The following is a 57,671-nucleotide window of genomic DNA, read 5'->3' on the forward strand; positions in this document are numbered from 1 at the left end:
GTTGCCTTTCTTCTAGTCTATTTTTTCTCGCAGGTTCCTCATACTGCCACATCGCTCCTGATTCCTGAATCTCAAACAAAACTGCGGCAATATGCTTACATTCTTCATCATACCAGTTATTAAAAGCTGGACAGTTACACGAACATTTATACTTATTTTCTACTTCCTGAATCACCACTTGATACCTCTTTGATCCAGATACAGTCGCACTCCATCTACCTTTGCTTTCGTCACAAAATAAGTTTTGTACCTTTCCTTGTCTAAAATACCTTTTTCCATTTTGATAATTACTCGCGGAAAACATTTGCTTTATATTTAAACGAAGCAATGAACTAGCCATTCCACTCCTCCTTATTCCAAACAAAAATATCGATAAATATGATAGTAACTACAAGACTAAAACTACCTTAAATAGTTTACTCTATCATATTAACATAGTATATTATCATATTTGCCAATAGCACTGTGTTTAATTCCTACTATGAAAAAGACACCATAAAAACCGTTTGCCTTTTTGTGAAAGACAAATGGTTTTTATGGTGTCTGTCATTAATTTAAAAATCAACTTGTATCTGTTTCCCTCCGATAAGATGCCTTTCCTCGTTGCTTTAAAGTCCTGAGGGACAGACTCTTTATTCCCACTAATTAAACATTCATCGTCCTCCCACCAAAGACAAATCATACAATCTGTCTTTTTTAGGGGTCTGACCCCAATTTCATCTGACCCAATTTCATCAAGCTAAGCTTCAAAAAACAGGAAAATAAGCAACTAAATAGGAAGTAAGGGTTTCCGTTCTGTTCTCCGAGGCTTACCGCTCGCTTTCCACGGGGCGAGCGCCGAGCCTCCTCGTCGCTTTGCTCCTGTGGGGTCTCGTCTTTCTCGCTAATCCCGTAGGAGTCGAGCGGACGCCTCTCCAAACAAATGCGGTATTTCTTTTAAATAAAGCGTATCCCATAAATAGGATCATAAAAAAGGCAATAGGATGCCCGGGCGTATCTATACAAGTCGCTAAACCTGATTCGATTGTGAAACTTTCTGAATCTACAACAGAAGAAAATGGCGTACAATTTGTAGATACAAAAGTCGTTGCTGATTTCTATGGTGTAACTACCGAAACCGTTCGCAACTGGATTAAAGACGGGAAGATTTCTGGAAAACAATTATCTGGACATCGGGGAAAGTGGTTTATTCCTGCAGAGGAATTTGAATACTTTAAATCGCAAGAAGAAGCAGACGATACAGAGGGTAATATAAAAGAGCTTCTTGGAGAGAATTATACCGAAGATTGGGACGTAGAACTAGACGAAGATAAATAAAGGGGAGAAACGAGTGTGAAGCTCTTCCCATTCTTGAACATGCAGCCACTGCTATCAGGATGGAGCCTTTACGTTGCCTAACATCACAGTAGAGGAAATGAAAGAAAGAGTAAAAGAGAAGATCATTGAATTCGGTATGCCTAAATTTATAGCAGGTCTTTTGACGAGAAATATCCATAAGCTTGAGCGATCGAATTAATAAATACAGAAGCTAGGTCTTCTTCTCTTTACGAGTAAAACCTAGCTTTTTTTGATCAAAAATCCCAATAGATTTCCCTGCTATTCGATAGAACGATAGAATCGTTCCGGCCATTCCATCTTAGGGTGAAAATTGTACAACAATGATTGAGTGAATATGACAGCATTCACCCATTCTGTTTTAAACATGAGCGGTTTTTTATGAAGCCATGCCAAAGGATCGATGGGAACGGAAAAATCAATATATTCCTCAAAGCTTCCTTCGAACCCTTTTGTCCAAAATCTTTTTAACGGGTGAAGAGGAACACGACCGCCATTTTTCACATGTTCATAGGTGTCTTGAAGCCATTCTTGAATTGGAATTCCTGTCAATGGTTCGTTCATCTGCTGCCATCCACATAAAAGTGAGCCATGCTTCCCCCACTCGATTTGAATGATTGCCCTCTGATTGTTATTATGTGCCTCTTTTACCGCATCCTCTGACTCTAATACACGGGAATGGAACCAGCACATCACATTTGTTACCGATTCCGATTCAGGATCATATTCGACCCAAACCTCTTCATGATCACAAGGTTCATAGTCATCTGGAAAATCATAGTCATCTTCCCAAAATAAATGATAGCCAATCACAGGCTTAGAAGGATGATGAACAACGACTATATCCTTAAGTGGGAAGCATTCTTTTGGATTAATCATTAAAATTGGGCAAAACTTGTGAATGAGGCGTTCATCCTTTTCAGTTAAAGGAATAAGCGGCTCCATTTCTAGTACTTTGCGGTACAGATCGCCAGCTTTCCGAAGCTGTCCATCTAAATGGTAAAACTCTGCTTGTTTAGATACATAGCCCACTTGGTTTGGGTCTGCCTTTTTTAAAAGCTCCAGCTGATAAATCGCGTGTTCATAAAAATCAAGTTCTGCAATCTTCTTATTGTTCATTAATTCCGAGATTTTTTCATTTCTTTTCTTCCACTCGTCAAGAAAAGTATCGATCAAAATGGATTCCCCCTAAGTTTTCTGCTTGTTCGTTAACTCCATTAGTGTTTCAACTTCATGACTCGTTATCGAGTGAACACCCAGTTTCACGTACTTTTCCATTTCACGAGGTTCGTTAATCGTCCAAACTAAAACGGGCAAACAGCGTAATGCGGCAGCAGCTATTAACTCTTCAAGACAAATGCGGTAGTCAATATTGATTCCACAGCATGATGCTGCAATCGCATCCTGAAAAGTTTCCTTAATAAAAGATTCATAATCTTCCTTATTAGCTTCAAATAAGCTTTTACTAGCATTTAAGAGAACTTGATAAGGTCGATAGTTTCCCTTTAGAAAAGCAGCTCGATCCTTTTCACATCCGCTTATAATAGAAGATTCTCTCATCTTAAATTGTTCGACTGTCTTAATCATTGGATCGATCGCATGATCTTCTTTTACATCTAAATTGATCACTCGATTACTTTCTTTAATGAGCGGTAAAACCTCTTCTAGGCAAACCACCTTATCCGATTGAGTTAGATCATTCAATTCCTGGAATGTTACATCTTGGACGCGAATCATTCCGTGTTGTGTATGAAAATGTTCATCATGCAGCAGAACAACACTTCCATCTTTTGTAGATCTTACATCTACTTCAATCACATCTGCCCCAGATTTTATCCCTTCGATGACGGATTGAATGGAATTGGGGGGTGTCTTCATACAGCCAGTATGAGCTGTAATCAATGGTTTTCTCAATTTAACCACCTGTCTTTATTTAAGTTTGATCGTATTCAAAAGATCATTATGGATATTACCATTAGAGGCTACGAGCGATTCATGAAAGAGCTTGTATGGGTTTCCATCTTTATCTGTAACTGTTCCTCCAGCCTCCGTTACGATCAAAATTCCTGCCGCTGTATCCCACGGATTTAAACCTTCATGCCAGAATCCTGTTAATCTGCCAGAGGCTACTTGGCACAAATCTAGACTAGAAGCTCCAAACATCCGAATATTTCGGCTATTCCCTGCTAGCTTATCCATTTGCTGAAGAACGCGCGAACCAACTTTAAAGTCATTAGCCTGAAATCCAGTCGACACAATGGCTTCTGTTAATTTCATTTCTTGTCCAACACGAAGCGGCTGCTCATTTAAAAATGAACCCATTGATTTCCTTGCCGTATATAATTCACCTGTCATTGGATTCAAAACAACACCAATCACTGGTTCTTTATTGTTTACAATTCCTATTGACACTGAATAATATGGAATACCATGAATAAAATTGGTTGTACCATCAATCGGATCTATTATCCATCCGTAACCAGAATCAAATTGTTGAAAAGCTTGATAAGAATTTGCTTGACCGCAATCCTCTTCAGAGAGGATCCAGTGATCTGGAAAATCTTGTTTAATCTTTTGACGAAGCATCTTTTCCGTCATTTGATCAACTTCTGTGACTAGATCTGAAGCATTCTTTTTTTGGACAACCTCTCCCATGTTTCCAATATTTTCTTTAATCAAGCTCCCAGCCTGCTTCGCATACTCAATGGCCATATGATACAAGGTGTATTCTAAATCCTGTTTCATTTCTAATGTCATTTTTTTATCCTCTATTTTCTCTCTATTAATTTCGGACAAGTTCCTTCACAAGATCTTTCCTTACATTTTTTCCAGTAGTTTTTTCAAAAATATGCAGGGACTCAACATTGGTTGATAGGACCAATTCTTGCCCAATATTTAATCTCATATTAGGTTCGACAAAAAAATAAACCTGTTCATGACCAATATTGACATTGATCATTTGAGAATGCCCAATCGGTTCAATAAGTTGAACCGTCCCATTCATCCGAATTTCCCCTTCTAATCCTAATTTAAGATCATGTGGACGTATCCCAATCGTGACATCCAATTGATTCGTACTTATATCAAGTAGTGACCGATCAAAATAAAGCGTTGATTTTGAGAATGTGAGCTCAGCTTTTTGATCCGTTGAAGTTAGTTTTCCTTGGATAAAATTCATTGGTGGTGTGCCAATAAACTGAGCGACAAAAAAGTCCTTTGGATTTTTATATAAATCCATCGGCGTGCTGTATTGAATGACTTCTCCCTCTTTCATAACCGCAATTCGATCAGCCATCGTCATCGCTTCTTCTTGGTCATGGGTAACTAAAATCGTTGTAATGCCAAGTTCTTTTTGAATTCGAGAAATTTCCTTTCTCATTTCAATTTTCAATCTGGCATCTAGATTCGATAATGGTTCATCTAATAGAAGAACCTTTGGTTTTTTTACAATCGCACGAGCTAAAGCCACACGCTGCTGCTGGCCTCCTGATAATTGACTTGGCTTTCTATCTAGTAAGTGCCCTAGCTGTACCATTTCAGCTGCTTCTTTGGCTCTTTCATATCGTTTTTCCTTGCTTACTTTCTGTTGTTTTAACGGAAAAGCAATATTATCTAATACAGTCATATGAGGATATAAAGCATAGCTTTGAAACACCATGCCAATATTGCGATCCTTTGGCTCTACACCATTCACTAGCTGACCGTCAAAATATAAGTCACCACTATTCTGTTTATAAATACCGGCGATCATTAACATGGTTGTAGACTTACCACAGCCGCTTGGTCCAAGTAACGCAACAAGTTCTCCATCATGAATCGTTAAGTTTAAATCATTGATGGTGTTCGTTTGATGATTAAAGGATTTACAAATATTTTTCATTTCAATGATCATACACGTTTACCTCCTCCAGCACTAACTTGCATTAATGATTTTTGCGTAAAAATGAAAAATAGTAAGACTGGCAGCATATAAAACAAGGAAACAGCACACAAAAGCCCATAGTCCACCATATTTGGATCACTCATTAATTTATGAAGATATGCGGACAAGGTCACATTTTGATCGTTTAAAATAAAGGTATACAGCAATAAAAATTCAGACCAGCCAGATAGAAATGAAAAAATACTGATTGCTGCAATTCCAGGCTTAACAAGTGGAAGAACAATCGTATACCAAACCTTAATCCGGCTGCAGCCGTCAATCATCCCTGCCCATTCTACATCCCATGGTATATCGTCAAAAAAACCTTTCACAATCCATGCTGTCATCGGAATCTGCATCGCTGTTTTTACTAATACGACTCCCCAAAGCGAATCGAATAATCCCATAAAATTGAGGATATAAAATACGGCAATCAGAAGAGCTACACTAGGAAATGCATGTAAAATCAAAGTCGTTTTCATCAACGCTTGGCGCCCAGGAAATTCGATACGGGCTAACGCATACCCAGCCATCACACCGATGATCACTTCAAGAACAGTTAAACTTCCCGCAAATAGAAAAGAATTCCACGTAGCGAGCCAAATACTTGGGAGAACAGTCCCACCCTGCTCTACAGCTGTCCATAAAAACGTCCAATTTTCAAGCGTAAATGAAACAGGGATAAAACCAAATTTCATTTGTTCAGAAAAAGAACGCATTAACAGCCATAAATACATAAGAATAATTGGCATGGTCGTAATGCCAAGCACTCCGTAAGCAATGAAATAAGGAAGACGCTGCTTCCATTTAAGTGCAAAGGGCTTTACAGCTTTTGTTTCTTTATGAGAACTAGTTACATCCATTTTCAAGTCTCCTTTCCTACTCAATTCTTGAAGAACCAAGCATTTTTTTCATCCCAAACCATCTCCACATAATAAAAGTAAAGAGTAAAGCAAGGATCACAAGTACTAACGAAACAGCCGAACCATAGCCAAACTCAAAATTTTGAAAGGCTTTATGATAGGAGTACAAAGCCAGTACTTCACTTTCAAATAATGGACCGCCCTTTGTCAGTAAGATGATATATTCATACGATGTTAATAAGGATAAAAACTGCCAAATCGTTACAAACATAAGAGGCCAGCGAATCGACGGAATAATAATATCTTTAATGATTGACCATTGTGAAGCACCGTCCACTCTTGCCGCTTGAAACAAATCCTGTGGAATGGATTTGATCGCCGATGAAAAAATAATCATTCCGAATGAAGCTCCAATGAATCCATTAGCTACAATAATCGCCTCCATCGGATGAGAAATCAGCCATTCAGCTGGCGCCATGTCAAAAAGGGCTCTCAAGCTATTTAATACTCCGTATTCACTTGGGTCAAAAAACCATAACCAAAGCAAAATATACACTACCGGTGGAGAAATACGAGGTAACATCCAAATCGTCCGAAAAATAAGACCCACAGAATCCTTCTGAATAAAATAAGTTGTCAAGATCCCTAAAGCTAAACCAAAAAACACATTAATTAATAAGGTAAATCCCACATAAACGATCGTATTTTTTAAAACAAGCCAAATATTCGGGTCGCTTATTAACTTTTTAAAATTCAATAAACCGTTAAATTCCCATCTCATGGCAGAATCCATCCCAGTAAAAGCCAAAATAGCGATTAAAAGAACAGGAATAAAAAAGAACAGGGTAATTAAAAGGAAGAACGGTCCCAACATGATGGCAGGCAGCTTCCATTTATGAATAAAGGTTCCCAAATGCTAACCCTCCTTGAAAAAGCAGCCCCTAGCAGACATATGCTAAGAGCCAGCTGTTTTTGTTAAGTATCTTTTTTTGAAGCAAACGATCCTTATTCTTGGATTTTCAATTGATCACCAAGATCGTTTTTCAATTGAGTTTCTAAATCCTTCATAGCATCTTCAGGTTTTTTCTTTCCTAACTCAACAGCTTGAATCGCGTTAAATACCGCTTTTGAATACTTAGGGTATGCTTCATGATTCGGAAGGAATGTTGTATATTCAGACATATAAGCAACACTACCTAAAGTGATATCTGCTTTGAAATTTGGATCCTCAGCACCTGCTTTTGTTACAGGAAGATGCATGGTTTTTACGTTATGCTCTGTTTGAAGAGCTGGATCTGAAACTAGTTCTAATAAACGTTTTACTAACTCTGGATGTTCCGTTTGTGAAGAAACTGTATAAGCAAACGGGTGAGATAATGTTAGTGGTTTTCCACCTTTTTCAGCAGCTGGAATTAGCATCATCCCGAAATGCTCATTGGACCATTTTGCATCTACTTTTCCAAGTTGCTCATGGAAATTATCTTGGCTCCAGTTAAATACGTTCCAAATCCCGCCATAGTAAAATAGGATTTTTCCATTGACGATCAGTTTATGCACATTGTTCCATTCCATCGTTGTTAAATTTTCAGGAAGTAATTTTTTCTGTGCAAGTTCATCATAGTAGTTTAATTGTTTTGAAACGGCTTCTTTATCAAAAACGATTTTATTGTCTTTTTCATCATAAACTTTTCCGCCAAAATTATAGGCGATATATTGAAAGTCAGGACCATCTACTGGACGGTGGCCAATTCCATTTTCCACTAGCCCTTTTTTCTCCGCTTCTTCAGCTGTTTTGGTCATGTCTTCAAGGGTAAATTCTCCCTTTTTAACCATTTCCGGAAGCTTATTAATTTGCTCTTCGCTCCATCCAAGCTCCTTTAGAATATCTTTATTGTAGAAAACCGGACGAGCTTCCGTATCCTGCAAAGCACCCCAAACTTTATCTTTATAAGAAACAGCTTTCCAAAGAGTAGGGAATACATCCTTATATTCCTTTGATTTCTTTAGATCATCTAAAGGAAGAATGTAGTTTCCATCTGCTAGCCAACCAAGATTTTCATGACCTGTTGCATAAATATCCGGCTCTTTTTTTGCTTTAAACGCAAGGATAAATTGCTTAGCATAATCTTCCCAGCTACCATCAAAGGATTTTGTTTCGACTTTTACTTGTGTATTTTTCCCATCTTCCTTAAGCTCTGCATTTAATTTGTCAGCTGCTTTTACTAGATTTTCTACACGAGTTAATTCTTGACCAGCTGTTTGTGCCTCAATAATCACTGTTTCTGGTTCTTTCGATTCACTTTCAGTAGGCTTACTTTCTTGAGCACATCCTGCAAGAACTCCTATACCTAGAACAACTGTAGATAAGATACCAACTGCCTTTTTCTTCATCCTTCTCACCTCTGTGTTATTTTTGTAAAAAAGGGAACGTTCCCATAAAAGAAAGGGGGAATCAAAAATTAAGGGAACGTTCCCACACCAATTCTTTCTCAATTTGTTTTATGTCTTGCTTGTCCCCGTTACATGTATAAATGTACAGAAGATATGTTTAGCTCTTATTATGGGAATTTTAAGTTCATGTAAAAGTATGTTTATGAAATATTAACTTTCTTTATTTTTAGAGCTTACTAATTTTATAGAGGGAGAAGATAAAAAGAAATTAGAAATCACCCACCTTGAGTCGATGATCGAACGAACAGCTTAGGTTCGTATTCCATACAGAAAGGTTCTACCGTGTCTTTTTTAATAAGACGATCAAGCAAGGTAACTGCATCCTCTCCCATTTTCATTTTCTCAACATGAACTGTTGTTAAAGGAGGATAGCACATGCTCGCATAATCGATGTTATCAAAGCCAGCTACTGCTATTTCGTCAGGGATTTTTATTCCTTTTTCTAATAAGACTCTCACAGCACCCATCGCTAACATATCGTTTGTTGCAAAAATAGCTGTTGGTCTTTGTCCGATGAATTGCGGCCAAATTTGATGGAGTCCCTTATAGCCATCTTCATAAGCCGAAGTCGGAGAATAATAAATATTTTTTGATAAAACCTCAACACCCAGTTCCTTGAACCTCTCACAAAAGCCTTGCAATCGGAGCAAGTGACTTCGGTGCGCTTGAGGACCAGCGATCACAAAAACATTGCGATGACCTAATTGATACAAATACTCTGCAACCATCGCTCCACCTTTATAGTCTTGATTGACGATTTGGATGACGTCACTCTTGTCAGTCGTTCCATTCACAATTAAATAAGGAACCTGAAAGCTTTCAATGTGGCCTATCACTTCTTGACTCAGCCGGCTGATTAATATAAGTCCATCAACCCTTTTTTCATGCATGAAATCAGCAGACCTTAAAGACATTTCCCTATCAGTTGTGACAAATACTGAGTAGTTCAGACTTTCCGCCTTAAGTAGAATCGCATCTAGTATTTTTCCATAAAAAGGGTGAGATGCGATAGGATGGTGCTGCCGGTAGATAATGACGCCTATATTGTTTGTCTTTTGCGAAACCATCGCTCTTGCTACTCCATTTGGTTTATATTGGAGCTCTTCAATCGCCTTCAAAACCTTCTCCCGAGCTTGTTCACTCGTATATCCGTTGCCAGAGATCACTCGTGAAACGGTCGATTTAGAAACCCCTGCCCTTGAAGCAATGTCAATAATTGTATAACTCATACAACGACCCCCGACCTTCTCTATCTAATAATGTCATCAATCTATCATAACGCGCTTACATGATGATGTTGTTAAAACTATGTTAAGATTTTATGAAATTATGGGTAATCATTCCAAATGATCTTCGCTATATACTATAAAATAATCCTATCTGGACAGATTCTCTTCGGTTGTAGACGCTTTCACAAATTTAAAAGCCGATTTTTCCGAATCGAGTAGAGGGAAAATAAAATACATTATTTTCGCCCATAGGAATAGGGGCTTGCTTTCCGTTTCAGGATACTCGCTTTCCGTGGGGCGTGCGATGAGCCTCCTCGGCGCTTGCGCCTGCGGGGTCTCATCTTACCCGCTAATCCCACAGGAGTCTCGCACCTTCCACTTCAATCAAGCCGTTTTATCAATTAGTTGCTGTCGCTGAACTGGTGAAAACACCACCCTTTTAGAAATAGACTCAAGCGGCACATTCTGGTAGAACAACGTTGAATGATAACATAAGACCTTTTTTTTTCAGAAAACAGACTTTATCAAAACAAAAGTTGCAGGCTGCAAAGGAACTTTTAATTGAATAAAATAAGTACACATGAGTTGATGTGATTCATTTTTTCTCTAACTTTTTGAGCGTTACATCATTTCACTGTTCCCGTCCCATCAACATTCTTTTCCAAAGTTATCAAGCAATGCACGCACTTCATCTGTTGATTTCGTGTTCATCAATTGATTTCTTAATTCACCAGCTCCACGGAATCCTTTGACATAAATTTTGAAAAAGCGATGAAGCCCTGTGATTGAACGTGGCAGTGCTTCCGCATATTGATCTTGAAGATCAAGCTGCAGTCTTAAAAGATCAAGGTATTCTTTACTGCTATGCTCTTTTGGCTCTTTTTCAAAAGCAAAAGGATTTTTAAAAATACCTCGCCCGATCATAACGCCATCAATACCATATTGTTTTGCAAGCTGCATCCCAGTTTGACGGTCAGGAATGTCTCCATTGATTGTTAGCAGCGTATTTGGTGCGATACGGTCACGTAATTTTTTGATTTCCGGAATTAGCTCCCAATGCGCATCTACTTGGCTCATTTCCTTTCTTGTACGTAAATGAATAGAAAGGTTCGCAATATCCTGTTTTAAAATATGCGTTAGCCACTCCTCCCACTCATCTACATTCTTATAGCCAAGTCGTGTTTTCACGCTGACAGGCAGTCCGCCCGCTTTTGCTGCTTGAATAAGTTCTGCCGCAACATCTGGACGCAGAATAAGGCCACTCCCCTTCCCTCTCGATGCCACATTAGGTACAGGGCAGCCCATATTAATATCGATGCCTTTAAATCCTAGCTCTGCCATGCCAATACTCATTTGACGGAAATATTCGGGATTATCCCCCCAAATATGTGCCACCACCGGCTGTTCATCTTCTGTAAAAATCAAACGGCCACGCACACTTTTTATGCCATCTGGATGACAATAGCTATCCGAGTTTGTAAACTCTGTAAAAAATACATCCGGTCGACCAGCTTCACTTACTACGTGACGAAAAACAACATCTGTCACATCTTCCATTGGTGCAAGTACAAAAAATGGTCGTGGTAAATCACGCCAAAAATTATCTATCATTTCAAACTCAAATCCTCTCACTATGAATACAACTTCAAACTCTCGGACAAAAAATATAAAGCCAAATGTTCCACTTCTTTTACACTTATATCATGCTTAATAACTTATTATCAAACACAAGTACATTTAGACATTTATAATTTGTGAAAAACTATTGTGAAAATCGACAATGTTTATTTTAACGAAAATCGGTCCTGAATGGTATTTTTATAAAGTGAACCTTTCCATCAGTGGGGGTTTTCTTCATCCCCCACTGATGGTTAGTTGAACTTATCGGACTTTTACGGGCAGTTGTCCCCCACCTAGCTTCCTCGATTCTTCAGCATCTTGAGGTGGAGGTCTTACTGCCCGTTAAGAGTGGGATAAACAAAAAAGCAGATGGTATAGATTTTTTCTATATCAACTGCTTTTCTATTATACCAGCTCCAACCACGCGACCGCTTCACAATGTGTAAATGTAGAAAACAAAATTCCCATTTTTTTATGTTTTGTTGTTCCTTCGGGTCGTCCCTGTGACAAAGAACTGAAGTTGTTTAAAAAATTATCAAGACCTAAATCGTAAAAAGTCATAAAAAATAAGGGGTAATACATATTTTACCAATATGTATCATCCCTTTTACTTTTTGTTTCACAATCGCGCCAGTTACTTGAATAAGAACTGAATTTATAAGCCGTTATTTTCAATTAAGATTTGATTGTGAATATGGTGTTCCATATGCTCAAGATAATCTTGTATAAGCCACTCTAGTGTTTTATGTTGATTATTTCCTATATCACATAGGTTGGATAACTTCTCGTTAGAAATATTCTTAACAATATTAACAATTTGCTTATTTAATGTCTGAAAAAGGTTTACTATTTCATGAAGTGGTCTATTTTGATAATTCTGAACGATTACCCATTGGTCTTGATTATACGATTGAATAACATACAATGGTTCTTCATATTGAATTTTTATAAATCTTTCCATATTATTTATGGCAGAGTCACATAGATGTCCTAAAATCTCTTTTTTAGACCATTTATTTGGTAATGGTCGATTAGAAATTTCTTTTTCAGACATAGAGTTGTATTCTTCTGGTAATCTGTTTATCCAATGATTGATTCCCTCAACTACTTTTTGCATAATTCTACTCCCCTCATGAAATATCGATAATCAACAATTGGACTAGCCGGTTCAATTTGTAAAGAAAGTAAAAATTTTGGTTTTACAGTCATATTATGATCTCCTTTAATATTGAATTTTCTTTCTAATTAAATTATATCTTGTTTACAACATCATAGTCTTAGATAATTATAGATAATAACTATCAATATTATTGATAAAAAAGGATTGATTTATATCGAATTTTTATACCTTAAAACTTTTGTTCAAGTAGTAAATAGTGGAAGTTATACTCGTGCTGCTATTGAATTAGATTATGCCCAGTCTAGCGTTACAAATCATATCCAAAAGCTTGAGGAACTGTACGGAGGAATTGTTTTACTAGAAAGAAAAGGAAAATACATGAAGCCTACTTCTTCTGGTGAACTTCTTTTTGATTACGCAAAAAAAATACTATCCCTTCATCAAGAATCACATCTGGCTCTAAAAGAACAGGAAATCAAAACACTTTCAATAGGAACAATTGAGACATTAGCCATCTATTTTCTCCCTGAATTACTAGAAAAATTTAAAAGAATCTATCCCAACGTTCATATACGTATTATTCCGGATTATAAGCAAAACATTATTAGAATGGTTAAAGAAAAAGAGATAGATTTCGGACTTATCTTGGATTTTCCATGTCAAGTTACTGGAATAGAAAGCCTTTACATAAAAAAACAAGATATGATGATTGTTGTTCCTCATGATCATGCCTTTGCAAGTAAAACTGAAGTTGCTATACATGATTTAGAGAATGAAACTTTCATCTTAACCGATGAAGGGTGTACGTATCGTGCTTTTTTACTTGAAAGATTTAAAATGGAAAACATTTCTCACAACATATCAATGGAGCTTAGTAGCGTGGAAACAATTAAGAAAGCTGTGGAAAATAAGTGGGGGATTGGTTTTTTACCACTTTATTCAGTAGAAAAAAACGTAAATAATCAGTTGATAAAGGCGATTTCTTTACATGATAAGAATCTAAATTTTTACAGTCAATTACTCTATAGAAAAGAGAAATCCCTTCTCAAAGTTTTTCAGACATTTATTAACTGTTTAAAACAAACAATAAAATGTTGAATAACAATAATGTTTAATCTGGAGAAGCATGAGCTAAAAGTTCCTAAAAGGTGAGAATATCTGCACCCCCATTTATCATTTTAACGGCAAAATTTACAATACAGACGTTTAAAACATAATACAGTTGTTTAATAAGTTTCATTTTTTTGGTCTTATATACTCTAGTAAAAACGCTGCAACCTTTAATTTTATGGTTTGCAGCGTTACCAATTATACCGGCAATATTGGTTACAATGACTCCAATTCTTGGAACAGCGAAGACAGTTTATTACAGAAACTTTATTTTTCTCATAGGCTGTTTTCGTATAGATTGTTGCTTTTAAACTCGCAGCCTGAATACACTTCGCTTTCCGCGGGCGAGCGTCGAGCCTCCTCGTCGCATACGCTCCTGTGGGGTCTCGTCTTTCTCGCATTCCCACAGGAGTCTACGTGTATTCAGTCTGCTGAGTACTTCTTCTCCCATTTTTTTACGTAAAAAACAACAAACTTTGAGAAAACAGCCTTCTCATAACACCTTAGCAAGTTAACCATGCTCTTTGTAAAACAATATATAATTGAGATTATTCGCCTTTAACCTGCTCTGACAGATGGAGGGTAATTGCCCAAAATAAAAGAGTAAAAGCGCTGATAGAAGCACCTAATAGACATACTCCATTCCATCCATAGCTTGCATAAATATTGGTTGAAATAATTGCGCCTGTTGCACTGCCAATAGAATAAAAAATCATGTAACTCGCAGTAAGCCGACTCCTTGCTTCAGGACGTACTGTAAAAATCATACTTTGGTTGGTGACATGTACAGCTTGCACCGCTAGGTCAAGAAGGATAACACCAATAACTAATGGTAATAGAGAGTAATTAATCAATCTAATGAGGAACCAAGATATTACTAATAAAAGCAGAGCAATGCCAGTGGTTCGTTGTCCTAAACCTCGATCGGCCAGACGCCCAGCCTTCGCAGCAGCTAATGCTCCTGCAACTCCAGCGAAGCCGAATGCTCCAATAGCAGTATGTGAGAGATGATATGGTGCAGCACTAAGAGGTAACACTAATGAAGTCCATAGAATACTAAAGGAAGTAAAAATTAGAAATGCTAATATTCCACGGATACGTAAGATCCTTTCCTGTACGAATAACAAGAGGACAGAACGCAGCAACTTGGGATAAGACATAGCTGTTCGTTCGCTCCTAAAATCAGGTAATTTTCGGTATAGTAAACCAACTATGAAGAACATAAGTACAGCAGAAGTAAGATAAACGGAACGCCAACCACTCAGGTCTGTCAATGCTCCAGCAAATGTTCGCGCAAGGAGGATTCCTATTACAACGCCACTTGTAACGAAACCTACTATGCGTCCACGTTCTGTAGGATTAGACAATGTTGATGCATATGCGACGAGTGTCTGTGTAACAGTTGCAAGGATTCCCACTATAGCCATACCTATAAAAAGTATTGTACTCGTGGGAGCAATACCAATAATAATTAGAGCGACAACTGTAAGTAGCATTTGACCAATAATAAGTAATCGAGGATTGAAGAAATCACCAAGCGGAACTAGTAAGAGCAATCCAAGTGCATAACATATTTGAGTGATCGTAATAACAACCCCAATGGTTGAGTGATCAATCTTAAATTCATTTGAAATAGCATCAAGCAACGGATGAGCGAAGTATATATTAGCAACAGCCATTCCACAGGCTATTGCAAATAATAGAGTCATAGAGCGAGACATCGATGTACTGAAACGTGATTGTAATTGACCGTTATGACGATTAAGATTAGTTGTTATTTCTTCTTTACCATTCATCATTTTCATCCCCTTTTTGTACTATTCAAAATTACATACCGAATAGTATATAATTATCACAAGTAAAATATAATCGTTTTAATGTTGCAATGTCAAGGATTTTAGAAAAACGTTTGATTTTTATTCTTTTAAAATTTGACACTCCCCCATTAATTAAATAAGATTATAATGTACCAATAAGTATATAAAATTCATTGTTAATAATTAAAATTTTGGCTGTGTTAAACTTGCCTGTTGATCTCCGCTTCAGGCGTTCGCTTTCCGCGGGCGGTCTGGGAGCCTCCTCGTCGCTTTGCTCCTGTGGGGTCTCCCTCTGACTCGCTTTTCCCGCAGGAGTCTCACACCTTCCACTCCAATCAACATTGTGCAAAAATCAACAATGAGCTTTAACATAGCCTAAATTTTAAAAACGATAAAGGAGAGAAAGGATTATTATGGCTCGACTACGTGAGTTTGATGAAGAAAAAGCCTTAGATGCTGCTATGCAGCTTTTTTGGGAGAAAGGGTATTCAGCTACTTCATTAAGTGACCTAACTGCCAGAATGGGGATACAACGTCCAAGCTTATACGCTGCTTTTGGTGACAAAGAAGGGTTGTTTGAAGCTGCATTGCGCAGATATACAAAGTTACATGCTTCCCGTATTCGAACAAAACTTCAAAATAAGCCATCTGTAAAAGAAGGAATTCGTACTTTTTTTGAAAATCTAGTAGAAGAGGAATATAAAGAAAGTCCAAGCAAGGGATGTTTTTGTATTAACACAATGGTAGAACTTGCCTCTCAAAATGAAAAGTTTGAAATTCTGACGAGGGAGCATCAGATGTATCTTTCGGTTTTATTTCAAGAATTAATTGTCCAAGGTGTTCAGACAGGAGAATTTCAAAATGATCTAAATGCTAAAGCGTTAGCACAGACGCTAGTCACTTCATTAATTGGACTTACAGTAATGATGAAATCTCGTCCAGAGCGCTCATTTATAGATAACTCTGTAGCCGTGATATTATCATTATTAAAATAGTTAGATTAAAAATAAGCTGTGATAAGTTTAGCATTGCGTTTATTAATAAGGGGGATTTTAAATGACGCCAGAACAAATTGTTAGAAAATTTTTTAAAGAAGTACGTTCAGGTAACAACCTTGACTATTCAAATCAATTAATGGCAGAACGAGTATTGGCACATCAAATTATATCTGAAGAAGAACAAACAGTTTGCAGAACGCCTCAAGATTATGCTGAACACGTAAGAGAGATGATTGAAGTATATGGTAATTTTTCTTTGGAAATTCAAGAATGTTTAGTACAAGGAAATAAAGTATATGTACGTTGGAAACAAGTAGGTACACACGTAGGAGAAATCGAAGGATATCAACCTACAGGACTCCCAATAATTGAAAAAGCAAGTGCAGTATATAAAATAGAAGATGAAAAAATTTCAGAGTATTGGATTCAAGTTGATAGATTAGGAATTCAAAGTCAATTGGAGCGGAATAAAAATTTCAGTAGTTAACTAATTCGTATAGAAAATACAACGATTTTTTTAAGTAAAGGGCTATTCTTAGCGATACGCCTTCCGTAATTATACAACTTTATTATTTCTAAACGCTCTTTTCGTAAAGATTGTTGCATTTAAACTCGCAGCCTGAATACACTTCGCTTTCCGTGGGCGAGCGTCGAGCCTCCTCGTCGCAAACGCTCCTGTGGGGTCTCGTCTTTCTCGCATTCCCACAGGAGTCTACGTGTATTCAGGCTGCTAAGTACTTCTTCTCCCATTTTTTTACGTAAAAACAACAACCTTTGAGAAAACAGCCTTTCTAAAAAATCATAGAATAGATGGTTACTGTATTTCTAGATATAAAATTAAAAAACTTATTATTTAAAAAGCTGTTTAACCAATCTTTCATTAAGAGATATTCCTAATCTTGTTTCAAAGGTTGAGGATGTTGATGTGTTTTTTAGTAGGATGCAATAGTTTGAAAATCTGTGCCTGTCTCCTAGCTTTAAAAATCGGAGGACAGGCACTCCATATGAACAAATTTCTTTTTGCAATGCAGTGTCTGACAACCATAATCTAACGAAAACAGCATCATTCAACAAACTCTTAGACCATCCAATTTTTTCAACTGATTAATATCCACTTCATATTTACTTCCAGACACTCTACTAATCTTTTTTACTTCTTCTTTTGGTCCAAAATAAATTGTTTTAAAATCATCATCCTTATACTGTACAACAAAAAAATCATCGAAATCGTCAAAGGTACGTTGGTTGATGGAAATAAAACCATTTGTTTGTGCGGTTGTTTTCACACTAATCCTTCTATTATTGCTTATCACATCAAACCCATGTTGATTCGTTTGCCGTGACAAGGAGCCACCTGTTTCAATTGCACAGATAAACTCCCCGATTCTCCCTATTAAATGCCGCAATTCTGTCGGTTTACAATTTAAGACATTCATTTCATATCTTAGTATTTGATTATATTCATTATAAAGATTTATCATTTGTTCTCTACTAATAAAACTCAGCTTGCTTCTCCAAGGGAATATCTGTAAGGTTCTTTTCACGTAATGTCTTAACACCACTGACCCATTCTCCGATAATGCTTTCTCTATCACACCCCTTTGGCTTATGAAAAATAAAACCAGTATACGTTACATTTTCTCCTAGATATTTGTAGGAGCTTCTAGTAATATATTCAAAAAGATGCTTATTAAAAGCAATTCCGTTATTGTACCGATTATAGCAATAGTCAGATAAGATAACACTCGCAGGATTTGTTCCGTATTCGTCTTGAAGCATGCTTTTTACTTCAGCAGGGGTAACTACATCGTTGATTCTATTATGTAAAGTTTGAATTAGTTGTTCGTAAATGGACATTCTCGCACCTCCTATCAATGGTATTTTACCAATGGTGTGACTAGCTGACTGGATCCGAAAAGCTTTTACCAACACACTAACAAATCATGCCAAGCCCGAAAAAAATGACTATCCGTTAACAAATTACCTAATTATCCCTATTTTGATATCTTTAATTTATAATTGTATTTCTTATTAATTTTTCCTGCTATTTCCTCTAAAAATTCTTGAACAGTCATATTTTCAACCTCATTTGTATACCAAGCAAGTTTCGCCCCTTTTTCTTCTCCATTATATTCCACACTTAATGGCATATAAGCATTTACTGCAAATGTATAATCAAATTTAATATACAGTTGATTCCCATTAGGGCAAGCAAGAATTACCTTATAAATTGGATTTTTATATTCTGGTTGAAACTTCACTTTTTTTATTTTGGCTAGCATTTGTTTCTCCTATCAAATAAATATTATAGATAGTACTCAAACCATCAATAATTGGATAGCTACCCCTTCCGCTCAAAATGACAATGCAGCCGATATGTACAAATTTCCTTCGTCCACTGATAAATGATTTCTTCCTCATTTTTCTCCATTTGCAGGTTCAAAATAAATTGATCATTTTCAAAAGAAACCAATCCTTTTGAACTACCGCTCCACTTCGACATTGGCATCCGTGAGATTAAACTAGCTACCTTTTCTTCGTTATAATCCCATAACTTCTTCGTTTCTTTATCGGAAAAATCAATACGTTTTCGATATTCTTTACCATCAAATACTGGTAAAAAAATGGTACTGCTTCTTTGGCGGTTATTGTTTTGTACCATTCATGAGTATTGCGGATAGATTGAGCCAACAGTGCGGAGTTTTGAGCCACTGTTTGCGGATATCTGAGCCAGTAAGTGCGGGAAAGAGAGCCAGTGTTAGTAAAGAACAAAATAATTAAGAGCCATTAGAACAGAGTTCGTTCCAATGGCTCTTTGTTGTATTATTTAAATCTTTTATTCTCTAATTGCTTGTCAATAATCTTAATTGCCCAACGAACGAGTTCATCTTGATCTAAATTCTCCTCCTCATTCCATATGCAGGAGGGTAATAGTCTATCTTCTACTTCCATCCTTATTTCATCGGGTAAATACATATGAAAAAAATACCTAGCTATACGATTTTCAACTTCTGTTGGAATCATTGAGATACCACCAATCCATGACGTTCTCTCATCGAAACTTCTCCATCAACTAAAATCTTATATGAATCGTGAACGATTCGGTCAAGAATCGCATCTGCTATTTGTGCCTGACCTAGTTTCGAGTGCCATCCTTCTGGCGAAAATTGAGAACAGAAAATAGTAGATGCTTTCTTTAACCTTGCTTCAATAATTTCCAACACATGAAGTACATTTTCCTCTGTAAGCTCTGTTAATAACCACTCATCTAGTATCAATAAATCGATCTTTTTATATTTTTGAATTAACTTACGGAAGCTACCATCTGCTTCAAACTTTGCTACAGCTAATTCATCAAGTAATTCTGGTAATCTAATATATTTTACTTTGTGGAATTGGCGGCATGCATGAACCCCAAAGGCATTTGATATCCACGTTTTTCCGTTTCCTGAGGCTCCCATTAAAATAATGTTATGGTGATTTTGAATGTAATTTCCTGTTGCTAACTCTAGTATTAGGTTCTTGTCTAGATTACGATCAGGATGATATTCTATATCTTCAATAGCTGCCGTTGGTTCATTGAATGTCGCCTGTTTAATTAATCGTTCAAGTCTATTTGATTTACGTCTATCATACTCATAATCTACTAAGAGATTGAATCTATCATCAAAATCCATACTTTTGTAATCTTTATTCTGATATTGTTGCTGATATAATTCTGCCATCGCACCCATTTTCATTTCTATTAATTTACGTAACGTTTCTTGGTTCATCATTTATTATCCCTCCCAAAGTATTTAGCCCCACGTACAAATCCAAAGTCATCAGAGTTCGAGCCGTGACTATTCCTATCCATTTTTTGAGTTTGCTTTCGCTTCTTATTTCTCTCCAGTACGCTTTTTAAAACAGAAATTGTTGGGTTTGTTGATATTTCAAGTAAAGTTTCTGTTGCTTTTTCTATTTCTTTCTTTGTGTATTTAGTAGATAGATTCCTTAGTGTGCTAAGGATATTTAATGCTTTTTTCTCCACATTCATTTCCAAGATATAAGAAACAAATTGAGTCATAAATGGTCCAATCGTTTCTGCCCACTTTCGATTATTTTCAGGATTATATTCTAGATATAATCGGTGATTATCAGGCATATGGTCCGAGTTTGTAGAAAACTGGATAAATTGTTTAAACCTTATCCTCAAAATGCTATCATTACTATAATGTTAAGATTATCAGGAGGCTTTATAAATTGAAAAAAACAGTAAACGTTGTCGCAGCAATCATCGAAAACGAACAAAATGAAATATTATGTGCTCTTCGCTCTCCCAAAATGTCACTTCCAAATATGTGGGAGTTCCCTGGTGGGAAAGTGGAAAAGGATGAGGATATTTTTTCGGCTTTAGAGAGGGAAATTACGGAGGAATTGGGATGCAGTATTAAGGCAACGGAGTTATTTCACGAGAATACACATGAGTATGATACTTTTATTATCACTTTAATATGTATTAAAGCAAAAATTGTAGAAGGTACTCCAACTGCTAGTGAGCATTCAAAACTTATTTGGTTAAAAAGGGAAAACTTAGATTCCTTAAAATGGGCACCTGCTGATATTCCAGCGGTTTCTGCATTAATAAATGAATAAACGTAAAAATGCTAGGTGCAGGACCTAGCATTTTTTTATACTTTGATGACAAATTCATTATATATATTTGTTGGTAATGTATGCTCTAATTGCATTTTTACTGTGATAGGCTTTTCACCTTCAAAATCTACTGTATTTCCTTTGCCAATATAAATATATGGCTCTATCTTTCCGTCTATTTCTCTATATTTTCTTATAAAAAGATGTAAATGGATTCCTCTATCTTTATTATTGATGATATTTTTCCCTCTATCGGAACTTTGGCTAGTGCTATTTGGTGTTTGCCATTGAAACGTATTTTCATCGATAATTTTATCTTTATAATTGATACTTTCCTTTATATTCTCTTCTTTATGGAGATCAATATATAGAAAATAATCATTTCCATTAGTTAGTAAGCCAGAGCCTCTAAACGAACTATGTATTTTACGGTAATTTGATAATAAAGCTGCATCCACCATTTGATATTGTTCATATAGTTTAAAATGTGGTATTCCGTAATAAGTATCTTTAAATTCTTTTTCATAACGGAAAATTCCATACGTCACAATATCTACAAGATACTCTTTATATTGTTCCTTTTGTAATAATTGCTGAAAAGAAACCGTCTTATAAAGCTTACCATTTTCATAATCACAAAGCTTTAATTTCCCCTTCTTTTGCACACTATCATAATATGTTTGATTTAAGCATTCAAATGCATGAAGAATACTATCCTCATCTACTTTTTTTACAAATTTCAATATTTCATGCTTTGCATCTGCAATTGATAATTCATCCTTTTCAAACAAAGCAATTAAAATTGCAAACTCATATATACGCTTTACAGGCAGTTTACTTGATAGCTCTTTTAAAGCACTTTCAAAATCTTTATTTTCCAGTAATCCTTTTAAACGATTATCCTTTTCTACTTTAGCTACAAATTGGAGATAGCTTTTTTCTCTATCAATAAATTTGATTGGATCCGGCGCACCATCATATTTTAAATAATCTACTAATAAATAAGGAGCTTGACCATTGTTCATTTTTTTAAACTCAAAATATTCCTCTTTTAAATATTTCATTGAGTTAAAATTTTCTTTATCTATTTGGGCCAATATTCTTTCTTGAGAAATTCGATCCATTTGAATATGTGTACAGCCAGGTATATTAGAAAAACCCGTTGCAATCGCAACCTTTAGACTTTCTTTATCATAGTATCTACTTCCATTTAAGGCGATTGCGATTAAAAAGGATTTACTATGGTTTCCAATAAAATCTAAAACGGTTAAAAAGTTTTTCCCATTATACTTTCTAAGCCCTCTCCCTAATTGTTGGATAAAAACAATCGGTGAATTAGTTGGTCTTAACATTAAAACCGTATTAACAGTAGGAATGTCTATCCCTTCATTAAAAATATCTACTGAGAAAATAACTTCTAAATCATCCTGATCATCTTCTAATTTATTAATATAGTACGTTCTTTTATCAACACTCATTTCACCAGTTAAACAAACACTTTTAATCCCTCTACTATTAAATTCTGTTTTCATGTAATTTGCATGCTCTATACTGGCACAAAACCCTAAACATTTTCTTTTTTTTCCATCATGCTGATAAAAGAACATTTTATCGATAATAAAATCAACTCGTTCATTGATTTTTAATCGCTTTGTTATCTCTGCAATATCATTAATATCAACATTACTTAAGTTCACTTCATCTATATCAGTAATCCCAAAATAATGAAATGGAACAACCAATTCATCATCAAGCGCTTCGTGTAAGCGAACTTCTATCGCCACATTATTATCAAAAAGATCAAACACATTATGATGATCACTTCGTTCAGGTGTTGCAGTCATTCCTAAAGTAAATTTTGGTGTAAAATAATTAATTACAGACTGGTAACTTGGACTTGTTGCATGATGTGCTTCATCATAAATAATATAATCGAAATGATCTTTACCGAACTCTTCATAACAATTTTTTAACGTTTGAATAGTAGTAAAAATATAATCAGCATGCTTATCCTTATGACTTCCTGTGAGTAATCCAAAGGTAATTTGCTCGTTTGGTAAGAGCTTTTCAAAGGTTTCTTTTGCTTTTTTTAATATTTCTCCCCTATGTACAATAAATAGTAGTTTTTTTGGCTGATATTGTTTTACATCAAAAGCAGACATATAGGTTTTTCCTGTTCCTGTGGCTGCAATTACAAGCGCCTTCTTTTCTCCAAAAGAACGTATTCGCTTAAGATTTTCCATGGCTCTTTTTTGCATTCTGTTCGGAACAATATATTCACTTTTTTCATAAATAAGTTGCTGTTGATTCATTGTGTTGTTTACAATAGTTTGCAGAAAACTTTCATAATCATTAATAAAGCTTTCATCAGCTTCTGTAGTAATTTCCCAAAGCTTATTATATTCCTTTAGTACATTATGTATAAAAGATGTATCTTCTTTTGAAATGATTTTCACATTCCACTCCACATTACTTTTTAAAGCACTTTGGGTAATATTAGATGAACCGATAATCACTTTATAATGATCACTATATTCAAAAATATAAGCTTTTGTGTGAAAACCGATTTCTTTATCTGTCACAAATACTTTAAGATCGATATTATTAAATTCATTTATTTTCCTTAATGCTTTACTTTCTGTAAAATTTAAATAAGTGGATGTAATAATTTTACCTTTTATCCCCTTTATCTCCGCTTCTTTAAACGAATCTAACAAAAGTTGTAATCCACTAAAATTAATAAATGCTACACTAAAATAAAACCTTTGACACTCATTAATTGCTGTAATTAGCTCGTTTAATAAATTTCCACTCTTTGAATTAACGATTAATTCTTTTTCTACCATTCTATGAGATCCCCTCCGATATTATATTTCTTTATTTACTTGGAGCTGGATACTTCTCCCGATTCTTCATCATCTTCTTCAATCCCTCCTCCTCCAAATCAATACCAAGCTTATCCGCCAATTGAATTAAATAAATCAACACATCCGCCATCTCTTCTTTAATATTCTGCATATCTTTTTCTTTTGCTTCCTCACTTGTTTTCCATTGAAAATTTTCTAAAAGTTCGCTTGCTTCTAGGACAATGGAGATGGCTAGGTCTTTTTCGTTATGGTATTGTTTCCAGTTTCGTTCGTCTCGAAATGCTAGTACGTCTTTTATTAGTTTTTCCATTATGCTGCTCCTATTCGTATATTGTTGGCTGCTCTGCTACTTTGTTTGCTTTAAAGAATTCATTTTCTTGGAATGGTGGATTGCTTATTTGGTGTCTTTCCTTTATGTACTGAGCTAAATTTGCATCTGTACAATAAATAAAGCAGCCTTTTTGTCCTCTTGTCATAAGCGTTCGGTATGTATTGCGGATGATTTCGTCTGCTAGTTGTTTTGCTTTTTGTGGTTCTTCTTTCATCATCTTTTTTATTCCTTTTAAAGAAGTATCTGTTTTTGCTCGTTCCGTAAAATCAGTGATGATGGCGTCATCTTCAAATTTCAAATCATCGCCAATAATAACGCCGACATAATCAAATTCGAGTCCTTGGCATGTATGAATGCAGCCTGCTTCTTTTACTGATTTTTCGTCAATTGCCCAAGCTTCGGTATTGCCTAGATTCCAGCTCATTTTAAAATTGAATGCTGGCAAGTCTATATCATAATAATTCGGATTATTTTTGCTTTCTTTTTTCCAATCCCAGCAATATCCTGCAACAATGCGGGCTTTATTCGTATGTTTATTAAGCCTTTCGATCTCAGCACGCATTTCATTTGGGTTGTCAAAAATACGAAAATCATAGGAACTACCCATATAATCACTATTTGCTGTTTCTCGAATTTGCAGCAAGTCGTCCAGCCATGCTAGGTAGCCATTCGAACCGTTGCATCGAAACTGTGATTCTAGCTTCATTTTATGAAGATTTGCTCCTGCTTTTTTAGCAAACTTTTTAATTTCAGCTAAACTTCCTGCATCTTTAAGGGTGACTCTTTGTCGCTCATCGATAAAAAAGATCGCAAGCTTACTGGCATGAATGATTTCCTTTGTTTGATTTTCCCCTAAATGCTGAAACATGCCTGACTTTTCATTTAAACGGTGGGCTTCATCGACTATCAATACGTCTAAATCATCTTTCTCTGCATTCACATAGCTTCCAGAACCTTTAAATAAATTATCAATATGACCTTTGCGAAAATCTTGCTTGAGCTTTCTGGCATATACATTACGGGGTGCTGCATTTTTTGTTACATATTGGGATACCATATTTTCCCCCGTTAATTCAACAAGTAGATTAATAGCAAGAACTGATTTCCCTGTGCCTGGCCCTCCCTCTACTACTAGAACCTGTTTTGTTCCAGTTCGTACTGCTTCTTTTGCTAAAAAACAAGCTTGTTCATAAACCACTTTTTGCTCATCAATCATCACAAATTCTTTATTGCCTTGCAGCATCTTATTTAAAGAATCTTGTAATGATTTCGAAGGCCGGATTCTTCCGTTTTCTATTTTATAGAGATTTTCTTTATTATCCCCAACCTGTATGTATCTTTTAATAAACTCTCTTAATCTATTTGCTTCCCCTTTTATAAAAACCGGTGCCTTTTCTACATAATAATCATACATGCTATCTGTTAATGGATCTGTTTCACCTTGGTTTAAGTAATTATGTAAATACGCGCAAGGATAAAAATGCATGTTATGATTTTGGGCATTTTCATTATAATCTTCTATTAAAGCAGCATACGACCATGCTTGATAAGAAGGATGGGTTGTTTCTCGAATTCCTCTATTAATCAAAGTTTTAACAATGGCTTCTTTTCCCTTTACTGTTTCAACCTTTTCCCATTGTTTTAATTCCACAATCACCACAGAGTTCTTGTCCTTACTTTTTCCTGAAATAAGAAAGTCCACCCGTTTTGACGTATGCGGGATTTTAAACTCAATTGCTACACCAGCATTGTCTGGTATCTCGTTATCATTCAAAATTCGGTACATATATTGCATCGAATTATCCCATGCCCTAACTTCCCGCTCATTAATTTTGCCAATTTTAGAATGATAGTTATTGCAAATATTATTTACTAATTCATCGTTAAACACATCGTTGATAAACTCTGTTTTCGTAGCTTCGTAGACTATCATGCGATCATTCCTTAACGTTTGCTGTTAGTTCTATTATTAACTATTTTTGGAATAGTTTCTATGTATTAGATGTTAAAGTTACCTTTTTCTTTATTATTTTACAACATAGTCAGTATCGCTAACATTTAACTTCAATATCTCTGATAACTTTGCTCTTAATCTTTTTTCTTCTTCACTTCCTGTTGTTTTCATTCGGATAAATGGAATATTATATTTTTTTAAAATCTCATCCTTCATATGATCACGCTTTTGCTGCGCTATATTATTTGTATGATAGGCATGTCCATCTACTTCCACCACTAAAACAGGCATCTTATCCACCTTATTAAAAATAACAAAATCTGTATGTGTTAGTATGTTTTTTACATACTTATATTCTTCCTTCGTTAATTTGGACGGATCTCTAATTAACATGCTTAAAGGTTGATGGATAACCGAGCTTAATCCTTGAAATTCTGGAGAATCTAACACCTTTTCTATTACTCTATTCATTAGGATTTCAGATTGATAAAGTGAAACTTTTTTACTTTTTTTCATCACTTCTAACAGCTTTTCGGAGTAGCTGCTATAAAGGAGATCAAAAACAGAATAGATTTGGCTTTCAATAATTTCAAAATTATTATATTGAATATATCTTACTAGGTCTCCAATATTTGTTCCTTTCCATTCTTCACTATTTTCTGCTGTTAGAACGATTAATTGATGGACAGCACGTGATACAGCCACATTAATCAAATTAGATTGATCCACAAAATCATTCGCTTTAATATTATTTGCGACGGTACTTAAAATAATGGCATCTTTTTCTCTTCCTTGGAATTTATGGACAGTATCCGCTTCCGCTTGTAAATTTCTATCTTCTATCTCCTTTTGCAGTTCATTCACCTGCGTTCGATAGGGGGAGATAATTCCAACTGTTTGCTTTCCTTTATTTAACTTCTGTTCTGGAATAATTTCTTTAAATACTACATCTATCTGCCGTTGATTGAACTTTTCTCTTTCATGATTTCCTTTAACTGTTTTATATAAAATAAGTGGCATATCATCCGCTTGTTCCTTTGTTAAAACAATTAATTCATTGTTATAAAATTTTTGATTACAGAAACCAATAATTTTCGGATGACAGCGATAATGCTCTTTTAATAACGTTTTCGGGATAGTTTTATATAACGCTAAAATGGAGGATAATAGGCTATGATTCCCATAATCATAAGCTGCTTTTATTTGATAGTTTAGAAATATTTGTTCCGCTTTCTCTTTATCCTTGCTTGAAACAACATTTGGCAACTGTTTTACATCGCCAACAATTACGGCATTTTTTGCACAAGATAATGCTAAACCACCTGTGACGAGATCGACTTGTGAAGCTTCATCTACAATCATATAATCAAATAAATGTTTTTTCCCTGCACTGTTTCTTAAAGAATGCGTTGTACTGAGTATTACTGGATACTCGCTAAGAAAAGAATCAACGGCAGAATAAAGAACGGATTTTGTAAATATTTTTCTTGTTGTTCCATTTCTATACTTAGCCGCTAATTTTGCTTTAAATAAAACCATAGAATTGTGGGCATAGGCTTTCATTTCCTTCTCAAACTCGAAATTTTTAAGCTTTTTTGATAGAGTATCAATTTGCTTGTTCATTTCTCTTAATTTCGTTTCATAATACATTTTGTATAAAAAAGTAATCACAACTTCTGGAGGGTGTTTATAGATATGAAAGTTGTACACGCCATGCACGAACAAGTTGTATACTTTACTTTGCACCGTAACTCTTCCGTTTGCTTCTATATTACGTATATAACCTTGCAATATTGCTAATATTTTATCTGCACTAAATCGGAAAAAAGTTCGAAATTGAAAGGTTTGAAAATCCAATGCCGTATAATATTGCTGAAAATATTTATGCTCCGTTTTCAGATCCGTTAAGCTTTGTTTTAATTTGGCTAGTTTATTTTGATCTTCTAGCATCTCATTTAATTGTTTACTAGATTCATTTAAATTGCTTCTGATTTGTAGATACTGATCTTGGGACAACGACCAATTGTTCATATCCGGATATGCTTCTTTTTGTTCAGCAAAGAATTTATCCTGATTTTCCTTATTCCCTAAATAAGCAGCAATAAAATCGACACCATACTTCTGCAACTTTTCCAAAATATTCGCTGTTGCAGCATTATTATTAGAAACAACTGCAACTGTTTGATTATTTATAATGGCATTCGCAATTATATTTAGAATTGTTTGTGTTTTCCCTGTACCCGGTGGTCCTTCAATCACACTAAGCTGATTAGAAAAAGCACATTCTGTTGCTAACTTCTGACTATTATTAAAGCCAAAAGGGAAAATCAATTGTTCTTGTTTTTTTAACTGTCTTATCTTTTTTCCTTCTAAATATGTGGAAAGAATACTCGTTGGGTTAGGAGGTGATATCTCATTATACTGCTTTCCTAAAAAAGTAATTTCGTTAATATTTTGGCTTTTTTTATTCAATTGATTGGCAAGTTCTTTTAAATATTCAAATGTACTACCTGAAGTTTTATCATTTATACATTTCGTTTCTCGTTTTCTTGATTCATATACTTTTGTTTGTTCATCTGAAAATTCCACTTTTATATACACTCCAAATGTAATATTTTTTACATAAATTGCAGGTTTCAGGATTAATCTCTTTGGATTAGTAAACACTTTTGTTCAATTCTTTCCGTTAAAAAATAAGGTTATCATTCTCATTTAACTTAGGTTTTACCTCTTGCTATCTCATTAGGAATAATGAATGGAGCATCTTATACATTTTCTTCTATCGTATAAATATTTTCTATTAAATGGATATTACATTACTACTATTATTAACTAATTTATGCATATTGACTAGTTAAATTTAACTATAACAACGAATTCATTTCCCAAAAAGAAAAGCAGAGCAACCATCCGTTGCTCTGCCCCCCACTTACCCCTGCAATTTACTTTTTAGGCTTGCATATACATAAGACCACATATCCGTATTATTCACATAAGTATCCACTATTTTCTCATGAACGGCTTGTTGCTTTTCTTCAAATGTTGGATCATCTTTGGCAGGTAGATCTGCACGAAGTTCCGTTACAAAGGCCTGTACTTCAGGCGCCCGCGGTCCCCACACTGCTTGCTCTTTCCCTTCTTTATCAATAAAGACAAAGATTGGAATAGCTCGTGCGGTTCCATTTGTTAAATATTGATCCATCAATTCTAAGTTGCTATCTCTTAAAAGCACACTTGCTCGAATCCCCGCTTTGTCTGCAAGCTTTGATAAAATCGGCACGTTCATCATGGCATCTCCGCACCAATCTTCTGTAAGCACAATAACTCGTAGTTCTTTTCGACGCAGCTCATCGAAGAATGCATTATCACTAGGAAACTCAAACCCTTCGTAAATCTTTTGCAAGTTCTCTTTGTTTGTTGTCATAGCATCTATGTATGCTTCAATCGTTGTACCCTTGTCATACCATTCATTTAATGTTGTCATGAAAAGCCTCCTAAAAATGTTGTCCTAGACCTACTATACCATACGAAACGAAAGTGATTGATGAAAAAGGTTACTAAGACATTTTCCCAACTTTTGTCCGTTGGGGTACCTGGCAATCGTATCTATATGATAAAGAACTATCCTTAAGGAGGAGCATGATTGAAACCGTCGCTAAAAGTCCAGATTAAAGATATAATAGATAAAACAAATAAAAGAGGGGAAAGAACAGTCAAAGGTAGTTTATAAAAGTTCATAAAAACTTCTTATTTTATTATATTCTTTATTTTTATAATAAAACTAAGAGGTGAGATTAATGAGATACTATTCAATAGATGAATTTACTAAATGGATAGGAAAAACAACAAAAACATTAAGAAATTGGGAAAAACAAAATACTTTCAAACCATATTATGCGACAGAAGGGTATTGTACAGTTATTTCGCGACAAAAAGATGATGAAGAAGTTGATGAAAAGTGATCCTTGCAAAGAAAATAAGGATAAAACCAACGAAAGAACAGGAACATCAGCTTTGGAAATCAGTAGGAACAGCTCGCTGGGCATATAACTGGACATTAGGGAAACAAGAAGAAAATTATAAGAACGGTGGTAAATTTATATCTGATGAATTCCTGCGTAAAGAATTGACTGTTTTAAAACAAACGGAAGAATATTCTTGGTTGTATGATGTATCAAATAATATTACAAAACAAGCAATCAAAGATGCTTGTGATGCGTATAAGAAATTCTTTAATAATCAAGCAAATAAACCACGTTTCAAAAGCAAGAAAAAATCAATACCATCTTTTTATAATGACCCTATCAAGTTAAAAGTCAAAAAGAATAAAGTATTAATTGAAAAAGTTGGCTGGATTAAAACATCTGAACTTTTGCCAAAGGGTGTAAAGTACTTCAATCCAAGAATCAGTTTTGATGGTAAGTACTGGTATTTGTCTGTTGGAATGGAAGAAGGAATAAAATCAACGGAATTAACAGATGTTTCGCTTGGAATTGATGTTGGCGTGAAAGAACTAGCAGTATGTTCAGATGGTAGAAAGTTTAAAAACATGAACAAAACAAAAGCAGTAAAAAAGGCAGAAAAACGCCTTCGCAGGTTGCAGATTCAAGTTTCTCGGAAATATAAGCTGAATAAGGAGGGAGACCGTTTTGTCAAAACGAGCAACATTTTAAAAATCGAAAGGAATGTGCGGAACCTACATAGAAGATTATCGAATATCAGAACCAATTATCTTCATCAAACGACTAATGATATCGTGAAAACCAAACCATATCGAATTGTCATGGAAACCTTGAACATTAAAGGAATGATGAAGAATAAGCATTTGTCTGAATCGATTGCCAAACAAGGCTTATACGAATTCAAACGACAAATCCAGTATAAATGTGAGAAGCATGGGATTGAATTTGTGGAGGCTGATAAATGGTATCCATCTTCTAAAATGTGTTCATGTTGTGGAACGGTTAAAAAGAATCTAAAGCTATCTGACCGAATATATCAATGTGATTGTGGTCTTGTAATGGATAGAGATTTGAACGCTTCTATCAACTTATCACATTATCAATTAGCAAATTAACACATTAAACGTTACTTGCTAATATGTAGGATTCGTTGTATCCGAATTTACGCCCTCGGAGTGTTATATCAAACGAAAGTAGCTTCGGCAAAATCGGACACGAAGAACAGGGAAATAAACAAACTTTATAGATTTTTATAAGGTTTTGGCAACGGCGTTCCAAAATGGAAACCCAGAAGTGATACTTATCATTTTCATAAACGAAAGAACAGAAAACAAAATACCAGCTGACTGGGAACTTAAAGACTACAGCAACTTGATTATGAATATAATGAATAATATTGATAACGACATTCATCTCTATCACTTGCAAACTTTTGAGCAGGAATACTTTGTTTTTGATGATGGTTATTGGATCGTGATTATTGGTGCTAACAGAATAGTGGATACTGCTTTTTATTGTAATAATACAAAAAATTATTTACATCCAAATAAAGGTTATAAATATTTAGGGAAAGTAAGGGAGGTATTGGAATGAGTATGTATATGCAGGATATTCTTAATTACGGTGAAGATGTTAACGATTTTGAAATCAGTCCATTTGAAAGTGTACAGATGTTGCACAATAGAAGTGAAATTCAAACGGTGTTTCATGAATTAAGCTTAGAAGAACAACAACTTCTTGCTGAATATGACGCACACCTATTCAAGAATGTACACAAGATGTACCGACATATTAAAAAAGCATATGATTTTAACTTATCCAATCAGCCTAATGACGAATGGTGGTGGCATTTGGATAAAGTGATGAAAGGGACCATTAAAGTCGGATTAACAACAGGAATAGGTGGCAAAGTTATGTAAAGAGCCACCTGTCACTCAGGTTCCTAGATCTATTTACTACTATATTAGTGTACTTTATATATAAATAAATATTGTTACATTTTATATAACAAAATTGAGCTTATCACGGGCTTCACCTTCTATTTACGATAAACCAATGTGAAAAAGAACGTTTTAGGAAAACGGTGGAGAGCATCCTCAATTTTCCTAAAGCGTTCTTTTTTTGTCAGGTTATTCTTTAAACTCTTCAAACTCCCTATTTTCTCCACCTGGATCAGCTAAACTATACGAGTTTTTTACTGAATAAACTATTTTTTCACCGTTTAAAGAGTTGATATCTATTTCTACAACTGTCTTTTTAATACCACCATCAATATATGCAAGAAATGCTGTGTACTTCTTTCCATTTTTATTATAAGAAGCCCTCACATTATAATCTGAATTGGGTGGTACATACTTGATATTATAGGAAAGAGTTTCACCATTTCTTAGCTTTGGAAACTTGATTAAAGGAATATTATATTCACCTTCTAGATATAATTCTAATTCTGGAGTTTCTGATTTATAGAGGTTTGTTACTGAAATATTTACTCCATTTCGGTATGCGTCATACTCGCTTTCATCCAAATGAAATACTTGGATTACTGCTAATGCTAATATAACTAAAAAAATAGATATTGATAGAAAAAGAAAAAATTTGTTTCTTATTAACATTTTCATCCCGCCTAAAATTGTCTAATTTCCTCTTTGTATTTTTCGTCATTCTGATTACTTTCTTCACAATAAACTAAATTAACCTATGCTCCCATTAACAATGATTTTCCCATTTATTAAAGTAATAACTTATGCCATCCCTTATAAGACATTACTTTAGCATCCTTTGAATTTGATTTTCTGCTTACTCTATTCTCCAACTGAGAGACAGGAACACTAAATGTATATTACTCGTTTCTCAAGGAGACCCCTTCTATTTAACCACTACCTCAAACTCCCGCAAGAACTCCAATACACCTTCAATATCAATCCTCTTCTCCATATGCATCTTCCTCTGCAATTCTTCATTCAAATAAACAGAGAACTTAGAAGTAAATTCTTCATCTGCAAAGGTATATGTAATTAGCTCATCTCGCTGCCATTCTTTGTTCTTCATTTGCATGAGGGTAGAAGCTATATCTTTTTTAGTTGCGAACGTTATTCTTCCTATCCCATCAATTGTTTCGACGTCTACACCAAAATACCGGAGCATCCATACCAATGTTTGCGAAATAATTGTTCCTGTATATGTTTCAAATAAATAAGATTGTCTATCTCTCCATATCACTCGTTGCTTGGGAGTAATGTTCGCAAACTGGTATTTTTTTCGGATATCGGCTAGTGCTATGTTTGCTGCTTCATTTGCGTAGGGAAATAGATTCTCTGAGCAAAGAATCTCCATCATTTTTTCGCCGATTCGTTTATGGATGGCTCTTCCTCCACCTTGATAGACTGGCTTTTTCCCATCAACTGCTTTGGTTACATATATTTTATTTCTTTCGTCGTCGATATCTTTGATCTTCCAGAGCTTACCTGCCAGAATCAAGTTGTCCCCTATGTTATAAAAGCCGCTTTTATCTACCTTTCCGATTTTTTTGATCCCTTCTAGCACTTCGTATTCTTCGGCTGTTTGAAAAACGGAATAAAAATCTTGGCTTCGCAGTATTCTTTCTCCCTCTATGCCAACGATTAATTCATGGGAACCCTTGATTAGCTCTAAATAATCTTTTTCAATCATATGATTTATTAACTTTTGTATCTCAATCGTATCGTAATCCATAAAGATATGGTTCTTTTCTAGTGTTTCTAATATATCTGTATACATCAATCCGTTATGTTCTTGGCAAATCGAAATAATTTGCTGAAAAAGGACATCATATGCGGCTTCATACCCTGTTGCCGGTTCAATCCATTTTTCTTTTGCCAACTCCATTACAGCTAGTGATTGCAGCAAGCTATCATCATTTGTTGTATAAAGCTGGAGCATATGGTCAGAATCTGCATTTCTTCCTGATCTACCTAATCGTTGTTTTAAGGAAGAGACAGTAAAAGTGCTGTCCTCTTGAATGACAATATCTATATCACCAATGTCGATTCCTAATTCAAGAGAGCTAGTGGCTACAACACTCTTTGGCAATCTTGTATCGGACATCGTTTTCTCTACATATTCTCTTTCTTTTTTATCAATGGAAGAATGATGGGCAAGATAAGTTTCCCCTACTCCCTCTCTTGCTGCTAATTTATTTAATTGAACCGTTGTTTCTTCGACCGCTCCTCTGCTGTTGCAAAAAATAATCGCTTTATATTCTCTTGTTAATAACCGCATATCTTCAAATAATTCTACCGTTTTTTTGCCGCTTTCATCTGCTGGAAAATGCATCAGGCTATACTGCATTCCTTTATCATTTCCTTCAGCTTTCACTATTTCTACATTATTTGGATTTTTCGCATTGACCCATTTTTTTACTAAATCAAAATTATCAATCGTTGCCGATAAACCGATTATGCGTGGAGCCGTTTCTGTATACTGTTCCATTCTGGATAATAAGGAACGTAGGTGAACCCCTCTTTCCGTATCAATAAAAGAATGAATTTCATCAATTACGATAAAACTTATTTGTTTAAAAATCTGTTTTATTTGATTTGTCCTATTCACAAATAAGCTTTCGATTGATTCTGGCGTAATTTGCAAAATGCCACTTGGACTTTTGATGATTTTTTTCTTTTTATGTGCATCTACATCTCCATGCCAGCGATGAATCGCAATGTCGCAGTATTCACATAATTTTTCAATCCGATTAAATTGGTTGTTTATTAACGCTTTTAATGGAGAAATATACATAACCTTTATATGATGCTCTGCTTCTTTTTCTACCAAAGAAAGGATTGGTAAAAAAGCTGCTTCCGTTTTTCCAGAAGCAGTTCCTGAGGATACAATCACATCATCATTTGTATTCATAATAACTGGGATGGTTTGATCTTGAATGGGAGTTAAATTTGTCCATTTCATACTCCATATTTTCTTTTGCATCGAAGGAGATAATTGTTCAAAAGCACTCATTCCACATCACCCCTCCAGTCTAGAAAAACGGGATTGAATCGATGCAGAGGAAGACTCCTCCCGCTCTTTTTTACCAAAAATAGTACTTCGATCATAGTCTGGATTTTGATAAAGAATCGTTAAGGCTCCTAAAAAGGAACGAATAATATCCCCTGCAGTTAAATATTGAGCAGCTCCTGGCCGGTCGTATTCCTGCTGCATAAACACCATCATTTCTTCATCTGTTATTGTACTGTTATATCCATAATGAATGCTGTGAATGTCCCGTAATTTTAATAGAAGCACATATGTTTCTTCCATTTTTAATGGTGTCAATGTAATCACTGGCTGTGAATAATCTCTGTACTCCTCTGTTTCATAACGATTAGCTTCGAGACGTCTTTTTAACGCTCCATAACTAAACAACCCTCTTCTTTCATCCTCTAAAAACTCCGGTGTACCTCCAAAGGTAATATACAGCCCTTCTACTGAACCTTGTAATGTATCATTGTATATTTTTAATATCGTTTCATAGTTTTTTTCTCTCGTTTGCAGATGCGTAATTTTATATAAATTAATTGCTTCATCAAAATTCACAACGAGACCTGAATAGCCAATCTGCTTCACAAACTGGGACATTACTTTTATATAATGGTAGTAGTTTTGATCGTGAATAATATCGCGAACGCCTAAATCTTGGCGTGCTTCTGTTTTTGTTCGGTATTCTCCTCTTAGCCAACGTAATGCTTTCCGCTGCAGCTCATTATTGCCTTCCACAAAGCCCCGAAAGTAAAGCGTTAGAATACGGGCAAAATCATAGCCTCCTGTTAACTCATCCATTTTAACGATAACAGCCGTCATTTCTTGTTCCACATCCTGGACGAATTGAGGATTCTCAAATTGAACGGATGGATAGCCTTTTTTTGTCACGATATTTGCTTGGATTTCACTAATCCACTTATCTAGGATTGTTTCCAATGCACCACCCTCTGGCATGGTAGCAATCGATAAATTTCTCATTAATTCTGTATAAAGAGCAACCGCCTTTTCTTCATTTCCATACAATCTTCTTTCCGGCGTAAAATCAGCCTTTGCAACAACAAATTTCTCTTCAAAGGCGATTTGCTCAATCATTGCTTGAATAAAGCTTTTTCCGCTTCCAAAAGCACCGATAAAAAATTTAATCATCGAAGCACCATTTTTCACATTATGTAAATCTTTTAAAATTTGCTCTGCTTCTTTTGTCCGGCCAACCATAATATATTGTAGTCCACGGCTTGGAACAACTCCCCCAGATAATGCATTTAAAATAGCAGTAGAATCTCTTTTTTTAATATTCATTCACTGAATTCTCCTTTACTTTTACTACTATTTGTTCAAATTCTTCATAAACAACCAATTCGTCCCCTTGAACCTCTATCAAATTATCTTCTAAAAATTCATTCGCTTTTTCATTTAAAGAAGATAAAAACATGCCAAGCATCATTCCTCTTTGTTTCGTGAATACTTTTGCATCTTCCTGTAATAGCTTCCCGTTTTTAAACAACTGTAGAAATTCTTTTTCCATCGTAGAAAGCTCCGTTATAAAATCAGGATCTAAGCTAGATCTATAATTGGTCTGCATGCTTATATGCATTTGATTAATAGTGTTTCCCATTATAGATGAGAATGACTGGGAACGATCTTCTCTATATGTACTTGCTCGTTCTTCAAAGATATTTTGCAATCTTGTGCTTTGTTGATTTAATTCTTTAATTCTATTTGTATCTAAATTCAGACTGAATTTAGACTCTCTTTCAACTTCTTTTTGTTCTGGCTTAGGAGGAATTTTGCTGCCTTTATTTGTAGCCTCCTTCTCTTGAACTACTTGGAACCTGTTAATCGGTGAAGAAGAGTGCTGATATTTATTTAACATCATGTGTTTCATATCAGGCGGCAATACCTCGAGCTCCACTTTAATTTCTTTTGATTCGCCATTTAATTTTCGAGCAATATTTTCAGAAAGTCGGAAAATATTAGTTACTTCTTTATATAAATTCTCGGTTTCTTTATACTGTTGGTAATACACATGAATAGGATTTACTTCTCTCCCAATTACTGCACTAGTAAACAGGTTTCTTACATCCCTTGTTTGTTTTCTTTCAAACCAGTAATCTTCTAATTCTCTGCCACTGCTTTGAACATGCTCTTCTATTAAATGCATATTTTCTTTGAAGATTTTATACACTTTGTTTTTATGTGCCTGAAAAAAAATCGTTTCCCGGTAATTGCGAATATACGGCTTCCAAGCAGGAATCGTTATTTGTTCAAGGGAATGTTTATTATATTTAATTTTCCCATAAAGATTTGGCACTTTTGTTGTTTGCTGATCCCATTCTTTGGCTAAATCTATTTCTTCTAATTCATACAGCATATCGGCAATCCATCGTGGTAAACAGTTTTCTAGTTTTTCATACATGTCTATATAATGTTCATAAAGACGTATCAGCATTTTTATATTAAAAGAAGCACTTTGATGATAGGTGTAATTAATTAATTCATAGGCAAAAAGAAAAATATAGCTTAAATCTACTTCCATGTAATTTCCTTTTGCCGCTTCTTCTCTCCAAAATAAATACCATTTTAATTGATTAGGATTTAACTCATTAAAAGTTGCCCAATAGGTTTGAAAAGGTATTTCTTTACATGGCGATCCCTTTACATTTGCATATTTAATGGAATCTTCCATAAATTTCGAATGAGAAGAATACACTTCATAGGAAAAAAAGGAATTACTTCCTGCTTTTTTCGGCATTTTTAACTTTTCAATCATCACTAGAATTTCTCTTGGTGTTTGCAAATGGTCATATTTATCCAGATTATTTGTCTCGAACGGCAGCTCTTCTATCTCTTCTTGTTCTTCTACTATAGGCTGTTCTTCCGCTACCTCTATGCCAAAATCCTCACATAATGCGGCTAGTCCACCAAAAAAGCCACTGCCAACCGCATGAAATTTCCATTGTCCATTATGGCGATAGAGAGAACCTAAAACAATAGCACTTTCTTTATCTAAAGAAAAATCCAAAGGAAATTGAAAGAATGGCCGCTGACTTAATCCGTCATATGCACCTATTATCATTTGCGAAACATCACGGAAATAATGGTTTCTTTCTTCCGATTGATAGACCGTTAAACAAAAAGAAATGGTATGTATATCGTTGGGTACTTGCTGCAGGTGAATGTCTAGTTGTTGATTCGTTGTTTGAGAGGAGGATTGTCGCATCGATACAGATTGGCACTTTGATACATCATTTCCGTAGAAAACAAAATCTTCTTCTCTTAATACTTTCCCATTTTCTCCAAGCATAAAAGCAGAAGCATCCAATTCTACTCCGTTCGACCCATTCCAGCTAACATCTATTATTAATTTATTTAGATAAGGATTCGTTTTCGTAATATCCACTTTTTGTCCTTTTATTAGATTTGCAACCATTATGTACACTCCTCAATTATTTTTTCTTTATCGTAATAAATTCATTTTCTTGAAAATGTGGATTGCTTATTCGATGTCTATCCTGTATATATTAGTCTAAGTTTGGATCTGTATAATAAATAAAGCAGACTTTTTGTCCTCTTGTCATAAAAGTCCTGTATGTACTACAGATTATTTCATCTGCTAGTTTTTGCTGCTTTGATAGTTCGTGCATATATTATTTACTTATTCATCATGAAACAAACCTCCCAAAAATTCTGATTTCGTAGCTTCGTAGACTATCATTTTGATCATTCCTTAACGTTTGCTGTTAGTTCTATTATTAACTATTTTTGGCAGGATGACTAGGGTAATTACTTAAAACCCACACCATTTTACAGTAAATTTTAACTAACTAAAGGTAAAATTATCAATATTATTTGTTACAATAGAACCACAAATATGGTAAAGGATGAAATAAACAAAAGGTAAAAAGGAATATTTGCCCTCGCTGTGGAAGTCAATTAATAGTAAGAAAAGGAAAAAATGGGGCATTTACTGGATGCAGTGGGTTTCCGAAGTGCCGATTTACGAAGGCTGTTTAGAATTCCCGTTTCAAAATAAATACTAGAAGTTAATGAATAAGGAGGCAAATTAAATTGTTATCATTCATACGGAAATTCAGTTTATTCATCATAACCACACTGTTAATACTGTCGTTAATCGGATGCAATAACGACAGTACTAAATTAGATGGAAAAGTGATTGAAAGTGCTACTATTACAAAAATTGGTGAAGATACGAACGATACTAAATTATCACAAATATCTTATAAACAAGAAGATAAAGTCGAACTACAAACATTTGTTAATGCGATTAATAAAGCGAAAAAAGTTAGCGGCATTGTCAATGTTGCCGCACCTGACTATCTTCTCACCATCGCATTTGAAGATAACGAGATTTTTACATATTCATTATGGCTAAATTCTGATTCTGGCTCGATTATGAATGATAAAGACACAAATACCCTTTACACATTGCCTAATAATCTTATCGAAGACTTAAATAAATATGTAACCGAGTAGAAGGACGTAACGCACATAGAGGATCCGTACTAGTATTTAGACTTACCTGGGGTCAGACCCCATTTCTGTATAAAAGTCTTGGTGAACTGTTGTTTCTTCGACAGCTCCTCTGCTGTTGCAAAAGATAATCGCTTTATATTCTCTTGTTAGCAACCGCATATCTTCAAATGGTTCAAACCGTTTTTTGCCGTTGTATTTTCAGGAAAATCATTAGGCTAATCACATTCCTTTACCATTTAATAAAAGAATGAATTTCATCAATAACAATAAAATCCTCAGTAGCATCAGTGGTTCCCTCAACATGCCAAAAAAAACAGCCAATGTATTTCGATGAAAATCAAAACACATTGACTATTTCGTCATTTAAACCTATTTACATAAGCATACTTAAAGTAGTTACTTCAATACATCTTCTAACTCTTTATCTTCAATTGTAACGTCTGCTTCTTTTTGAAGCTTTGAAATAGTTGCATCAAGCGGCTGTGCTTTTGCTAATTTTAGTTCCTTTTCAATTTCCGCTTTTTTGTCTTCTAATTTGTTTGTTTTCTTATCTGTTACTTTAATAATATGATAACCATATTGTGTTTTTATTGGGCCACTGATTTGGTTGATTTTAAGTGAAAATGCAGCGGCATCAAATTCAGGGACCATTTTTCCTTTGACAAAGTAGCCAAGGTCGCCGCCATTCGCTTTCGTACCTGTATCGATGGAATAGCCGTTTGCAAGACTGGCAAAGTCTTCTCCTTTATCAAGCTTTACCTTTACTTCCTTCGCAGTTTTTTCGTCTGCGACAAGAATATGACTTGCTTTTATTTCCTCTTTATACTTGTTCTCGAATTCTTTTTTTACATCATTTTCGGAAATTTTCACCCCGTCTATTGCTGCTTTTTCTGCCAACAATTCTTGTTTCACATACTTTTTCAATTCCTTTTCATCCTTGAACCCATTTTGCTTGAGTTGCTGTTTAAAGACCTCCTCACCTCCGGATTGTTTTTTAAAATCTGCTATTTTGTCTTTAATTTCTTGATCTGTCACTTTATATTTTTCTTCAAGAAGCATCATGCTAACCATTTGTTTCAAAACTTGGGAACCAGCCTTATCCTTTAATTCGTTGTAAAATTCCTCTTCCGTTATGTTACCTGCCTTTGATTGAACGATCGTATCTGAGTTGCTAGCGCTACACGCTGAAAGAGAAAGAACTCCAGCTGCTAATCCAAGGGTTGCCAACCATTTTTTCATCTATAAAACACTCCTAATTGTATAATTACATTATTGTTGTTAAACTCTTTTCTTCAGATTAATTTACAGCTTCAAATGAAGAAGGAACTAATATTTCATTAGTCCCCTCTTCAACCTATGCTGATTGTAAATTAACGAATTTGAACTTCTTTTTTCTCATCAGCTGGGATGCTTACATAAAGTACTTTTGTGTTTGCATCATAGAAGTAGGTATTTGTTTTTCCTTGCGTGTCAGCTAATGAACCGACTTCTTGATACTTATTGCGGCCAGCTTTAATTTTTGAAGGTTTTTCTGCATTATTTAATTTCAATGTATACTGCTCAATTTTAGAATCTTTGTAGTTCTTTACTTCTTGTTTTTGTTTGAATGTAATCTTGTTGCGTTTCTTTTCTACTTCAAATTTTGTCACATTGTATTCGCCTCTTGTGTAATCCTCTGTGTTGGCATCGTCTTCATAGAAGCTGTACATTGCTTCATTTTCTAGATACGTGTCGAGCGTCAAGTTCGTAAGCGGTTTTTCACCAGTGTGCTGCTGAACTTCGCGGCGCGGAATAATCGAGTCTTTCTTCACGTAGATTGGAAGAGTTGCAAGATCGGCTTCTTTTTTAATTGTTTGTCCGCCTTCAAACTCCTCGCCTGTCCAATAGTCTACCCATTTTACGCCTGCTGGCAAGTATAAGTCACGGGACGTTGCACCTTGATAGACAATCGGTGCCATCATAAGCGAATCGCCGAACAAAAATTGATCTTGGATATTATGTGTTTTTGCATCCTCTTGGAATTGGTATACAAGCGGCTGCATAATTGGACTTGCCTCTTCATGTGCACGTTGGAACGCGTTATACAGGTAAGGCATCAATTCATAACGCATATTAATGTATTTACGGCTGATGTCCTCTACTTCTTTGCCAAACTGCCATGGCTCTTGTCTTTGCCAAGCTAAACTATGATTAGCGTCTGTCTCCATAGGACTTTTTCCATCATTATTGTAGTGGTCGCGAGAGAATGGATAAAAAGCACCTACCTCAACCCAGCGTGCAAACAATTCTGGTGTAGGGACAGCTCCTATATAAGGATTTTTCGCAAATCCGCCAATATCGTTTCCGACCATTGGGAAACCTGCCAAACCGACATTCATGTCTTGGAAAATCGATGCTCTTAAGAATTCCCATCTGCTCCAGTTATCACCAGTCCATGTAGCTGTTGCGTAACGCTGGGATCCCGCAAATGAGGCACGTGTCAAAATAAACGGACGAGTGTTTGGCTTTAAGGTGTTGAATGCCTCATCTGTAGCTTGTGCCTCAGTATGCGCATAAATGTTATGAGCTTCTTCATGCGTCATTCTTACGCCTTCGTCTGTTTCAAAAACAGTATCTAACGGTAAAGACCAATAGTCTTTCGTACTAAAATTAGCCGGTTCATTCATATCATTCCAAATGCCGTCTACACCTCTATCAAACATCGTTGAGTGCTGCTGAGCCCACCAATCGCGGGTTTTCTGCTGCAAGAAATTCGGGAATACGGATTTCGATGGTACTCCCCAAGGCCAAACTTTACCCAAATAGTCCGTGCCATCAGCATTTTTAACCCAAAGATCTTTCTGCGTTCCATCGGTGTAATAGAAGTATTCCGGTTGGCCAGGATCAGGAACACGAATAGCCGGATCGATGATTGCTGTAGAATGGAAGCCTGAATCGTGCAATCGTTTATGCATTCCATCTGGATCAGGGAATTTGGAGCCCCACATAAAGTCTTTATAGTCGTCCATCCATTCGATATCAAGCATTACACCATCGATTGGAATATTCTTTTCTCGATACATTTTAGCTACTTGCTCCACGTCTTTTTGATGATAGCCCCAAGCCGATTGATGGAAACCCATCGCCCATTCTGGAGGCATTTGCATCTTTCCTGTTAAATCAGTATAACGGTCTACAACGTCTTTGATCTCTGGTCCATTAATGAAATAATATGTCAGTTTTCCACCATCAGCCCAGAAGTAATAGTAATCGTCGCTTTCTTTTGCCATATTATAATAGGAACGATATGTATTATCGAAGAACATTCCGTACGCTTTATCTCCTTTTAAACCAATAAAAAACGGAAAGGATGAAAACGTATATTGTGATGTTGGAGTCTGATCATTTTCTCGGTTAAACACTCGAATGTCCTGGCCTCGATGGTTTAATCCGTCCAATTTCTGACCGAAGCCGTAGAAAGCTTCATCCTTATCCGTTTTCTTAAATATGTATGGCTTTCCGTTTTCGTAGCCAACACCTTGATTACCATCTTCATTAATCACATTTCCGGATTTGTCCAAATATTTGACCGCAAACGGACTCTTCTGAATATCAACGGTTAAGCTCTCTGAAACCAAAAGAATCTTTTGGTTGTCTTCTTTGATTCGGAACTTTGGAGTGTCCCATTTGGTTTTGGCGATGCTCACAGAGTTAAATTCTTTATCGCCTTTATTTAAAATGGATACTTTAGACATATCAGGAGATAACAAGCGGATATAAGCGTCCTGTTGTCCCAAATTCAGTTTAACTCCATTATTAAGCTTTTCCATTCCTTGCACCGTCATTGGCTTTTGCAGATTGCTTTTATCTAGCGGTCTTTCCGGATGCACAAATTGCACATTGCCGTTCTCATCAACCATCTTCCCTTCCCACATTTGGGCTCCGGGTTCATGTACCCACTCTGCAGCCGCTGCTTTAGGAATTAGAGGTGTAATCGTTCCACTTGCAACTACTGAAGCAGCAAGTGCCATAGCGGTATACTTTTTCTTTAATTTCTTCTTTTTTAGTTTCATAAATTTTCCCCTCTCTATTTTGATTTAAAAACGAGCAAGCTCATAAATCTAGATCGATAACACAAAATTGATTTTTTATATTCCCCCACTCTAATGATCTTTACCCAAATGGAACCGGTTCTCTTTTGCTCATCTTCAAAGTAACAATTCTAATAAATTGGAACAATCGGAAAAAACTCCTATGATTCTTTGAACACGCTCTCAAAATTGGAAAAACATATTTTCTACCATCCTTGAATGATGAATAAAACAGCGTAGATATTGACTTCATCTCATATTCTGTTCCTTTTTCTATAGAAAAAGAAACGATTAAATTAACTCAATAAATGAATACTCATAGAAAAAATATAGAGCATGAGCACTAAAGGACTTTATGCTCTACTAGCTGTTACTCTAGAATATCAACCTCTTATTTATTGTTTAATAATTGAAATAGGGCACCAAAAAAATATTTTTCCCTTAAAAAGGAATTAATAGAAAACAAAGGATTTATACAGTTGCTTTTATATAGATCCTTATAGGGTGGGATTTTTTTTTTGTTTTCCATCGAAATAATGCACCTTCCACTGAAATTCAAAATAAGAACATTAAATTAGGCTAAATAGAGAATGATCAATTGTAGTCGAAAATTGTAATATTATTTTAGAAAATGATAACATTTAATAAAAGTAGTGAAATAGCTGATAACTAGTCTTTGATTTCTCGGGAAATAACCGACAAAATAAAACAAACTTCGACTGATGACAAGCATTCACTTTAGCCATCTTTCTCTCTCTCCTTGATCTTCTACCAAAAGCAAGGAATGTGTTTTTTCATTTAAGCCTCCGTGAAATAAACAAAAGCGATGAGAGTGGTTTCTCATCGCTTTTGTTTTGAATCGTATCGGTTGAAATAAATCTATCTAACTACTCAATCCTGTCTATTTTCCAAATCTTTTGCGATATCCGCATTTCCTGCATAGTTCTTCTACTGCCACTCTTCGTGAAAATCCATCTACAAGGTTTTTTGCTCTATCCCCTTCGATAATATCAGAAAATGAGGCATCATTAATATTTCCAAGGTTGATGACTCCCTCTCCATCTAAGCAGCAAGGGATAACTGTTCCGTTTGCTAGTATACCTGCTTGATTTCGAAGGCCATAACAGAAGCCTTTCCCGTCATCCTCTTCTTCATGCAGCGCTGGCCATTGAAACTCGTAATCTTGATTAATGAAGATGCGGTCTGCAATTTTTATGCCGCTTCCTGGTGTGACTTTTTCTTCAATTTTATAGTCTAAATCAAATTCTTTTTCAATAATTTCCAACAATTGTCTGTTTCGTTGTCTTTCCAGATTCGTCGCATTGTCTTGCGTGAGATTCCATAGTCTCAGCGAAACAATCATATCTGATTGACTCGTTGCTTCTTTAATAAAAGAAAGTATACTCCTCACATATCCTTCCTTATCAGTAGAGCCGGCATGGCCATCAAAGCTGTGAAGAGAAAAGTTCATCTGTCTTATTGCAGGTTTATTTAATATTTTTTCCTTCTTTTTATTAATTAATGTTCCATTTGTTGTAATATTAACTTTAAACCCTTTTTCATGACTTAAGTCTAACAATTGGTCTATTTTAGGATGGAGCAGCGGCTCCCCTTTAACATGTAAATAAATGTAGTCTGTATGCGGTTTAATTTGGTCTAATCTCTTAGAAAAATCCTCTACAGAAATAAATTGCTTCTGTCGTTCTGTCGGTGGACAGAAGCTGCATGCGAGATTACATACACTAGTAATCTCTAAGTAAAACTTCTTAAACTTTTTCAACCACAAATCCCTCAATTCTCTCACTACTTAGAACAGGATAAAAATATTGTTCTATCCCTTATTACAGCATACTTTTTCATAAATGGAAACATGCTTATTCAAGGAAAATAATATTACCATTTTCTATTCAGTTGAGGGCAAGCACAATGTCATCAAGCTAAGTTTCAAAAAACTGGAAAATACGTATCTGATTAGGAAGTAAGGGTTTCGGTTCTGTTCTCCGAGGCTTACCGCTCGCTTTCCACGGGGCGAGCGCCGAGCCTCCTCGTCGCTTTGCTCCTGTGGGGTCTCGTCTTTCTCGCTAATCCCGTAGGAGTCGAGCGGACGCCTCTCCAAACAAATTGGGTATTTCTTTTACATAAAGGGTGTCCCATAAATAGAGTTTACAATTTATAGAATCTTAAGTTGATGACATTGGGGACAGGCACTAATTCCAAATAAAAATCACACTTATTTCCATATAGAATCCAACTCCATACATTCTAAATAAGGTACTTTTGTCTCTCCGTTTACAGAGAACAAGATAGCTTTTTTTATCTCATTCTTTGGGTACACTAAACTTGTAATGGCAGCTTCACCATCGTTGGCAAATACCTCTATTGACGATATATCTATAAATAATTGAAGTTTTACTCGATTATGTTTATTTTTTAATGGGGCTTCTTGAACAGTGGAAAATGAATCTGAAAAATCACTTTCTCCCGATTCTGTTCGATCTACAAACAATATATTTTTATGCGTATCATAATAAATAATTGTTTTTTCCTGCTCATTATAATAAAGCTCTATTCCAAATTTACTAGAATTAATACTTTCAAATTCTATATTTAATTCTAGTAATGAATGATTTAAATCAATAGGAAGCGGCTTCGATGAAATCAGAGCATCTTTCACAACATAACTTCTTTCTTTTTTTATCTTTTGAATCTCTGCCACTGGTTTCTGTATAAGGCGAATTCCTTCTTCTGTTGAAACTAGCTGCAGCTCTCTAGGCAGTGTCATGACGCCTCTCCATTTTTCTGTTGGCAAATAGTTAGCATAGCGCCAATTATTCATCCATCCTATATAAATTCTTCTTCCATCGCTGCTCGGTATGTCTGACCAGCTGACGCCTGCATAGTTATCTCTGCCGTAATCCAACCAAAGAATCGTTTCATCTGCATGATCATTTTTAAATGTTTTTCCATCAAAACTGCCAATAAAATATTGAGTTCTCGACCCTTCTTTTTCATTTGGATTATCGCCAATACTGACAATCATCACCCATTTTTCTTTTGCTGGATCTCCATCCACTGATAACTTAAAAAGATCAGGGCATTCCCAAAAAGCAAAATGTGCGCCGGCTGATTTTCCAAACTCACTTGCATACTCCCACTCTTTTAAATTAGGTGACGTATAGAAGGTAACAGTCTGATCTGTTGCTAAAATCATCACCCACTTCTTTGTTTCATCATGCCAAAATACTTTAGGGTCGCGGAAGTCGGTAATGCTTTCATCTGTTAATACAGGATTTCCTACATACTTTTCCCATGTTCTCCCTTTATCCTTGCTATATGCAATGCTTTGTCTTTGGAAAGGGCGGTCTGAACCCGGATACATGCTATGGTTTGTATAAATTGCTACAAGCCCTGGTTCATCTGGAAAAAAACCGGTTGTATTATGCCAATCCACTACTGCACTTCCTGAAAATATCGCTCCATATTCATCGGGATAAAGGGCGATCGGAAGCTCCTCCCACTGGATTAAATCTTTGCTTACAGCGTGCCCCCAGTGCATTGGCCCCCATTTCCTACCTGCCGGATGGTGTTGATAAAACAAATGATACTCTCCCTTAAAATAAACGAGTCCATTTGGGTCATTCAGCCACCACTCTTTTGGGGAATAATGAAATTGAGGTCGGAATTTTTCTGTATATCCTTTTAACATGATAAACACACTCCTTTTTTAAAGATAGGCTCTGTTAAACTTGCCTGTTGATTTCCGCTTCAGGCGTTCGCCTTCCGCGGGCGGTTCGGGAGCCTCCTCGGCGCTGTGCGCCTGTGGGGTCTCCCTCTGACTCGCTTTTCCCGCAGGAGTCTCACGCCTGGAACGAAGATCAACATCGTGCCAAAATTAACAATGAGCTTTAACATAGCCTAAAGATATATTTAATCTCCATAACCAGAGAGCTGCACACTTTATACAGCTCTCTCCTTTTACTTATTGAGCATGAAATCGATCGTATCCACCCTGTTTAATTTTTAACCATTCTTGTAAACCAAGACGGTCCAACTCTTTTAAATAATCATTCCACTCTTCTTCTACTTTGCCATTTGTAATCCATTCAGCACGTTTTCTATTAACAAATGCACTTAAATCTGTTTCAATAGAAGTAAGCTTATCTAATTCTTGTAATGAGAAGAATACTTTCGGATAATTATTATCTGCTTTCATATATGGAACCATCACTTTTTTCATTAAATCTAATCTCCATGCAGCATCATCTGGTTTTGTTGTTACTTTTCCGTAATATTCATCTAGGATTGCCAACGGACCGTTCACACTAGTTTTTTGTCTTAATTCAACTGGTGCAGTTCCTTCCAATGGCAAGTGCTTTAACATGCCTGCTTCTTTATCCAATTCAAAAATATTTTGCTGTTTATCATCACCATATGTTCCCCAGTTGTTCTGTACTGATTGAAGTGGATCATATAATTGGTCGATCCATTTAGCTGTTAGCTCCAAGTTTTTATTCTCAGAAGTAATGACCATTCTTCCGCGGTCAAAGCCCACTCCATTTGTTCTTGCTACGTTTATTTGTCCATCTGGACCTTTTAGCGGACCCATTAAATCGTATTTATCATTCATGCCTGTAATGTTCGCTTTATCCCAAGTAAAGTAAAGGCCGTAGCGGTTGTCTTTTCCTTTTGCAAGATACGTATTCCAGTCTTGGTCGAATGCCTCTACATCAATTAATCCTTCCTTGTATAGCTCATTAAAGAATTTGATTGCTTCGTTGTATCCTTCCTCTGCTGGTGTATAGACAACTTTTCCATCATTTGTGACAACCGTATGATCCCAGTTGTCCCCTAATCCAAATGATCCAAATAAGAATGCTAAATCTTCACCGCCGCCATTGATTCTAAAGGACATTGGAATTTCGTCTGCTTTGCCGTTTCCATTTGGATCTTGTGTTTTAAATGCTTTTAATACTGTTTTTAACTCTTCGGTTGTTTTTGGCATTTTCAGCCCTAATTTATCGAGCCACTCTTTGTTAATCCAAGGGAAGCAGTCAACTGCTTGAATCGCTTCTTTTCCTGTGCCGAGTTCCTCAATCCACGGGAAGGAATAAATATGGCCATCAGGAGCTGTCAGCATTGCTTTATATTCTGGTGCTTCCTCTAATACTTTTTTCAAATTCGGCATATGATCTTCAATTAAATCTTCAACAGGAACAATAACCCCGTCTTTTGCCAATTTTAATAAATCATAGTCTCCGTATCCAGCATCAAATATGGCATCAGGTAGATCTCCACTGGCGATCGCAATATTTCTTTTTTCTACAAACGACTCATTTGTATAGTTTTTCCAATTAATATGGACTCCTGTTTGTTCTTCTAATCTTTTAAAAATTAATTTATCATTAGGATCTTTTGGAGCTAATGGAGAACTTTGTGTCATAAAGTTCAATGTTACTTCTTCTTTTAACGGAAATTCGACATTTGATAGTTTATAGTCATTTGAAGCGCTTTCATTTTTATCTGAACATCCTGCTGTTAACAATACTGATGCAAATGCAGTCAGCATCACTTTATTAAATTTTTTCATAAATAGTGATCTCCCATCTTTTTTTATTGGCTATTCGCTTTTAAACCGCAGCCTGCATACACTTCGTCCGTTTAGCGAGCGTCGAGCCTCCTCGTCGCATACGCTCCTGCGGGGTCTCGTCTTTCTCGCATTCCCACAGGAGTCTACGTGTATGCAGGCTGCTAAGTTTTATATAAAAACAACAAACTTTGAGGAAACAGCCTTTTTATTTAATTGATAGCTGCTTTGAATTTCATAAAAATCCAATAAGCTATTAGTAAATATCATTTATTTTAAAGAACCTACCATTACTCCTTTTTCAAAATATTTCTGGAAGAATGGATACATAACTATTAATGGTAAGCTGGAAATAACAATTGCTGCATATTTAATCATCTCTGAAAGCCTTTTCAATTCTGCCATCGCTAATTGATCGCTAATCATGCCAGGATCTGCTTGGTTTTGAATTAATATGGACCGCAATACAAGCTGCAGCGGCTGTAGATTCGGATCTTCTAAATAAATCATTGCATCAAAGTAAGAATTCCATTGTGCGACAAAAGCATACAACGCTAATACGAATATAATTGGTTTGGAAAGAGGCAGAACAATTTTAAAGAAAATCAGCAAATCATTGGCACCGTCCACTTTCGCAGCTTCATGCAGCTCATATGGAAGTCCTTTGAAATAAGTTTTTGCGAGAATAATATTCCACACATTCACTGCTCCAGGAATAATAATTGCCCAGATTGTATTGAGCATTCCTAAATCTTTTACAATTAAATACGTTGGAACTAGCCCGCCGCTAAAAAACATCGTGATGATGAACATGGTCATGAAAAATCCTTTGCCGACAAAACCATCGATGGATAATGGATATGCAGCAAAGATCGAAACAACCACCGTTACAACTGCAAATCCAACCGAATAGAGAATGGCGTTAAAAAACCCCCGGATCATCGCATCGTTTGACAAGATTAATTTGTATCCTTCTAAGCTCCAATCAGAAGGCTTTATGGAAAGTCCTTTATTGAGCAAGACAGTGGGATCCATAAACGAAGCGATCGTCACATAAACTAATGGAACAAGTACAACGAGTACAGCTAAACATAATAGGATGCTGTTTAAGGTAATAATAAATCGATCAAATCCAGTATGCTTTATATGCATCTTTTTTTCCTCCTTAATACAATCCTTCTCCTTCATTTAGTCTTTTTACAATAGCATTCACGATTATAAGCAAGATGACGTTAATAACAGAGTTGAATAATCCTACAGCAGATGAGAAAGAATAATCTCCTGCCTGCAGCCCGATTTTATATACATAGGTAGGAATAATTTCCGATGTTGGGATGTTCATCGATGTTTGCATTAAATAGGCTTTTTCAAAACCAATTGCCATAATGCTTCCTGCACCTAGGATAAATAGTACTGCCATCAGCGGCTTAAGCGCGGGCAAATCGATATGAATAATACGCTGCAGCAAGCTTGCTCCGTCAATAGTCGCTGCATGATGAAGTTCAGGATCTACATTCGCCAGTGCTGCTACATAAATGATGGAAGACCATCCTGCTGTCTGCCATATTCCAGAAAGAATATAGATGGATCGGAAATATTCCGGCTCTGCCATAAACATGAGCGGCTTTCCTGTAAAATAGCTGATTAAGCTGTTAATTGGTCCTGTTGGCGATAAAAAGATAAACAGCATTCCGACAATAACTACTACCGAAATAAAGTTTGGGGCATACAATACAAGCTGCAAGTTCTTCTTAATAGAAGCTCTACGTACTTGGTTGATCATTAATGCTAGAATAATTGGAATAGGAAAACTAAGAATAAGCCCAAATAAACTTAGTTTCAGTGTACTCATAAAAATGGTTTCAAAGTTTGGGGAGGATAAAAATTTCACAAAATGCTTTAAACCGACCCACTCGCTTCCTGTTATCCCTTTTATTGGACTAAAATCTTTAAATGCAATTATTGCTCCATACATTGGAATATACTTAAATACGATCGTTAAGATTACGGCTGGCGCAATCAGCAGATATAGAAAATAATTATTTCTTATATACGCCAAGTTCTTTTTGAATTTTTTAATCGTTTTTGATTGAGTAGCTGTTTCTTCTTTTGGAATCTCTATTAATGGATCCAACTGCCTCTCCCTCCTATCTTCAAATTAGAAATGATTTTTTAATAGTCCTATGATAAATTGGAATGGCCAATTTCCAATATGCTACACAGTTGGTATTTTGTAAGCGATTACAATTTACTTTAATAAAAAATGCTTGTGTATCATCATATAATTAGACTATTTTTGATAAACTGCTAGCAAGTTTCTTTCTGCTTTAAATATAACAAATTCCAATATTAGAAGATTTCAATATATTTGGTTTCGTTTGTTTAAAATTTTCGGATAAAAAAAGACTCTGTTGATTTCCGCTTCAGGCGTTCGCTTTCCGCGGGCGGTCCGGGAGCCTCCTCGTCGCTTTGCTCCTGTGGGGTCTCCCTTTGACTCGCTTATCCCGCAGGAGTCTCACGCCTTCCGCTCCAATCAACCTAGTACCCAAAATCAACAATAGAATTTGAACACATCCTTATTTTAAAATAGTGGCTCTGTTAAACGATAATGTTGATTTTGGAAAGAAATTTGCGAGACACCAGCGAAAAAACGGGCTGGAAAGACCTTGCAGTGAGGTACGAGCGAGGAGGCATGCCAGTTCGTCCGCGGAAAGTGAGTGATAAGCTTCGGAAAACCCCTTTTATCAGAGATTATTTTCAGGGTAGACACCCATGCAACAAAATTTGCACCATGGCACATGGAAAGAAGCAGTCTCCACATTTATAGCGCAGAGCAGCGTGAATACACGAAGACTCCTGCGGGAAAGCGAGACAGACGAGACCCTGCAGGAGCGTAGCGACGAAGCGGCTCGGCGCTCGCCCGCGGAAAGCGTAGTGTATTCACGCTGCGGAACTTCCTTTTCAGGGTAGCCAAAAGAAAAAGCCAGAAGCCATCTACCATCTTGTAAAAATAATGATGACTCACTACTTTTACAGGATCGCATGATGTTTCTGACTTTAAGTTTTGCATTTTCTTTCAACAAAAAACATTCACCTATTTACCGCTTCGTGTTCCTTTTCTTTCAGTCGCCTATTTATTCTCTCAACCGCTTGATCTGCTGCCTTTTTTACATTCTGATTACTAATTCCAACCTCTTCGAATAGCTTTCTTATTTCATCGCTGACAACTGGATATGCAGGTGTAATTGGACGATTTTTCGAAAAGAATTGTGCTTGTGCTACAAATATATTTTTCGGATATGTTTGTAGTTCTGTCAGCTCTTCTGCAACTGAATATCTGGCTGGTATATCTCCTGTTTCTCGTACATATTTTTTTATGCCTTCATAGCTCGAAATATATTGAACAAATTCCCACGCTTCTTTTGGATGGTTCGACTTTGCGGAAATCCCAACTGCCCAGCCTCCATTAGGGACAACTTGATGGATTGCTTTTGGCAATGGAGCAATGCCAAAATCCTCTCCTAATTGAAATTCTGGATGATTTATTTCATAATCCCTTAAAGTCCAAGAACCTAAAACAGTCATGGCCAAATGCCCTGTTACAAATGGATTTTCAGGCAGCTCAATGGAAGCAACATGATATTTATGATAAAGGTCTTGATAAAATTGCAGTGCTTCTATTGATTCATCAGAATTTAAAAATCCAGCAGCTGTAGTTCCTTCTTTATTTAAAACATCCCCGCCGAATTGCCATAATAAAGGCATTTTAAAATAGGCCGGCCCTTCCCCATCACTAAAGCCCTGAGCAGGATCTATACCGTACACTTGTTTTGAAGGGTTTGTTAGTCTTTTCGCTAATTCTAAAACTTGCAGCCATGTTAATGGCTTATATGGATCTTCTGATGGAAAAGGTATTCCTGCCTCCCTAAATATTTTTTTATTATAAAATAAGGCAATGCCAGATTCTACAATAGGCGCTAAATAAATCTTATCATTATACGTAACCCCATTTAGTGTAGACCTTGGTATATCCTTCATATCTCCTTCTGTTTTCATGTATGGATCCAACGGCAATAGCAGTCCGGAGTCTGCATATAGTGCTAAATTCGGGCTGTCTATTGACATAATATCCGGCGGCGCATTACCTGCAACCAGCTCTGTTCGCAATCTCATTTCATAATCTCCAAATGGTATCGACACCAACTTGATGCGAATAGTTGGGTGAGTAGACTCAAAAGAGGACACTAGTTCCTTAAAAGCATTATTTTCCGCTTTTGTTCCATAATTTCTCCAAAATGTTAACTCTATTTTTTTGGTATGCTCTTTTCTGTCGTCTCCTATTTGCTTTTGATTGAAAAAAGGAGCAGCAAAAGTTAATGCATATACTCCAATTAAAAGAATAAAGATTAGGAATAAGATCATTAAGAATAACATTTTTCTCATCTTCTATCCCCATCTCCCTTCTGCACTTGGCTGTTTTCTCAAAGTTTGTTATTTTTTACGTAAAAAAATGAGAGAAGAAGTACTCAGCAGAATGAATACACGTAGACTCCTGTGGGAATGCGAGAAAGACGAGACCCCACAGGAGCGTATGCGACGAGGAGGCTCGACGCTCGCTAAACGGACGAAGTGTATTCAGGCTGCGAGTTTAAAAGCAACATTCTATTCGAAAACAACCTTGCACTTTAATCTTTATATTGCTGATTTACGAAAATCTGCTGGCGTTTGACCAAAGTACTTTTTAAATACTGTGCTGAAATAACCAGAATTAGAGAAACCAACTAATTGCGCAACATCAATTATTTTTAGTTGATCATCTTGCAACAAATCAATCGCTTTTGTCATTCGTAAATGAAGTAAATAATCACTAAAGTTTTCCCCAATATGCATTTTGAACAATTCCGATAAATAGGCACTATTAATATGAAACTGTTCAGAAAGCATGGTAAGACTAATCTCTTCACCGTAATGTTCCTCTAAATAAAATCGAACATCATCTACAATGGCAACACCAACACTTACCCGCGTTTTATGAATTTGGTCCATCATAGCATTTCCTAATTGTATCAACGTATCTTTTACTCTATTTTGCGAATTAAGCTCCCATATACTTTGCTGACAATTCCATATAAATTGTTTGATTAGTTTTTTTTCAAACCCATATTTGTCCACATAAGAACTCAATAAAAACAACAATCGATTAGAGACATAAAAGTAAGACAAAATAGAATGGGTTTGACTTTTACCCAAAATGGTGGAAACCTGTTCTTCAAAAACTTTCCTTTTATTGCTTTCCATGCTATTGATAATCTTTTTTTCTAAATCTGGAGTAAACTTAAACATTTCTTTATGAACGGTTTCATCTATGATTTGGGAATGCAGTCCTATGTCGCTTTGACTCCAAGAAAGCAAGCTGGATCTATATCCATTTTTCATATTTTTATAGTGGGAAACTGCTTTCCCAACCCCGATAACTACTTCAAGTTTCATATAGGTGTTTACATAATGAGTAATTTTCCTCACTATACTTTTTTGGCTATTTTCGCTGTCTTCCTTCATTAAATGAACAAAATGAATCATATTCCTGTATTGTGGATCATAAAAGGAATACGTTTGCTTGTGCTCTTTGGCAATTTCTCGGCAAAGCATGCGAAAAGGCATCCAAAGCTCTTTCGCTTTATGGGGATTTTTATTGGAGTCCCTTATTTCCACCGAGATAAATTGAAATAACCCCTTATCTAACTGAAAATGTTCTAGATTTAATTGTTTAATCGTTTCAAAGGGAAGAGATCGTTCTATCCAGTCTTCTTTTACAAGCTGCAGCAGAAACTGTTCTTGTTCTGCTTCCTTTTGTACAGCTGCTTTTTTGATGATTTTTTCCGCTTCTTTTCTCTGAGTAAACTCTTCATCTAATTCGGTTCGTACTTTTTCCAAAGCATCTGCTAATTCGTTTGGGGCAACTGGTTTTAATAAATAATGTTTTACTCCTTCTCGCATTGCTGATCTAGCATATTCGAACTCGTTATATCCAGATAAAACGATTATTTTCACTGTTGGATAGTTTTGATGACAATGTTTAACAAACTCAATACCATCCATAACCGGCATTTTTACGTCTGTAACAACAATATCGACAGACTGCCTTTCCAACAAAGATAATGCCTCCAAGCCATTTGAAGCTTCACCTAAAATTTCTAATCCAAGATCAACCCAGTTTACTTTCATCCGTAATCCTTTTCGAATTTGGACTTCATCATCAATGATGAGCACCTTTTTCACGATTGCATCCCCCCAGGTAAATGAATGCATAATATGATTGCAGTTCCTTCATTATGTTCAGTTTGTATATCATACGTAAAATGATCTCCATAATAAATTTTTAATCTCCCAAGGACATTTTTTAAACCAATGCTATTGCCACTGCTATTTAATATATTACGTGTTTCATTATTTTGTTCTGTAAACATAAGATCTTTATATACGTCATTTGCTATCCCAACTCCGTTATCTTGTACTTGAAGAAAAAGCGTATCTTTTATCCGTTCAGACTTTATCAAGATTTCAGGTGCCTTATTTCCTTGAAAACTATATTTAACAGCATTTTCCACAAGTGGCTGAATAATAAATTTTATTATTGGCAGATCATTTGCCGAGGGATCTTCTTCTATTTTTATCTCAATCGTATCTTCGTATCTTAGTTTTAATATTTCAGTGAAATTGCGGATATACCCAATTTCCTCCTTAAGTGTTACGATATCATTGCTTGTATCAAGGGAATATCTCATCATCCGCCCTAAGTAAACGCTTACATTTACAACTTCTTTATTTTTCCCCTGAGCTGCCAATCCTCCCATTATCTCAAGGGTATTATTCATAAAATGCGGATTGATCTGCAATAATAATGCTTTATATTCTGCATTTTTCCTTCGCAAGTTTGCTTCATACTCTGTCTCAATCAAATGGTTTAACCTATCAACAGTGTGACCAAAAATATTGATGGCGTAGCCCACTTCATGCTTATATGGTTTAATCGTTTTCAAAAATCGCTTGGCCCCAATAAAATCGCCATGTTCTATATATCCCATTGCTTCCCGGAGCATTTCAAGCGGCTTAACAATTGTAGAAGCCTGCAGATAGGAAGCTAGGATGGTCGCAATAAAAATCAATGCACATATGATGAATAAATTCCGCTGCAGGTGAACTATTTTTGCAAACAGCTCTGATTTTGTCACTTCACTGATAAGGACCCAATTTCCTACACTTAATTTCTGATAAAAAACAAGATAGTCTTCTCCTTCATATGATGTTTCGATTAACCCTTTCCCTTTAGGATACGCTGACATTTTTTCTAAACTATGTGAAAGAACTTTTGGCGGTGTTTTGATTTTCCCCGGCAAAACATTGCTTCCATTTTGATCTACTATATAGACACGTCCTCTTTCTCCCACTTTAATTTTCGTTAATGCATTTTCCACTCCTTTAGAAGGAAAGTTTACTTTAATAACCCCAACCGCTTCTAATGTGGAAATATTAAATAAAGGAAGAAGGTAGCTGATTACATGGCTTTCTTTCATTTCTTGCGACAGCTGGTAGGGATCCATATGTGCTTTTATCCATTTTTGATCCTTTTCCTTAAAATTTTGAAACCACTCTGCCTTGTTAAGTTGACGATTATTTCCCCAAGTTCCTGTTCCATCATTCAGAAAAACAGAAATAGAAACAGAGTTGGAATTATTAACCATCATAGAGGATAATTGCATTTTCAATTGATTCTTTAACAATACTTGTTCAGTATTAGATACATCACTGTCTGCATTGATCCAATCTCGAGTTGCTTGGTTGACAAGCACTTGTTTCCCTAAATCCTCTACTTGTGCAGTAATAGAATCAATATACAAAGAATACTGATCCATCTTTTCTATCGTGTTATTTTTTGTCTGTTCCTCCATAATATTAGTAAATCTTGTTGGAATCATGATAGATAGGATAAGAAAAGGGATCGTTAATAATAAGGTAAAAATAATAAATATTCGATTGCGCAATGAAAAAAACATATATCCCCCTCCATAAAGAAAACCCTTACATTTTATTCGAATATAAAAGAATTCATGCCTAAACAAACCCTATTGCTTTCAATGTAACATAAAAAAGAAATGCTAACATCTATTATATTCTTTTTTCTTTAAATGGCATGGAGAAGATTAACTTTATGTCACAAGTGGAAATAAGGAATTTCTGCTTAAACATCCTGTCTAAATGGTTCAGATCAAGCTGACATTCTAATCTGAACCATTTA

Annotated in this window: 48 protein-coding genes and 2 pseudogenes (1 of these 50 cut by a window edge); 12 read left to right on the forward strand and 38 right to left on the reverse strand. The window is 35.7% G+C overall.

From position 1 onward, the window contains the following. Positions 1–340, reverse strand: the start of a protein-coding gene (locus tag ACTXGU_RS09495) for an SNF2 helicase associated domain-containing protein (RefSeq protein ID WP_443481269.1). The gene continues 2,945 nt to the left of window position 1, outside the view; 340 of the gene's 3,285 nt are visible here — the first part of the coding sequence; it begins with the start codon at positions 338–340; its stop codon lies off the left edge, out of view. A 686-nt stretch (positions 341–1,026) separates the two neighbouring features. Between ACTXGU_RS09495 and ACTXGU_RS09500 the strand changes: the two genes are divergently transcribed. Then, positions 1,027–1,317 (forward strand): helix-turn-helix domain-containing protein, encoded by a 291-nt coding sequence (locus tag ACTXGU_RS09500; protein WP_443481270.1) that lies wholly within the window; start codon positions 1,027–1,029, stop codon positions 1,315–1,317. A 52-nt stretch (positions 1,318–1,369) separates the two neighbouring features. After that, a pseudogene (locus tag ACTXGU_RS09505) lies at positions 1,370–1,516 on the forward strand (zinc ribbon domain-containing protein); the annotation flags it as partial. Between the two features lie 80 nt (positions 1,517–1,596). Here the strand turns inward: ACTXGU_RS09505 and ACTXGU_RS09510 are convergent. The 10 genes from ACTXGU_RS09510 to ACTXGU_RS09555 form a co-directional block, all read right to left on the reverse strand. Further along, positions 1,597–2,511 (reverse strand): hypothetical protein, encoded by a 915-nt coding sequence (locus tag ACTXGU_RS09510; RefSeq protein ID WP_443481271.1) that lies wholly within the window; start codon positions 2,509–2,511, stop codon positions 1,597–1,599. 12 nt (positions 2,512–2,523) lie between these two features. Then, on the reverse strand, positions 2,524–3,249 hold the full coding sequence (locus ACTXGU_RS09515) for a glycerophosphodiester phosphodiesterase (RefSeq protein WP_443481272.1): 726 nt from the start codon (positions 3,247–3,249) through the stop codon (positions 2,524–2,526). Between the two features lie 15 nt (positions 3,250–3,264). Then, positions 3,265–4,092, reverse strand: a complete 828-nt coding sequence (locus ACTXGU_RS09520; protein WP_443481273.1) for an inositol monophosphatase family protein — start codon at positions 4,090–4,092, stop codon at positions 3,265–3,267. 25 nt (positions 4,093–4,117) lie between these two features. Then, complete coding sequence (locus ACTXGU_RS09525; protein ID WP_443481274.1) at positions 4,118–5,227, reverse strand: ABC transporter ATP-binding protein; 1,110 nt, start codon at positions 5,225–5,227, stop codon at positions 4,118–4,120. After that, on the reverse strand, positions 5,224–6,120 hold the full coding sequence (locus ACTXGU_RS09530) for a carbohydrate ABC transporter permease (RefSeq protein WP_443481275.1): 897 nt from the start codon (positions 6,118–6,120) through the stop codon (positions 5,224–5,226). Before ACTXGU_RS09530 ends, ACTXGU_RS09525 begins: the two co-directional genes overlap by 4 nt. A gap of 16 nt (positions 6,121–6,136) precedes the next feature. Beyond that, positions 6,137–6,994, reverse strand: a complete 858-nt coding sequence (locus ACTXGU_RS09535) for a carbohydrate ABC transporter permease (protein ID WP_443481344.1) — start codon at positions 6,992–6,994, stop codon at positions 6,137–6,139. A gap of 131 nt (positions 6,995–7,125) precedes the next feature. Further along, positions 7,126–8,511: a sugar ABC transporter substrate-binding protein gene (locus tag ACTXGU_RS09540; protein ID WP_443481276.1), complete on the reverse strand. Its 1,386-nt coding sequence runs from the start codon at positions 8,509–8,511 to the stop codon at positions 7,126–7,128. 275 nt (positions 8,512–8,786) lie between these two features. Continuing rightward, positions 8,787–9,800 (reverse strand): LacI family DNA-binding transcriptional regulator, encoded by a 1,014-nt coding sequence (locus tag ACTXGU_RS09545; protein ID WP_443481277.1) that lies wholly within the window; start codon positions 9,798–9,800, stop codon positions 8,787–8,789. Positions 9,801–10,448: 648 nt separating this feature from the next. After that, positions 10,449–11,411 (reverse strand): tRNA dihydrouridine synthase, encoded by a 963-nt coding sequence (locus tag ACTXGU_RS09550; RefSeq protein WP_443481278.1) that lies wholly within the window; start codon positions 11,409–11,411, stop codon positions 10,449–10,451. A gap of 664 nt (positions 11,412–12,075) precedes the next feature. Further along, the gene (locus ACTXGU_RS09555) at positions 12,076–12,537 is read right to left on the reverse strand and encodes a DinB family protein (RefSeq protein ID WP_443481279.1); all 462 of its coding nucleotides are present in this window, start codon (positions 12,535–12,537) and stop codon (positions 12,076–12,078) included. Positions 12,538–12,744: 207 nt separating this feature from the next. Between ACTXGU_RS09555 and ACTXGU_RS09560 the strand changes: the two genes are divergently transcribed. Further along, on the forward strand, positions 12,745–13,638 hold the full coding sequence (locus ACTXGU_RS09560; RefSeq protein ID WP_443481280.1) for a LysR family transcriptional regulator: 894 nt from the start codon (positions 12,745–12,747) through the stop codon (positions 13,636–13,638). A 560-nt stretch (positions 13,639–14,198) separates the two neighbouring features. Here ACTXGU_RS09560 and ACTXGU_RS09565 read toward each other — a convergent pair. Then, positions 14,199–15,446, reverse strand: a complete 1,248-nt coding sequence (locus tag ACTXGU_RS09565; protein ID WP_443481345.1) for an MFS transporter — start codon at positions 15,444–15,446, stop codon at positions 14,199–14,201. 434 nt (positions 15,447–15,880) lie between these two features. On the opposite strand from ACTXGU_RS09565, the gene ACTXGU_RS09570 reads away from it, so the two are divergent. After that, on the forward strand, positions 15,881–16,462 hold the full coding sequence (locus ACTXGU_RS09570) for a TetR/AcrR family transcriptional regulator (RefSeq protein WP_443481281.1): 582 nt from the start codon (positions 15,881–15,883) through the stop codon (positions 16,460–16,462). Positions 16,463–16,523: 61 nt separating this feature from the next. Then, positions 16,524–16,952, forward strand: a complete 429-nt coding sequence (locus ACTXGU_RS09575; RefSeq protein ID WP_443481282.1) for an ester cyclase — start codon at positions 16,524–16,526, stop codon at positions 16,950–16,952. 580 nt (positions 16,953–17,532) lie between these two features. On the opposite strand, the gene ACTXGU_RS09580 is transcribed toward ACTXGU_RS09575, so the two are convergent. From ACTXGU_RS09580 to ACTXGU_RS09610, 7 genes are all read right to left on the reverse strand, one after another. Then, complete coding sequence (locus ACTXGU_RS09580; protein WP_443481283.1) at positions 17,533–17,946, reverse strand: DUF6998 domain-containing protein; 414 nt, start codon at positions 17,944–17,946, stop codon at positions 17,533–17,535. A 10-nt stretch (positions 17,947–17,956) separates the two neighbouring features. Next, positions 17,957–18,322, reverse strand: a complete 366-nt coding sequence (locus ACTXGU_RS09585) for a DUF7225 domain-containing protein (RefSeq protein ID WP_443481284.1) — start codon at positions 18,320–18,322, stop codon at positions 17,957–17,959. Positions 18,323–18,459: 137 nt separating this feature from the next. After that, the gene (locus tag ACTXGU_RS09590; protein WP_443481285.1) at positions 18,460–18,747 is read right to left on the reverse strand and encodes a hypothetical protein; all 288 of its coding nucleotides are present in this window, start codon (positions 18,745–18,747) and stop codon (positions 18,460–18,462) included. 59 nt (positions 18,748–18,806) lie between these two features. Continuing rightward, a complete protein-coding gene (locus tag ACTXGU_RS09595; RefSeq protein WP_443481286.1) occupies positions 18,807–19,127 on the reverse strand; it encodes a hypothetical protein in 321 nt (106 codons plus the stop codon). A 161-nt stretch (positions 19,128–19,288) separates the two neighbouring features. Continuing rightward, positions 19,289–19,489 (reverse strand): hypothetical protein, encoded by a 201-nt coding sequence (locus tag ACTXGU_RS09600; RefSeq protein ID WP_443481287.1) that lies wholly within the window; start codon positions 19,487–19,489, stop codon positions 19,289–19,291. Continuing rightward, complete coding sequence (gene istB / locus ACTXGU_RS09605; RefSeq protein ID WP_443481288.1) at positions 19,486–20,241, reverse strand: IS21-like element helper ATPase IstB; 756 nt, start codon at positions 20,239–20,241, stop codon at positions 19,486–19,488. Before istB ends, ACTXGU_RS09600 begins: the two co-directional genes overlap by 4 nt. After that, positions 20,238–20,495: a hypothetical protein gene (locus ACTXGU_RS09610; protein WP_443481289.1), complete on the reverse strand. Its 258-nt coding sequence runs from the start codon at positions 20,493–20,495 to the stop codon at positions 20,238–20,240. The genes istB and ACTXGU_RS09610 overlap by 4 nt, the downstream gene beginning before the upstream one ends. 212 nt (positions 20,496–20,707) lie before the next feature. Here ACTXGU_RS09610 and ACTXGU_RS09615 point away from each other — a divergent pair, with 212 nt between their 5' ends. After that, positions 20,708–21,100: a (deoxy)nucleoside triphosphate pyrophosphohydrolase gene (locus ACTXGU_RS09615; RefSeq protein ID WP_443481290.1), complete on the forward strand. Its 393-nt coding sequence runs from the start codon at positions 20,708–20,710 to the stop codon at positions 21,098–21,100. A 35-nt stretch (positions 21,101–21,135) separates the two neighbouring features. On the opposite strand, the gene ACTXGU_RS09620 is transcribed toward ACTXGU_RS09615, so the two are convergent. From ACTXGU_RS09620 to ACTXGU_RS09640, 5 genes are all read right to left on the reverse strand, one after another. Further along, complete coding sequence (locus ACTXGU_RS09620; RefSeq protein ID WP_443481291.1) at positions 21,136–23,946, reverse strand: DEAD/DEAH box helicase; 2,811 nt, start codon at positions 23,944–23,946, stop codon at positions 21,136–21,138. 31 nt (positions 23,947–23,977) lie between these two features. Then, on the reverse strand, positions 23,978–24,277 hold the full coding sequence (locus ACTXGU_RS09625; protein ID WP_443481292.1) for a nucleotide pyrophosphohydrolase: 300 nt from the start codon (positions 24,275–24,277) through the stop codon (positions 23,978–23,980). 10 nt (positions 24,278–24,287) lie between these two features. Then, complete coding sequence (locus ACTXGU_RS09630; protein WP_443481293.1) at positions 24,288–26,231, reverse strand: DNA/RNA helicase domain-containing protein; 1,944 nt, start codon at positions 26,229–26,231, stop codon at positions 24,288–24,290. Between the two features lie 93 nt (positions 26,232–26,324). Next, positions 26,325–28,841 carry an AAA domain-containing protein gene (locus ACTXGU_RS09635; protein ID WP_443481294.1) on the reverse strand — a complete coding sequence of 839 codons (2,517 nt, stop codon included), beginning with the start codon at positions 28,839–28,841 and terminating at the stop codon, positions 26,325–26,327. Positions 28,842–29,181: 340 nt separating this feature from the next. Further along, complete coding sequence (locus ACTXGU_RS09640; protein ID WP_443481295.1) at positions 29,182–29,736, reverse strand: thioredoxin family protein; 555 nt, start codon at positions 29,734–29,736, stop codon at positions 29,182–29,184. A 313-nt stretch (positions 29,737–30,049) separates the two neighbouring features. On the opposite strand from ACTXGU_RS09640, the pseudogene ACTXGU_RS09645 reads away from it, so the two are divergent. The 4 genes and pseudogenes from ACTXGU_RS09645 to ACTXGU_RS09660 form a co-directional block, all read left to right on the forward strand. Then, positions 30,050–30,142, forward strand: a pseudogene (locus ACTXGU_RS09645) (IS607 family transposase); the annotation flags it as partial. 68 nt (positions 30,143–30,210) lie between these two features. Continuing rightward, positions 30,211–31,329 (forward strand): RNA-guided endonuclease InsQ/TnpB family protein, encoded by a 1,119-nt coding sequence (locus ACTXGU_RS09650; RefSeq protein ID WP_443481296.1) that lies wholly within the window; start codon positions 30,211–30,213, stop codon positions 31,327–31,329. Positions 31,330–31,507: 178 nt separating this feature from the next. After that, entirely contained in the window at positions 31,508–31,807 is a 300-nt protein-coding gene (locus ACTXGU_RS09655; protein ID WP_443481297.1) for a hypothetical protein, read from the forward strand. Then, positions 31,804–32,133 (forward strand): hypothetical protein, encoded by a 330-nt coding sequence (locus ACTXGU_RS09660; protein ID WP_443481298.1) that lies wholly within the window; start codon positions 31,804–31,806, stop codon positions 32,131–32,133. The genes ACTXGU_RS09655 and ACTXGU_RS09660 overlap by 4 nt, the downstream gene beginning before the upstream one ends. A gap of 210 nt (positions 32,134–32,343) precedes the next feature. On the opposite strand, the gene ACTXGU_RS09665 is transcribed toward ACTXGU_RS09660, so the two are convergent. From ACTXGU_RS09665 to ACTXGU_RS09680, 4 genes are all read right to left on the reverse strand, one after another. Next, positions 32,344–32,826 (reverse strand): hypothetical protein, encoded by a 483-nt coding sequence (locus tag ACTXGU_RS09665; protein ID WP_443481299.1) that lies wholly within the window; start codon positions 32,824–32,826, stop codon positions 32,344–32,346. A gap of 253 nt (positions 32,827–33,079) precedes the next feature. Further along, positions 33,080–35,206, reverse strand: coding sequence for a DEAD/DEAH box helicase (locus tag ACTXGU_RS09670; protein WP_443481300.1), 2,127 nt, complete (start codon positions 35,204–35,206; stop codon positions 33,080–33,082). A gap of 6 nt (positions 35,207–35,212) precedes the next feature. After that, complete coding sequence (locus ACTXGU_RS09675) at positions 35,213–36,526, reverse strand: ATP-binding protein (protein ID WP_443481301.1); 1,314 nt, start codon at positions 36,524–36,526, stop codon at positions 35,213–35,215. Beyond that, a complete protein-coding gene (locus tag ACTXGU_RS09680) occupies positions 36,516–38,657 on the reverse strand; it encodes a TerB N-terminal domain-containing protein (RefSeq protein WP_443481302.1) in 2,142 nt (713 codons plus the stop codon). The genes ACTXGU_RS09675 and ACTXGU_RS09680 overlap by 11 nt, the downstream gene beginning before the upstream one ends. 479 nt (positions 38,658–39,136) lie before the next feature. On the opposite strand from ACTXGU_RS09680, the gene ACTXGU_RS09685 reads away from it, so the two are divergent. Both ACTXGU_RS09685 and ACTXGU_RS09690 read left to right on the forward strand, forming a co-directional pair. Beyond that, complete coding sequence (locus ACTXGU_RS09685) at positions 39,137–39,241, forward strand: topoisomerase DNA-binding C4 zinc finger domain-containing protein (RefSeq protein ID WP_443481346.1); 105 nt, start codon at positions 39,137–39,139, stop codon at positions 39,239–39,241. Positions 39,242–39,295: 54 nt separating this feature from the next. Beyond that, positions 39,296–39,721: a hypothetical protein gene (locus ACTXGU_RS09690; RefSeq protein WP_443481303.1), complete on the forward strand. Its 426-nt coding sequence runs from the start codon at positions 39,296–39,298 to the stop codon at positions 39,719–39,721. Between the two features lie 396 nt (positions 39,722–40,117). Here the strand turns inward: ACTXGU_RS09690 and ACTXGU_RS09695 are convergent, their stop codons facing one another. The 10 genes from ACTXGU_RS09695 to ACTXGU_RS09740 form a co-directional block, all read right to left on the reverse strand. Then, positions 40,118–40,960 (reverse strand): peptidylprolyl isomerase, encoded by an 843-nt coding sequence (locus tag ACTXGU_RS09695; RefSeq protein ID WP_443481304.1) that lies wholly within the window; start codon positions 40,958–40,960, stop codon positions 40,118–40,120. 131 nt (positions 40,961–41,091) lie between these two features. After that, positions 41,092–43,773 (reverse strand): glycoside hydrolase family 31 protein, encoded by a 2,682-nt coding sequence (locus tag ACTXGU_RS09700; protein ID WP_443481305.1) that lies wholly within the window; start codon positions 43,771–43,773, stop codon positions 41,092–41,094. A 919-nt stretch (positions 43,774–44,692) separates the two neighbouring features. Next, positions 44,693–45,571, reverse strand: coding sequence for a radical SAM/SPASM domain-containing protein (locus tag ACTXGU_RS09705; RefSeq protein WP_443481306.1), 879 nt, complete (start codon positions 45,569–45,571; stop codon positions 44,693–44,695). Between the two features lie 450 nt (positions 45,572–46,021). After that, positions 46,022–47,497 carry a glycoside hydrolase family 32 protein gene (locus ACTXGU_RS09710; protein WP_443481307.1) on the reverse strand — a complete coding sequence of 492 codons (1,476 nt, stop codon included), beginning with the start codon at positions 47,495–47,497 and terminating at the stop codon, positions 46,022–46,024. A gap of 273 nt (positions 47,498–47,770) precedes the next feature. After that, positions 47,771–49,378 (reverse strand): ABC transporter substrate-binding protein, encoded by a 1,608-nt coding sequence (locus tag ACTXGU_RS09715; RefSeq protein WP_443481308.1) that lies wholly within the window; start codon positions 49,376–49,378, stop codon positions 47,771–47,773. A gap of 267 nt (positions 49,379–49,645) precedes the next feature. Next, positions 49,646–50,527, reverse strand: a complete 882-nt coding sequence (locus ACTXGU_RS09720) for a carbohydrate ABC transporter permease (protein WP_443481309.1) — start codon at positions 50,525–50,527, stop codon at positions 49,646–49,648. Between the two features lie 13 nt (positions 50,528–50,540). After that, positions 50,541–51,455, reverse strand: a complete 915-nt coding sequence (locus ACTXGU_RS09725; protein WP_443481347.1) for an ABC transporter permease — start codon at positions 51,453–51,455, stop codon at positions 50,541–50,543. 1,010 nt (positions 51,456–52,465) lie between these two features. Next, positions 52,466–53,818, reverse strand: a complete 1,353-nt coding sequence (locus ACTXGU_RS09730; RefSeq protein WP_443481310.1) for an ABC transporter substrate-binding protein — start codon at positions 53,816–53,818, stop codon at positions 52,466–52,468. A gap of 249 nt (positions 53,819–54,067) precedes the next feature. Beyond that, positions 54,068–55,654: a response regulator transcription factor gene (locus ACTXGU_RS09735; protein WP_443481311.1), complete on the reverse strand. Its 1,587-nt coding sequence runs from the start codon at positions 55,652–55,654 to the stop codon at positions 54,068–54,070. After that, entirely contained in the window at positions 55,651–57,429 is a 1,779-nt protein-coding gene (locus ACTXGU_RS09740) for a cache domain-containing sensor histidine kinase (RefSeq protein WP_443481312.1), read from the reverse strand. The genes ACTXGU_RS09735 and ACTXGU_RS09740 overlap by 4 nt, the downstream gene beginning before the upstream one ends. Positions 57,430–57,671 lie beyond the last annotated feature (242 nt).

Origin of the sequence: Niallia sp. 01092, from assembly GCF_052318935.1 — a bacterium.
Lineage (GTDB): Bacteria > Bacillota > Bacilli > Bacillales > Cytobacillaceae > Niallia.

Excerpts from the sequence above, each read along its gene's own strand:
- ACTXGU_RS09520 (WP_443481273.1), bottom strand. The coding sequence starts at position 4,092 with ATGACATTAGAAATGAAACAGGATTTAGAATACACCTTGTATCATATG.
- ACTXGU_RS09525 (WP_443481274.1), bottom strand. The coding sequence starts at position 5,227 with ATGATCATTGAAATGAAAAATATTTGTAAATCCTTTAATCATCAAACG.
- ACTXGU_RS09530 (WP_443481275.1), bottom strand. The coding sequence starts at position 6,120 with ATGGATGTAACTAGTTCTCATAAAGAAACAAAAGCTGTAAAGCCCTTT.
- ACTXGU_RS09535 (WP_443481344.1), bottom strand. The coding sequence starts at position 6,994 with ATGTTGGGACCGTTCTTCCTTTTAATTACCCTGTTCTTTTTTATTCCT.
- ACTXGU_RS09540 (WP_443481276.1), bottom strand. The coding sequence starts at position 8,511 with ATGAAGAAAAAGGCAGTTGGTATCTTATCTACAGTTGTTCTAGGTATA.
- ACTXGU_RS09545 (WP_443481277.1), bottom strand. The coding sequence starts at position 9,800 with ATGAGTTATACAATTATTGACATTGCTTCAAGGGCAGGGGTTTCTAAA.
- ACTXGU_RS09550 (WP_443481278.1), bottom strand. The coding sequence starts at position 11,411 with ATGATAGATAATTTTTGGCGTGATTTACCACGACCATTTTTTGTACTT.
- ACTXGU_RS09555 (WP_443481279.1), bottom strand. The coding sequence starts at position 12,537 with ATGCAAAAAGTAGTTGAGGGAATCAATCATTGGATAAACAGATTACCA.
- ACTXGU_RS09565 (WP_443481345.1), bottom strand. The coding sequence starts at position 15,446 with ATGAATGGTAAAGAAGAAATAACAACTAATCTTAATCGTCATAACGGT.
- ACTXGU_RS09570 (WP_443481281.1), top strand. The coding sequence starts at position 15,881 with ATGGCTCGACTACGTGAGTTTGATGAAGAAAAAGCCTTAGATGCTGCT.
- ACTXGU_RS09575 (WP_443481282.1), top strand. The coding sequence starts at position 16,524 with ATGACGCCAGAACAAATTGTTAGAAAATTTTTTAAAGAAGTACGTTCA.
- ACTXGU_RS09580 (WP_443481283.1), bottom strand. The coding sequence starts at position 17,946 with ATGATAAATCTTTATAATGAATATAATCAAATACTAAGATATGAAATG.
- ACTXGU_RS09585 (WP_443481284.1), bottom strand. The coding sequence starts at position 18,322 with ATGTCCATTTACGAACAACTAATTCAAACTTTACATAATAGAATCAAC.
- ACTXGU_RS09590 (WP_443481285.1), bottom strand. The coding sequence starts at position 18,747 with ATGCTAGCCAAAATAAAAAAAGTGAAGTTTCAACCAGAATATAAAAAT.
- ACTXGU_RS09595 (WP_443481286.1), bottom strand. The coding sequence starts at position 19,127 with ATGGTACAAAACAATAACCGCCAAAGAAGCAGTACCATTTTTTTACCA.
- ACTXGU_RS09600 (WP_443481287.1), bottom strand. The coding sequence starts at position 19,489 with ATGATTCCAACAGAAGTTGAAAATCGTATAGCTAGGTATTTTTTTCAT.
- istB (WP_443481288.1), bottom strand. The coding sequence starts at position 20,241 with ATGATGAACCAAGAAACGTTACGTAAATTAATAGAAATGAAAATGGGT.
- ACTXGU_RS09620 (WP_443481291.1), bottom strand. The coding sequence starts at position 23,946 with ATGGTAGAAAAAGAATTAATCGTTAATTCAAAGAGTGGAAATTTATTA.
- ACTXGU_RS09625 (WP_443481292.1), bottom strand. The coding sequence starts at position 24,277 with ATGGAAAAACTAATAAAAGACGTACTAGCATTTCGAGACGAACGAAAC.
- ACTXGU_RS09630 (WP_443481293.1), bottom strand. The coding sequence starts at position 26,231 with ATGATAGTCTACGAAGCTACGAAAACAGAGTTTATCAACGATGTGTTT.
- ACTXGU_RS09640 (WP_443481295.1), bottom strand. The coding sequence starts at position 29,736 with ATGACAACATTAAATGAATGGTATGACAAGGGTACAACGATTGAAGCA.
- ACTXGU_RS09660 (WP_443481298.1), top strand. The coding sequence starts at position 31,804 with ATGAGTATGTATATGCAGGATATTCTTAATTACGGTGAAGATGTTAAC.
- ACTXGU_RS09665 (WP_443481299.1), bottom strand. The coding sequence starts at position 32,826 with ATGTTAATAAGAAACAAATTTTTTCTTTTTCTATCAATATCTATTTTT.
- ACTXGU_RS09670 (WP_443481300.1), bottom strand. The coding sequence starts at position 35,206 with ATGAGTGCTTTTGAACAATTATCTCCTTCGATGCAAAAGAAAATATGG.
- ACTXGU_RS09675 (WP_443481301.1), bottom strand. The coding sequence starts at position 36,526 with ATGAATATTAAAAAAAGAGATTCTACTGCTATTTTAAATGCATTATCT.
- ACTXGU_RS09680 (WP_443481302.1), bottom strand. The coding sequence starts at position 38,657 with ATGGTTGCAAATCTAATAAAAGGACAAAAAGTGGATATTACGAAAACG.
- ACTXGU_RS09695 (WP_443481304.1), bottom strand. The coding sequence starts at position 40,960 with ATGAAAAAATGGTTGGCAACCCTTGGATTAGCAGCTGGAGTTCTTTCT.
- ACTXGU_RS09700 (WP_443481305.1), bottom strand. The coding sequence starts at position 43,773 with ATGAAACTAAAAAAGAAGAAATTAAAGAAAAAGTATACCGCTATGGCA.
- ACTXGU_RS09710 (WP_443481307.1), bottom strand. The coding sequence starts at position 47,497 with ATGTTAAAAGGATATACAGAAAAATTCCGACCTCAATTTCATTATTCC.
- ACTXGU_RS09715 (WP_443481308.1), bottom strand. The coding sequence starts at position 49,378 with ATGAAAAAATTTAATAAAGTGATGCTGACTGCATTTGCATCAGTATTG.
- ACTXGU_RS09720 (WP_443481309.1), bottom strand. The coding sequence starts at position 50,527 with ATGCATATAAAGCATACTGGATTTGATCGATTTATTATTACCTTAAAC.
- ACTXGU_RS09730 (WP_443481310.1), bottom strand. The coding sequence starts at position 53,818 with ATGAGAAAAATGTTATTCTTAATGATCTTATTCCTAATCTTTATTCTT.
- ACTXGU_RS09740 (WP_443481312.1), bottom strand. The coding sequence starts at position 57,429 with ATGTTTTTTTCATTGCGCAATCGAATATTTATTATTTTTACCTTATTA.